We start from the raw sequence: 40,897 nt of genomic DNA, 5'->3' as shown, positions 1-40,897 counted from the left end.
TTGGTGGCGTCAGCCGCCTTGCGCTTGCGCACCAGCTCGATGACGCTCTCCAGGGTCTCCTTGTCGCCTTGCGACGTCGACGACGTCGCAGCGACTGCGGCCGGGACCACCGGCTTGCGCGGCGCGGCATGCTGGCGCGTCGCCGGCGCCAGCACAGGAGCCGCGACGGGCTTCGGAGCAGGAGCAGCGGGTCTGACGGTGGCCGTCGCCGCCGGCGCGGGCGCCGCTTTCGGTGGCGAAGCGCTGGCGGCCGGATGCGACTTCGGCGCAGGCGCCGCTGCCGCTGGCTTCGGCTTGTCCTTGGTGGCGGCGTTCTTGCCGGTCTCTTTGCCGGAATCCTTGCCGGTTTCCTTGCCTGCTCCCTTGGCCGGTTTCTTTGCGTCTTTGGCCGGAGCGGCCGCGGCGCCTTTGCTCGCGCCCTTCGCTGCGTCTTTGCCGGTTCCCTTGGACGAGCCCTTTGCCGCGTCCTTTGCAGCGTCTTTGGCGGCGGCTGGCTTTGCGGTGCCCTTGGCAGTCTCCGCCGGCGTCTCGTTGGACTTGGCGAGGGCGGCGCAGCCGACCGACAGCCCTGCCATCAGGCAAACGACCAGGCCGGTGGACCGCCAAGCGGCACGAGGGAATGAGGTCACGGGTTTCGTCGCCCCGAATCAGTCAAGTGGCTCAAGATCTAGCTGTATTTGATTGAATATGCGGACAAAATACCAACAGCCGCTTACCTGGGGCCGATTTGCACCACCACCGCGGCAAAATCGCGGCCTAAACGGTGCGTCACACGGAAGCGGGCCTTTTACCGGCGGGATAGACCCGATATGAATGGCGCTTGCTCGAGAGATAGCCGCGTACGGAGGAAGTCCATGGCAGCCAAGACGAAATTCCGGGGGTCGTTCACCGCCTTGGTCACGCCGTTCAAGAACGGCTCGCTGGACGAGGCGGCGTTCCGCTCGCTGGTCAACTGGCAGATTTCAGAGGGCACCAACGGCCTGGTCCCGGTCGGCACCACCGGCGAGAGCCCGACGCTCAGCCATGACGAGCACAAGAAGGTGGTCGAATGGTGCATCGCTGAAGCCAAGGGCCGTGTGCCTGTGATCGCCGGGGCGGGCTCCAACTCGACCAAGGAGGCGATCGAGCTTTCCCAGCACGCCGAGAAGGCGGGCGCGGACGCCGTGCTGGTGGTGACGCCCTACTACAACAAGCCGACCCAGGAAGGCATGTACCAGCACTTCAAGGCGATCAACGACGCGATCGGGATTCCCATCATCATCTACAACATCCCGCCGCGCTCGGTGATCGACATGTCGGTCGACACCATGAAGCGGTTGTGGGAGCTGAAGAACATCGCTGGCGTCAAGGACGCCACCGCCAGCATGGTGCGCGTGTCGCAGCAGCGCGCGGCGATGGGCGAGGAGTTCAACCAGCTCTCGGGCGAGGACGCCACCATCATCGGCTACATGGCCCATGGCGGCCATGGCTGCATCTCGGTGACCTCGAACGTCGCGCCGCGCCTGTGCTCGGAGTTCCACGTCGCCTGGGCGAAGGGCGACACCAAGGCGGCGCTCGCCATCCACGACAAGCTGATGCCGCTGCACAACAACCTCTTCATCGAGAGCAATCCGGCGCCGATCAAATATGCGATGTCGCTGCTCGGCAAGCTGGAAGAGACGCTGCGGCTGCCGATGGTGCCGGTTTCCGAGCCGACCCGCGTTGCGGTCCGCAGCGCCATGGTGCACGCTGGCCTGATCAACTGACGCGCCAGTTTTGCGGGGAGCCGTTCATGAGCGTCGACGAAAAGGGCACGCGCATGCTCAAGGAATTCCGCGAATTCGCCATGAAGGGCAACGTCGTCGATCTCGCGGTCGGCGTCATCATCGGCGCGGCCTTCGGCGCCATCGTCACGTCGCTGGTCGGTGACATCATCATGCCGATCATCGGCGCGGTCACCGGCGGCCTGGACTTCTCGAACTACTTCGTCCCCTTGTCGAAGGCGGTCACAGCCACCAACTTGGCTGATGCGAAAAAGCAAGGCGCCGTACTTGCTTACGGCAGCTTCCTGACGCTGACGATCAACTTCGTCATCATCGCCTTCGTGTTGTTCCTGGTGATCCGCGCCATGAACACCTTGAAGCGCAAGGAGGAGGCCGCGCCCGCCGCGCCGCCGAAGCCGTCGGCCGAGGTCGAGCTTCTCACCGAGATCCGCGATCTCCTCAAGAAGTGACGCGCGCGCTTCATCCGAACTGTTAGCTTACGTGCGCATCTCGATCAGGTTTGTCTGCCATGGCCGATAAAAACGAACGTCCAATCAAGGTCATGGCGGAAAATCGCAAGGCCCGCTTCAACTATGCGATCGAGGACACGATCGAGGCGGGCATTGCGCTGACCGGAACCGAGGTCAAGTCGATCCGCAACGGCAAGAGCACGATTGCGGAATCCTACGCCGATTCCAAGGATGGCGAGATCTGGCTGATCAACGCCACCATTCCCGAATATCTGCAAGGAAATCGCTTCAATCACGAGCCGAAGCGGCCGCGTAAACTGCTGCTGCACCGCCGGCAGATCAACAAGCTGATGGGCGCCGTCGATCGCGAGGGCATGACGCTGATCCCGCTCAAGCTCTATTTCAACGAGCGTGGGCGCGCCAAATTGCAGCTCGCGGTTGCAAAGGGCAAGAAGCTGCACGACAAGCGCGAGACCGAGAAGAAGCGCGATTGGAGCCGGGAGAAGGGCCGCTTGATGCGGGCGAGGGGCTGACGGGATGATCCAGCGAAACCTGCTCGAGGTCGATTGGACCCGGATTCCAGCGCCGGAAGATGACGGCGGCGCCGCTCATCTCAAGGGCATGTCGCTGCCGTCGATCGGCCTGCTCGCAACCAACGACACGTCAGTCACACTGTCGGCGCTGCGGGGCCGCACCGTGGTGTTCGCCTATCCGCGCACGGGCGAGCCCGGCAAGATCGCGCTGGTCGACGATTGGGACATGATTCCCGGTGCGCGCGGCTGCACGCCGCAGACCTGTGCGTTTCGCGATCTGTTCGCCGAGCTGAAGGCCGCCGGCGCCGCCCAGGTGTTCGGCCTCTCGACCCAGAGCAACGAATACCAGACCGAGATGGCCTCGCGGCTGCATCTGCCGTTCCCCGTGCTGTCAGACGAGAAGCTGGCGCTGACGCGCGCCCTGAACTTGCCGACGATGCAGGTCGCCGGCCTGACCCTGATCAAGCGCCTTGCGCTTGTTATCGACGACAGCAGGATCACGCACGTCTTCTATCCCGTGTTTCCGCCCGACCGGAACGCCGGCGACGTGCTGGACTGGCTGAAGGCCAATCCGGTCAAAGCCTGAACCGAGGCGCTAGTCGAGGTCCGCCTTCACCTTGGCGAACACCGAGCGGAACATGTCTGCCGTCAGCACGCCGGTGTTCGTGTTGTAGCGCGAGCAATGATAGCTGTCGTAAAGCTTGAACGCGCCGGCCTGATGCACGGCGCCGTGGCCGAAGGGGGCTTGAGAAGCCTTCAGCTTCAGCGGCTTGAGCACGCTGTCGTGCGCAATTCGCCCGAGCGCGAGGATCGCGCGCAGCTTCGGCATCGTCTCGAGATTCGCGACCAGAAACTGCCGGCAGGTGTTGATCTCGACCGGCAGCGGCTTGTTCTGCGGCGGCACGCAATGCACGGCATTGGCGATCCGGCAGTCGACCAGCTTCAGGCCGTCATCGGGCCGGGCCTGATAGGTGCCCTTGGCGAACCCGTATTCGAGCAGCGTGGCGTAGAGCAGGTCGCCGGCATAATCGCCGGTGAACGGCCGCCCCGTGCGGTTGGCGCCCTGCATCCCCGGCGCGAGGCCGACGATCAAGAGCCGCGCCTTGATGTCGCCGAAGGGCGCGACCGGCGCATTGTGCCACAACGGCTCACGCGCCCGGTTCGCCTCGCGAAAGGCGACCAGACGCGGACAGAGCGGACAATCGCGGTCGGGAACGACGGTGGAAGGCTGGCGGCTTGACCGGGCCGCCTCACTCCTCGAAGTCGTCATCGCCCCTCGGCGCCATCGTGGTTGCGCGCTGGAGGAATTGCGGGGCGTGGTGGCGTTCGCCACGCTCGCCGCGGTCACGCGGGGCGGGGCGTTCGGACGGATCGCGGCCGAGCTTGGATTGCAGCTCGACGAGGTCGGTGAAGACGTCGGCCTGGCGGCGCAGCTCGTCGGCGATCATCGGCGGCTGGCTGGCGATGGTGGAGATCACGGTGACCCGTACGCCGCGGCGCTGCACGGCCTCTACCAGGGAGCGGAAATCGCCGTCGCCCGAGAACAGCACCATCTGGTCGATGTGCTCGGCGAGCTCCATGGCATCCACGGCGAGCTCGATGTCCATGTTGCCCTTGACCTTGCGGCGGCCGGAGGCGTCGATGAATTCCTTGGTCGCCTTGGTGACGACAGTGTAGCCGTTGTAGTCGAGCCAGTCGATCAGCGGGCGGATCGAGGAGTATTCCTGATCCTCAATGATCGCGGTGTAGTAGAACGCCCGCAACAACGTCCCGCGGCTCTGAAATTCCTTCAGCAGGCGCTTGTAGTCGATGTCGAAGCCGAGAGTTTTCGCCGTCGCGTAGAGATTGGCTCCGTCGATGAAGAGCGCGATCTTGTCGGTAGAGGAAGGTGACATTCAGTTTGCTCGCGTAGTGTTCGTGATTGATCGTTTTATTGTTGGCGCGGCGACAGCAGGCCGCGCATTTCTACAGTGCCGCTAAGACCCGTCGAAACCGCAAATCCGGAGAAGTCGGGGCAATCAAGGTATAGTTATGGCGGACTTTCATAACCCCGGCGCTGCCCTCGATGACAGCCCGGGAAACCACCCATCCCAGCCCCAATGTGGGGGTAGCAGAGCCGTTTGGCGAGGCCAAATCACAAATTAGCCTTGCGAAACCGGCCCAGCCCCTATAACTAGCCCCAATCATCCACATATTTCGTCCCACCCACAACGGAGCGACAGTCCATGGCTCGCGTCACCGTAGAAGATTGTATCGACAAGGTCGACAACCGGTTTGACTTGGTCCTGCTGGCCGCCCACCGAGCCCGCATGATTTCGTCCGGTTCACAACTAACGGTTGACCGCGATAACGACAAGAACCCAGTTGTGTCTTTGCGCGAAATTGCCGAGACGACCATTTCGCCGGAGGATCTCCGCGAGGAGCTGGTGCACTCGCTCCAGAAGTTCGTCGAGGTCGACGAGCCCGAGCCGGATACGGTCCCGCTGATCGGTTCCGCGGGTGCGAGCGTCGATGCGGACGACACCGAAGTCGCCGTCGAGCGCATGACCGAAGAGGAGCTCCTGAAGGGTCTCGAAGGCCTCGCGCCGCCCGAGGAGCAGCCCGAGGAAGACGAGTAACTCGTCCGTCGCGATCCTCGACTTCTTGTGATCTTATCAAAGGCCCGAACCGTTGTTCGGGCCTTTGCTTTTGTTGACGTTTTCGTGGTTACCATAGCGTTGTCGATCGGCTGCGTCCTGTCACCGAATTGATCGGACACACGCGCGATCGGAGCTAAGATGTATACAGCGGGCTAGCCCAGGCTCGTTTGAAGGCAGGACGGCATGGTATATCAGCGCCGCAGATCCACGCAGATGCAGGCCGCAACCGAATCGGTTGCCGTGGCCCCGACTGCGCCGGTCGCGCGCCCGGCCAAGCCCCGCGCGCGCATGATGCGTCAATATGACCTCGTCGAGCGCGTCAGGTCCTACAATCCCAACACCAACGAAGACCTGCTGAACCGCGCCTATGTCTATGCCATGAAGGCGCACGGCTCGCAGACCCGCGCCTCGGGCGATCCGTATTTCTCGCATCCGCTCGAAGTGGCGGCGATTCTCACCGACCTGAAGCTCGACGACGCCACCATCGTGGCCGCGCTGCTGCACGACACGATCGAGGATACCGAGGCGACGCGGGCCGAGATCGACCAGATTTTCGGACCCGAGATCGGCGCGCTGGTCGAGGGCCTGACCAAGCTGAAGCGGCTCGAGCTGGTGTCGCGGGAGGCCAAGCAGGCCGAGAATCTGCGCAAATTGTTGCTGGCCATTGCCGATGATGTCCGCGTGCTCCTGGTCAAGCTCGCCGACCGTCTGCACAACATGCGCACGCTCGACTTCGTGCCGACGGAATCGCGCCGGCGCATCGCCGAGGAGACGCTCGATATCTATGCGCCGCTGGCGGGGCGCATGGGCATGCAGGAAATGCGCGAGGAGTTGGAGGATCTGTCCTTCCGCACCCTCGATCCCGAAGCCTATTCGGTCGTGATGCAGCGCCTCGACGCGCTCGCCGAGCGCAACCGTAATCTGATCGGCGAGATCGAGGACCAGTTGTCCAATAATTTGCGCCACCGGGGCCTCGGCGCGCGGGTCTATGGCCGTCGCAAGAAGCCGTTCTCGATCTGGACCAAGATGGAGCGCAAGTCGGTCGGCTTCGAGCAATTGTCCGACATCTTCGGCTTCCGGCTCGTCGTCAACGACATCGAGGCCTGCTACCGCGCGCTCGGTATCGTCCACACCACCTGGCCGGTCGTGCCGGGGCGCTTCAAGGACTACATCTCGACACCGAAGCAGAACGACTACCGCTCGATCCACACCACGGTGATCGGCCCCGGCAACCAGCGCGTCGAGCTGCAGATCCGCACCGAGGCGATGGACCAGATCGCCGAGCGTGGCATCGCCGCGCACGTCTTCTACAAGGAGGGCGTGGGGTCGCCGACCGAATTCCTCAAGCGCGAGTCCAACGCGTTCGCCTGGCTGCGCCACACCATCGGCATCCTCTCGGAGAGCGCCAATCCGGAGGAATTCCTCGAGCACACCAAGCTCGAGCTGTTCCACGACCAGGTGTTCTGCTTCACCCCGAAGGGCAAGCTGATCGCGCTGCCGCGCCATGCCAATGTGATCGACTTCGCCTATGCCGTGCATACCGATGTCGGCAACAGCGCGGTCGGCTGCAAGATCAACGGCCAGTTCGCGCCGCTGTCCTCGGAGCTGCAGAACGGCGACGAAGTCGAGGTGCTGACCTCGGAAGCGCAATCGGCGCCGCCTTCGGCCTGGGAGACGCTTGCGGTTACCGGCAAGGCGCGCGCCGCGATCCGCCGTGCCACGCGCACCGCGGTGCGCGATCAATATGCCGGTCTCGGCCGGCGCATCGTGGAGCGCCTGTTCGAGCGCGCCAAGATCGAATATGCCGACGACAAGCTCAAGGGTGCGCTGCCGCGGCTCGCGCGCACCTCGATCGAGGACGTGATGGCGGCCGTGGGGCGCGGCGAGATCAAGGCCTCCCACGTCGCGCGTGCGATGTATCCCGATTACAAGGAGGAGCGCATCGCGCGCTACGGCGTCAAGAAGGGTCTCGCCGCCAAGCTCAAGGAGAAGTCGTCGGAGCCGCCGCGCAGCCCGGTCGCGATTCCGATCCGCGGCATCAATTCCGACCTGCCGATCAAGTTCGCGCCGAACGGCGGCGCGGTGCCGGGGGACCGCATCGTCGGCATCGTCACGCCGGGCGAGGGCATCACGATCTACCCGATCCAGGCGCCGGCCCTGAAGGATTTCGAGGAGGAGCCGGAGCGCTGGCTCGACGTCCGCTGGGACATCGAGGACTCCGCGCCGCAGCGCTTCCCGGCCCGCATCAGGGTCGAGAACGTCAACGAGCCGGGCGCGCTCGCGCAGATCGCGACCGTGATCGCCGAGCACGACGGCAACATCGACAACATCAGCATGCAGCGCCGTTCGCCGGACTTCACGGAGACGACGATCGATCTGGAAGTCTACGATCTGAAGCACCTCAGCGCGATCCTGGCACAGCTGCGCGCCAAGGCGGTCGTCGCCAAAGTCGAACGTGTTAACGGATGATGCTCGTCGTTGCCGGGCTTGACCCGGCAACCCATCTCTTCAAAGAAGATGGATGCGCGGGTCGAGCCCGCGCATGACAGGTGAAATCTCATTTCGTGAGTCCTGAAATGCCCGCTTCGAAGCTCCGCCTCGGCGTCAATATCGATCACGTCGCAACCGTGCGTAACGCGCGCGGTGGTCGCCATCCCGATCCGGTGCGCGCCGCCCTGCTGGCGATCGAGTCGGGCGCCGACGGCATCACCGCCCATTTGCGCGAGGATCGCCGCCACATCCGCGACGAGGACATGGCGCGGCTGAAGGCCGAGATCTCCAAGCCGCTCAATTTCGAGATGGCGGCGACCGACGACATGATGCGCATCTCGCTCGCCACCAAACCGCACGCGGTATGCCTGGTGCCGGAGCGGCGCCAGGAGGTGACCACCGAAGGCGGGCTGGACGTGGTCGGCCAGCACAACGCGCTGGCGCCCTATATCGCGCGGCTGAACGATGCCGGTATCCGCGTCTCCCTGTTCATCGCCGCCGATCCCGCCCAGATCGAGATGGCGGCGCGGCTGCGCGCACCGGTGATCGAGATCCATACCGGCGCCTGGTGCGACGCCGTCACGGACGGCCACACCGACAAGGCCGAGGCTGAGTGGAAGCGGATCGTGACGGGCGTGAAGCTCGCCAAGGCGGCCGGGCTGGAGGTTCATGCCGGCCACGGGCTCGATTATGCGACCGCGGAGACGATCGCGGCCCTGCCTGAGATCATGGAGCTGAACATCGGCTATTACATGATCGGCGAAGCGCTGTTCGTCGGTCTCGCCGAGACAGTGCGCAGCATGCGCGCGGCGATGGACCGCGGACGGAGCCGGGCATGATCATCGGCATCGGCTCCGACCTGATCGACATCACCCGGGTCGCCAAGGTGATCGAACGCCACGGCGAGCGCTTCCTCGACCGTATCTTCACTGCGGCGGAGCGGGCCAAGGCGGAGCGTCGCGCCAAGAACGAGAAGATGGTGGTGGCGACCTACGCCAAACGCTTCGCCGCGAAGGAAGCCTGCTCCAAGGCGCTCGGCACCGGCATCCGGCGCGGGGTGTGGTGGCGCGACATGGGGGTGGTCAACCTGCCGGGTGGGCGGCCGACCATGCAACTGACCGGCGGCGCCCTGGCCCGGCTTCAGGCCCTGACACCCGAGGGGTTCGAGACCCGGATCGACCTGTCGATTACCGACGACTGGCCGCTGGCGCAGGCTTTCGTCATCATTTCGGCCGTGCCGCTGCCGAGACCCTGACCGGCCGGCGGGAATTTTATGATTTGTGTTATAAATCAATATCTTATGAAGTTTTCATGCGATCCTTGATTGCGTGGCCTCCGACAACCGTCTAAAAGTCCGCGGACGCAAATCAGCTTGGGTAAGTTCGGCTTTACGCCGGAATTGGCCCTCACTATCAGAATCAGGACAATCTCCTTGCGCCGCGAACCGGTGGGCCGTTCGCGGGAGGAGGGCGCTCTGTGATCGCCGGCCGGAATTGAGAGAGCAATGAGCGTGACTTCAGGAACGAAAACTGAGAGCGGCGTCGGCGAAACGATCCGGGTCGTGATCCACGCTCTCCTGATCGCGCTGGTGATCCGCACCTTCCTGTTCCAGCCTTTCAACATCCCGTCGGGGTCGATGAAGGCGACGCTGCTGGTCGGCGACTATCTGTTCGTCTCGAAATATTCCTACGGCTATAGCCATTATTCGATTCCGTTGTCGCCGCCACTGTTCTCCGGGCGGATCTGGGGCTCGGATCCGCAACGCGGCGACATCGTCGTGTTCCGCCTGCCGAAGGACGATTCCACCGATTACATCAAGCGCGTGATCGGCCTTCCCGGCGACCGCATCCAGATGCGGGACGGGCTGCTCTACATCAACGACACGCCGGTCGAGCGTCAGCGGATGAGCGAGTACGTCGGTGAGGAGCCTTGCGGCTCGGAAGGCGGCGGCATCTCCCGGGTGAAGCGCTGGAAGGAAACGCTGCCGAACGGCGTGTCCTACGAGACGCTGGACTGCGCCGACAACGGCTATGTCGACAATACCAACGTCTACACCGTGCCATCAGGCCATTTCTTCATGATGGGCGACAACCGCGACAATTCCACCGATAGCCGCTTTCTCGGCCAGGTCGGCTATGTGCCGCAGGAGAATCTGATCGGCCGCGCCCAGATGATCTTCTTCTCCATCGCCGAAGGCGAGCATGCCTGGATGTTCTGGCGCTGGCCGTGGTCGGTGCGCTGGAATCGCTTCTTCAAAATCGTCCGATGAAAGACGAAGCCAAGGACATCGCGATCGAACCGACCGAGGCCCAGGCGGGCCCCGACGGCGAAGCTGCGACCAAGAGCCTTGCGACCAAGTCTCCTGAAACCAAGACTCCTGACGTCAAGACTTCCGAGACCAAGGCGCCCGCGAAGAAGAAGCGGACGCGGAGCAAGGCCAAGGCCACCGATGCCAACGCGGCGCTCGAGGCGCGCATCGGCTACAGCTTCACTGACCCGAACATGCTGATGCAGGCGATCACGCACGTCTCGGCGCTGAAGTCCGGGCGCAAGCGCGGCGACAGCTATCAGCGGTTGGAATTCCTCGGCGACCACGTGCTCGGGCTCGTCGTCTCCGACATGCTCTATCACGCCTTCCCGAACGCTGATGAGGGCGAGCTGTCCAAGCGTCTTGCCGAGCTCGTGCGCAAGGAAAGCTGCGCCGACGTCGCCAAGTCGCTCGGACTGCTCGACGACATCAAGCTCGGCTCGGTCGGCTCCAGCGCCGACGCTCGCCTGCGCAAATCCATCCTCGGCGACATCTGCGAGGCCGTGATCGGGGCCGTCTTCCTCGACGGCGGCTACGCGGCGGCGTCCGAGTTCGTCAAACGTAACTGGACCGAGCGCATGCACAAGCCGCGCCGTCCCTTGCGCGATCCCAAGACTGTGCTGCAGGAATGGGCGCAAGGAAAGGGGCTGCCGACGCCGGTTTACCGCGAGGTCGAGCGCACCGGTCCGCACCACGATCCGCAATTCCGCGTCGCCGTCGATCTGCCGGGGCTCGCGCCGGCGGAAGGCATCGGCGGCAGCAAGCGCGCAGCGGAGAAGGTGGCAGCTTCAGTGATGATCGCGCGTGAAGGTGTTGGCGGCGGCAATGACGGTTGAAGCAAGCGGCGAGACGCCGACGGCAACGCGCTGCGGCTTCGTTGCGCTGATCGGTGCGCCGAATGTCGGCAAGTCCACGCTGGTCAATGCGCTGGTCGGGGCCAAGGTCACGATCGTCTCGCGCAAGGTGCAGACCACGCGCGCGCTGATCCGCGGCATCGTGATCGAGAACAACGCGCAGATCATCCTGGTCGACACGCCCGGCATCTTCCTGCCGAAGCGGAGGCTCGACCGCGCCATGGTTTCGACCGCCTGGAGCGGAGCGCATGATGCCGATCTCGTCTGCGTGCTGCTCGATGCCAAAACAGGCATCGACGAGGAGGCCGAGGCGATCCTCACCAAGGCTGCCAGCGTCAATCACGAGAAGATCCTCGTCATCAACAAGGTCGATCTGGTCCAGCGTGAGAAGCTCTTGGCGCTGGCGCAGGCCGCCAACGAGCGCATGAAGTTCGCGCGGACCTTCATGATCGCGGCGATTTCCGGTGACGGCGTCGACGACCTCCGCAAGACGCTTGCGGAAATGGTGCCGCCGGGTCCGTACCTCTACCCCGAGGACCAGATGTCCGACGCGCCGATGCGGCAGCTGGCGGCGGAGATCACGCGCGAGAAAATCTATCAGAAGCTGCACCAGGAATTGCCCTATCAGTCCACGGTCGAGACCGAGAAGTGGGAGGAGCGCAAGGACAAGTCGGTGCGGATCGAGCAGACGATCTTCGTGGAGCGCGAAAGCCAGCGCAAGATCGTGCTCGGCAAGGGCGGCGCCACCATCAAGTCGATCGGCGCGGACTCGCGCAAGGAGCTGATGCAGATCCTGGACGTGCCGGTGCATCTGTTCCTGTTCGTCAAGGTGCGCGAGAACTGGGGCGACGATCCCGATCGCTATCGCGAGATGGGTCTGGACTTCCCCAAGGAATAATCGAGAACAGATCGGTATCCGATGAGCGTGCCCAGCAACGTCCGGCGCTTCGAAGCGCTGCTCTATGCATCGTTGATGCTGGACGCCTTGTCCGTTGCGGTGCAGGACCGCACGCCCAATGCCGAGATGACCGAGCAGATGATCATGACGGCGACCTTGCTCGCCGGCGGCATGATCCTGCTCCTGGTCTATTTCGTCAGGCTGGCCGCGCATCATCGCAAGAACTGGCCGCGCTGGGTGCTGGCGGCAGCCCTCGTCCTGACGGTGATCTCGCTCGGCCAGATCATCGGCGAGAGGGGCATGGAGCTCGACAGCGCCATCGAGATCGTGTCGTGCGCGCTGACGACGATGGGCCTGTATTTCTCCTTCACCGGCGACGCGCAGGGCTGGTTCAACGCGTGAAGGCGTGCTGCTAGGATCGGTAGGAGTAGGCGATGATCGCCGCGCTCACGACGATGGCCCAGATAACGAATCCGGTGACGACGCCGAGCGCCGGAGACAGGATCACTCGGCCTTCTGCAGATCGCGTGATCTGAAGGAAGCCGGTCCAGCTTATACTGGTCATGACTTTCGGGAATTCGACGGTGACCTTGCCGAGGGTGACGGCGAACAGCAACGCGAGTGCTGTGAAATAGAAAATGGCCGGCAATGCGTCGAAGATTGCCCACCACAGCAGCCAGACGACCAACTCGAGGATTGAGAGAAACAGAAGGGCAATAATGTCCATTGTGATCCAGGTGGTGTCTGATCTTCTGCATCAAAGCATATGGCGCTATAATTAACACATGGAATGGACCGACGAAGGCATCGTGCTGGGTGTGCGGCGGCATGGCGAATCCAGCGCCATCGTGGAGCTCTTGACGCGCGCGCATGGCCGGCATCTCGGCCTTGTCCGCGGCGGTGCCAGCTCGCGGCTGCGGCCGCTTTTGCAGCCGGGCAACAGTGTCAGCGCGGTGTGGCGGGCGCGGCTCGACGAGCATCTCGGCACCTATGCGATCGAGGGATTGAAGCTGCGAGCGGCGACGCTGCTGGGATCCTCTCATGGGGTCTACGGCGTCACCCATCTGGCTTCGATCGCGCGGCTCTTGCCCGAGCGCGATCCGCACGAGGACATATTTGCGCTGCTCGAGCATTCGCTCGACGATTTCGACGATATCGGCGGCGCGGCCGTGCACGTCATCCATTTCGAGCTGGCGATGCTGGCCGAGCTCGGCTTCGGGCTGGCGCTGGAAAATTGTGCGGTGACTGGCGAGACCACCGACTTGATCTACGTCTCGCCGAAATCCGGCGGCGCGGTGTCGCGCGGCGCCGGCGAGCCGTGGCGTGACCGCCTGTTGCGACTGCCGCCGTTCCTGCGTCATGGCGAAGTCGCCCGCGATCTCACCGAGCAGGATCTGCAGGACGGCTTTCGGCTCACAGGCCTGTTCCTCTTGCGCCATGTGCTGGAGCCGCGCGGGCAGGGCCATTCCGACGCGCGTGCCGGCTTTATCAACGCTCTGATCCGGCAGCAGGCGAGGGCGGCGATCCCGGCGCCATGAGCCGAGCGGGACTCAGCCTTGTCCCGCAGCATGGCGTTCCCCCGGAACGAATTCGGCTCGGTCGAGTTCGCCCTGAGGTTCCACAACGGGGACAGCCTAAATGTTGATCAGGGGATTCGCCTTGTCCGCGGCGCTGCTCACGTTTGCGCCTGATGCCATGGCCGGCGAGCCGCAGCCGGGCGCGTTTCGACGCGCCTCCTGCACCGTGGTGCGGTACTATGTGGCCAGATATTCCGCTGCGGCCGCAGAGACATGGGCCCGATCGAAGGGCGCGACGGATGCCGAGATCGAGGCCGCCCGGCGTTGCCTGACCAATGCGCCGGCACCCGCCCAGGCCCAGACCCCGACCGTGACGGCCGGCTGGGCCGGCCACTAGCGGCCCGCAGGGAACCAATCCATCCTTGCCCGATTCGCTTCCACGGTTTAACCGGGCGGCATGGGAAAACGATTGATTCCGCCGCAAGAGCCGGCCGAAATCCACGAAGTGCCGCTGCGAGAAGCGCTGGAAGAGCGTTATCTCGCCTATGCGCTCTCCACCATCATGCACCGCGCGCTGCCCGATGCGCGCGACGGCTTGAAGCCGGTTCATCGCCGCATCCTCTACGGCATGCGCCTGCTGAGGCTCGACCCCGGCACGGCCTTCAAGAAATCCGCCAAGATCGTCGGCGACGTGATGGGCTCGTTCCATCCGCATGGCGACCAGGCGATCTACGATGCCATGGTCCGCCTCGCGCAGGATTTCTCCTCGCGCTACCCGCTGGTCGACGGCCAGGGCAATTTCGGCAATATCGACGGCGATAACCCGGCCGCCTACCGCTACACCGAAGCGCGCATGACCGACGTCGCGCGGCTTCTGCTCGAAGGCATCGACGAGGACGGCGTCGAGTTCCGCCCCAATTACGACGGACAGTCGAAGGAGCCGGTCGTGCTGCCCGGCGGCTTCCCGAACCTGCTCGCCAACGGCGCGCAGGGCATCGCCGTTGGCATGGCGACCTCTATCCCGCCGCACAACGCGGCCGAGCTGTGCGACGCCGCGCTGCATCTGATCGAGAAGCCGGACGCCAAATCCAGGGCGCTGATGAAGTGGGTGAAGGGCCCGGACTTCCCGACCGGCGGCATCTGCGTCGATTCCAAGCAGGCCATTGCCGAAGCCTACACCACCGGCCGCGGCTCGTTCCGCGTTCGCGCGCGCTGGTCGCAGGAGGAGGGCGCGCGCGGCACCTGGGTCGTCGTCGTCACCGAGATTCCCTTCCTGGTGCAGAAGTCGCGGCTGATCGAGAAGGTCGCCGAACTGCTCGACCAGAAGAAGCTGCCGCTGGTCGGCGACATCAGGGACGAGTCGGCCGAAGACGTCCGCATCGTGATCGAGCCGAAGTCGAAGAACGTCGATCCCGCCTTGATGATGGAATCGCTGTTCCGGCTGACCGAGCTCGAAAACAAGATTCCGCTGAACCTGAACGTTCTGATCAAGGGCAAGGTGCCCAAGGTGGTGGGGCTCGCGGAGTGCCTGCGCGAATGGCTCGACCATCTGCGCGACGTCCTGATCCGCCGCAGCAACTACCGCAAGGCCGAGATCGAGCGCCGGCTCGAAATCCTCGGCGGCTTGCTGATCGCCTATCTGAATATCGACGAGGTGATCCGGATCATCCGCACCGAGGACGAGCCCAAGCCGGCGCTGATCAAGGCGTTCAAGCTCACCGAGGTGCAGGCCGAAGCCATCCTCAACATGCGCCTGCGTTCCTTGCGCAAGCTCGAGGAAATGGAGATCCGCACCGAGGACAAGGATCTGCGCAAGGAGCTGAAGGGCCTCCAGGGGCTGCTCGCCTCCGAGCCCGAACAATGGAAGAAGGTCGGCGAGCAGGTCGCCAAGGTCCGCGACATGTTCGGGCCGAAGACGCCGCTCGGCAAGCGCCGCACCACCTTTGCGGATGCGCCCGAGCATGATCTCGCCGCGATGGAGGAAGCCCTGGTCGAGCGCGAGCCGGTGACGGTCGTCGTCTCCGACAAGGGCTGGATCCGCACCATGAAGGGCCATGTCGAGGATCTCTCGGGGCTCGCCTTCAAGCAGGACGACAAGCTCGGCTTTGCGTTCTTCGCCGAGACCACCTCGAAGCTGCTGCTGTTCGCCACCAACGGCAAGTTCTACACGCTCGACGTCGCCAAGCTCCCGGGCGGCCGCGGCCACGGCGAGCCGATCCGCCTGTTCATCGACCTCGAACAGGAGGCGGCGCCCGTCGCGTTGTTCGTCAACAAGGGCGGGCGCAAATTCCTGGTTGCGAGCACCGAGGGCCAGGGCTTTGTCGTGAGCGAGGACGATTGCGTCGGCACCACCAAGAAGGGCAAGCAGGTCCTCAACGTCGACATGCCGAACGAGGCGCGCGCGATCACTGAAGTGCTCGGCGATACCGTCGCCGTCATCGGCGAGAACCGCAAGATGCTGGTCTTCCCGCTCGACCAGGTGCCGGAGATGGCGCGCGGGCGCGGCGTGCGCCTGCAGAAGTACAAGGATGGCGGCCTCTCGGATATCGCCGTGTTCGAGGCCAAGGCCGGCCTGACCTGGAAGGACTCCGCAGGCCGCGAATTCTCCGCGACCATGAAGGAGCTCAGCGAGTGGCAAGGGACTCGCGCCGATGCCGGCCGCCTGCCGCCGAAGGGTTTCCCGAAGTCGAACAAGTTCGGGCGGGTGATCGGGTAGGGGCCTGTGTCCCGGACGCGCTGCAGCGTGCAACGCTGCTGCGCAGAGCCGGGACCCACGCGGCACCGCTTGCTCGGAGACATGACCCCCGGCTCTGCAGCGCACCGCTGACCGGACGATGCTTCGCATCGCCGGGAGAGCGTTGCGCTGCGTCCGGGGCACGAGAGTACGTGTCGTGCACATCTTCCTCGACCGAATGCGACAGCATCACCTTCCAATTCGCATTCCACCGCGCAGTACGCTCTGATACCGTTCGCGACGCCGGTGGTCTGGAATGTCGAGAATAAACCCGATGTACGATGTCATTGTTGTCGGCGGCGGCTCCGCCGGCGCTGCTGTTGCGGCACGGCTGTCCGAGGATCCCGCGCGCCGCGTGCTGCTGCTGGAAGCCGGGCTCGACTGGCGCGCCGATGAGGCGCCGTGGGAGGTGCGGACGCCGAACCCGATCCCGATCATCCACAAGCGCGAGTACCAGGAGAAATGGCAGTGGCCCGACCTTCTGTCGCGCCGGGTGGCGGGGCAGGAGCCGCGCTTCTACTGGCGCGGCAAGGGGCTTGGCGGCTCGTCGATGATGAACGGCCAGATCGCGATCCGCGGCGTTGCCGATGCCTTCGACGAATGGGCCGCCAATGGCTGCACCGGCTGGTCGGCGAAGGATGTGATGCCCCTGTTCTCCGTGATCGAGGATGATTTTGAGTTCGGCGACGCCGCAGGTCACGGCCGCGGCGGACCGCTGCCGGTCTATCGCGCAGCTCCGGACAAATGGGGTCCTATCGATCGCGGCTTGCGCGATGCGGCGCTGGCGAGCGGCTATCCCTGGTGCGTCGATCTCAATGGCCCCGACGGCGAGGGCGTTGCCTGCTATCCCATCAACAGCCGCGACTTGCGCCGCATCAGCACCAACGAGGCCTATCTCGAGCCGGCGCGCGGCCGTGCCAATTTGGAGATCCGGGGCTGTGCGCTGGTCGATCGAGTCCTGGTCAGCGACGGCAGGGCGACTGGCGTCCGTGTCCATATCGAGGGGCAGGGCACCCAGGAGATCAGCGCGCGCCAGATCGTGCTGTGCGCCGGCGCGATCCACAGTCCGGCGATTCTGCTGCGCTCGGGCATTGGCCCTGCCGAGGAGTTGAAGGCAATGGGGATCGCGGTCGCGCGCGATCTGCCGGTCGGCAGGCATTACTTCGACCACCCATTGTTTCGCGCCACCATCCAGCTCCACGAAAATTTGCGGCCGACCGATCCGGACACGCGCCATACCAATTGCTGCGTGACCTATTCCTCGGGCCTCGCCGATGGCGGCAAGCGCGACATGATCCTGATCGCGTTCAATCATCGCGGCATCGGTAACTCCGGGGCGATCGGCGCCGGGCTGTTCAATGCCTATTCGCGCGGCACGCTCAAACTCGCCTCGACCGATCCCACGATCGATCCCATCGTCGAGGAGAACATGCTGGCCGATCCCCGCGACATGCTGCGCATGATGGATGCGGTGAGGCGGCTCGCCGTGATCACCTCGCAGCCGGCGCTGTCCGGCATCGCCGACTGGATCCGGCTCGCCGACACCGATCTGACGCTGCCGCAGGCGGCCAAGCTGCCGGATCACGAGCTCGACGCCGTGCTGCGCCGTGAGACCGGCGACATCCAGCACGCCGCCGGCAGCTGCCGCATGAGCGGCGTCGATGATGCCAATGGCGTGGTCAACCCTGACGGCACCGTGAAGGGCATCGCCGCCTTGCGCGTCGCCGACGCCTCGATCATGCCGTCGGACTGTCGCGCCAACACGCATTTCACCACGGTGGTGATCGGGGAAGCGATCGCGCGGATGATGATGCGGTAGTGCGACAACGACGGTGGTCGTGGCCCGCGGCTCTCGCAATGACGGAGCAAAGGGCGAGGGCGTCGTTCTCCAATTCACATCAAGCCAGCAGACGCACGTTGACCTTCCCGCGGCGCGTCTCGCCCGAGTTTTGCGTCATGTGCCGCGCCCGAATGACAAGGGCGCAGGGAAGGCCGGGCGCCGGCGGCACCCGCAGGTCCGTGGGCGTAAAGAACGCACACGGGGTGGACCACAGGTGTGCCGGTCGCCCGGCCTTCCCTGCGCGATGGTTTTAACGGTGTCCTTCGTGCTCTCCTTGGGGAGCGTTGCACTATTGCCCCCATCGCCTTGCGGCTGATCGATGCGCGTGCCGGTCGGCCGCCGCATCACCGCGAGGCTTGACGCCAGAACCGCGGGCGTCGGGACCACACGACTTCTCCGTCCGCGCACGTCCTCGCATGTCGCTCCGAGGGGTGGCGTGTGCTCGCCCCCGAAGCCATGCGAAGACGCTGTCGGCACCGTGTCGTGTGCGCGGCAAGCCATTGCTCACGGTGTCCCGCCCTGCAATGTCGCTCGCGCCGACGCCGTCGCGTCCATCGCTGCCCAGCCCGCGGTTCGTGACGATCGCGATCCGCCCCTTGTCTCGGGCCAGGGTGTTTTGCTTGTACGACAAATCCGAATTTCGGTAAAGTGGAATATTTTACGAGGCTGGGCTTGACAGGCGGCGTCGTCGCAATGACCGGGTTGTTTTGCCCGACGGCACAGGGGTCGCGTTTCGGCAGCCGGGCAGCAAATTGCTCAAAATGGCTCGACGAGGTTTCCTTTTTGCCCGCTTTCGTCCATAGTTCGGCATGGCAAAAATAAGAGTGAGCTTCAAACCACTTCGCAAGTCCGAGGGCGACTGGGTCATCATCGCCGAGTATCCAGGCTCAGAACCCCGAGAAATAACCGGCTTCGCGAGCAAAGCCGAAATCGACGATTGGATGAACGGAGAGCGTCGGATTTCTTGGCTCCGATCGCAGGGCTACGCCAAGTGAGATGAGACCCGTCCGGCCATCGCGTCCGTCTGGACTTATGGCTCGGGTGAACGTCTGTTTGTCCTTTTGCGATCCGAGTTCCCTCGCCCGAAGCCGCGACTCTCGCTGCCGGCCGAAGCTCTCACGGCAAACGGGGTGATCAACACTTGGGGGCCATTCCCTAACTCTCGCCGCGTCAATCTACGGGTGCAAGGACCCAGTCATGACCAAAAAACGCTCAGCCGAGCAGCAGATCGCCGATGAGGCCGACCGCAAGGCGCAAAACCCGAACGCAGCGCGGCAGACCATCGCGGATAGCCAAGCCGATCCGCAGTTTCATGAAAACCACAAGCGTCTTAGAGCGGAGCGGCTGGCGCGAGACGAGGCGCGCAAGACGTCCAAATGAGCACTTAATCGTACACGTGAGGATAGATCCTAGATCACCTCCGCCAACCTTTAGCGCCACGCCCGCCGCGCGGCTGCCCGCCAGCGCGGTCAGCATCCCCAGCTTGAAGCGGAAGATCGCCTTCGCCGCCGCGATCGACAGCACCAGCGCTACGCTCGTCAGCCCGTGGGGAGCGGCCTGCAGAGAGTATTCGAACGCGACAACAATGTTGCCGCGCTCGTCGTCGATTCCAGGCATTCGCGGATTATTGGGTCGGCGGTAGTACGGCCTGCGAGGTCTGCTGCGGCAGGTTTGTGTAGGTTGCGCTCTCCTTGGTGCAGATATCCCGAAACACCACGACGCCGGCTTGCGGATATTCCTTCACAAGGCAGTTGCAATTGTTGTTGACGACCGGAGCAGGGGCTGCCGCTACGGCGGGCGCTGGCGTGCTTGCAACCACGGTAGCGGGTCGCTGAACGACGACTGTCTCCTTTACCACCGGCGCGGTCGGGATATACACGGGCCTGTTCACAACGACCGGCACCGGTCGGACGACGACCGGCGACGGCACATAGACCGGAGGAGGCGCCGGGCGCGGATAGACGACGACCTGGGGCTGCACCGGCCGAGGGCCGGGCACGACGACGACGGGGCGCTGGCCGCCGTTTCCGCCATATCCACCGAAGTGCGGACCGATTTGAGGGCGGGTCTGGGACGCATTGCCGTACTGTCCGTTCGGACCCCAGCCGGCCTGTGCTGCGTTGCTAGTGACACCAGCCGCTACACTCATCAAAACCATCGCCGCCGCCGTCTTCGTGATCATCGCCGTCTTCGTCATGGTCCACCTGTTTGTTTGCACCAGATTGTCGCCGTAGGATGAGTGATAGCCGGACCTGACGCGCCTATCCGTGACGCCGCGCACACAAGTGGCAACAGCGTCCTCCGATGGAATGAGGAAATGACGCGAGGGAGGCTTTCCGCAGCTCCCATCTTGAAGCCGCGTCACGTTTGCTGCGTGAAGCTTAATCCGGGCTCACCCGTTCGGGCTGATGCCGATTGACATGACGCACTGCCGGTCCTCGCAGCCGAGCTCTTCGCCGACCAGGCCCGTGTCGCGCGATCTCTTGTGGCCCAAGGCCGCCATGAGGTGCTGTCGCTGCAACGTCTCGATGGCAATCCGGACGCGGCGCGTCACGGTGTGCTAGATGACCCCCGCCAACCTGAGCGCCACGCCTGCCGCGCAGCTGCCCGCCAGCACGGTCAGCATCCCCAGCTTGAACCGGAAGATCGCCGTCGCCGCCGCGATCGACAGCACCAGCGCCGGCACGTCGACGCTGGTCAGCACCGGCCTGTCGAAGTTCAGCGGGAACGCGTGCACCGGCACGGTTTCGCGAAACAGGGTGTGCAGGGCGAACCAGATCGAGAGGTTGAGGATCACACCGACCACCGCGGCGGTGATCGCGCTGAGCGCGCCGGCAAGGCCGGTGTTGCCGCGCAGGCGCTCGATATAGGGCGCGCCGACGAATATCCAGAGGAAGCAGGGCGTGAAGGTGACCCAGGTCGCGAGCAGGCCGCCAAGGGTCGCCGCGAGCATCGGAGACAGCCCGCTCGGATCGCGATAGGCCGCCATGAAGCCCACGAACTGCAGCACCATGATGAGGGGGCCCGGCGTGGTCTCGGCCATGCCGAGGCCGTCGAGCATCTCGTGCGGCTTCAGCCAGTGATAATGCTCGACCGCCTGCTGGGCGACATAGGCCAGCACCGCATAGGCGCCGCCGAAGGTGACCAGCGCCATCTTCGAGAAGAACAGTGCGATCTGGCTGAACACGTTAGCCTGACCCAAGGCGGCGAGCAGCGCGATGACAGGCACCAGCCAGAGCGCCAGCCACAGCGCACCGACGCGGATCCCGCGCGCGGTGTCGGGCTTGACGTGGTCGGGCACGGCCTCACCAAGCATGCTGTCGATCGCAGCGCCGCTGCCGCCATGGCCGTGACCGGCCGGGGCAAATTCGGGGCGGCCGCTGCGCGCGCCGACATATCCGATCAGGCCGGCGGCGATGATGATGATCGGGAAGGGCACCGCGAAGAAGAAGATCGCGACGAAGGCGATGGCTGCGAGCGCAATCATGATGCGGCTCTTCAACGCGCGCTTGCCGACGCGCACCACGGCCTCGACAACGATGGCGAGCACGGCAGCCTTCAGGCCGAAGAACAGCGCCTCGACGAAGCTGACATTGCCGAAAGCCGCGTAGATGTAGCTGAGGCCCATGATGGCGATGATGCCGGGCAGGATGAACAGCCCGCCCGCCATCAGCCCGCCGGCGGTGCGATGCATCAGCCAGCCGACATAGGTCGCGAGCTGCTGCGCCTCCGGGCCCGGCAGCAGCATGCAATAGTTCAGCGCATGCAGGAAGCGGCCTTCGGAGATCCACTTCTTCTCCTCGACCAGGATGCGATGCATCACCGCGATCTGGCCCGCGGGGCCGCCGAAACTGAGACAGGCGACGCGAAGCCAGACGCGAAAGGCTTCGTTGAAGCTGATGCCGTGACCGGCATCAGCTCCTGCTCGAACGTTACGAATGTCCATTACGCCTTCACCTTGTTGGTCGGCCAGTTGTGGGTCTCGGCCGTCGCATCGCGGCACCAGCGGTAGAAGGCATCGTAGAGCGTCATGCCGGCCTCGAGCTGTTCGAGGTCGGTGTCATACATCCGCGACAGCCCGAGCGAGGCTGCGAGCAGGCCCGGTGCCTCGGGCGCGAGGTCCGGCCGCGCGGTGTCGGCGCCGCGCACCAGCGTCGCGAGCCGGAGCAGGGCCGGGGTGGCGATGCCGAACTCCTCGATCATCACGTCGAAGGTGCAGAGCTCGCCGCGGTGACTCCAGAACACGTTCTCGATGTCGAAGGGCGCTGCATTGAAGCGCTCGCCGACGGCGATCACCTCGGACGGCGCCACGAACAGGAACACCGCGCCCGGGTCGACGAAGCGGCGGATCAGCCAGGGGCAGGCGATGCGGTCGACCTTGGGCCGCGCCCGCGTCACCCAGACAGTGCGTCCCTTGGCATCGCGCGGCGGCAGCTTGCGGGCGTCGACCAGCGGCAGCTTGGCCGCTTTCCAGCCCTCGAAGCCATCTTCCAGGGTTTCGGCTTCGGCGCCGAGCTGCCTCAGCCAGGCGGCCGTGCCCTGCGCCAGCTTGGCGCCGCGCAGGCAAGAGACGACCGCGCGGCGACCGGCAAGGGCGCCGCCCCATTCCGCGACGGTCTCGTGGCTGAGCTTGATCGAGCCGGGAATCAACCGCCGGTCGGCGGCGAAATCCTCCTCGGTACGGACGTCGATCAGGACAGGAGTATTGGCCGTGCCGATCAGGCGCGCCAATTTATCGGATGATATGGTCGTGAACGTAGGCATGATGCGTCCTCGCATGAATCAGACGGGACGCGATACTTAGGCATGTCGCCTCGTGGGGAGATCGCTCAAATCCCCATGGGCCAATTACAGCGAAACTAAGAAGCACTGTCAATCCGCCGGACGATTGCGCCTTCGAAAATTGCGGTCCGCCGGGCTATACTGAACCCCGACAGACCTGAATCTCCTGGAGAATTCGATGCATTCCCATTCCATCGAACAATGGACCCACGATCATGCCTTCCTGGGCGAGAAGCATGACGAGAACGAGCGGCGCACCTGGTTTGTGGTGGTGCTGACGCTGGTCATGATGGTCGGCGAGATCGTGGCCGGCTCGCTGTTCGGCTCGATGGCGCTGCTCGCCGACGGCTGGCACATGGGCACGCATGCGGCCGCGTTGGGCATCGCCGCCTTTGCCTACCGCTTCGCGCGGCGGCATCTGGGAAATGCGCATTTCACCTTCGGCACCGGCAAGTTCGGCGATCTCGCGGCCTTCGCCAGCGCGATCATCCTGGGCCTGATCGCGATCGAGATCGCCTATGAAAGCGTGCTGCGGCTGATCAATCCGGTGCCGATCGTCTATGGCGAGGCGATGTTGGTGGCCGCGCTCGGATTGTGCGTCAATCTCGCCAGCGCGTGGCTGCTGCGCGACAGCCATGATCATCACCATCACGGTCATGAGCACGGCCATGCACATGACGACCACGATCACCATGGCCATCACCACCATCGTCACGACAACAATCTTCGCGCGGCCTATGTCCATGTCATGACCGATGCCGCGACTTCGGTGCTGGCGATCGCCGCGCTCGCGGTCGCCATGGTTTCGGGCTGGGTGTGGGCCGATCCCGCCGTCGGCCTGATCGGCAGCGCGGTGATCGCCAGCTGGGCGTTCGGCCTCGTCAAGTCGTCCGGCGCGGTGCTGCTCGACGTGCGCGCCGACGAGAAGCTGGAGCGGGTGATCCGCGCGCGCATGGAGGTTGGCGAGGACCGCGTCACCGATCTGCATCTGTGGCAGGTCGGCCCCGGCCATTGTGCCGTGCTGCTCTCGGTGGTGTCGGACAAGCCGAAGCAGCCGGCCGTCTACAAGCGGCGGCTCGCCGGGCTGAAGGGCCTCAGCCACGTCACGGTGGAGGTCGAGACCTGCCCGCATTGACAGGGCGGAATTTGGCCGCGCGGCCGGGGTTGATCCTCGTTCGCAGCGGCATGGCTGCAAGGGAGAAACGATCAAGGGAGGAACAATGATGTCCAGGACCACGTTCGCGCTCGCCATCGCTGCATTCGCTCTGTCCGGCCCCATGGCGCTCGCGCAATCGACCGGCGTCGAAAGGCTCTATGTCCTCAATTGCGGCGAAGGCACCGCGGGCGATATCTCGCGTTGGACCCCCGGCTTGAACGAAGGCAAGACCATGGACTTCGTCGACAGCTGCTATTTGATCAAGCACGCCAAGGGCTGGTTCCTGTGGGACACCGGCATCGCCGATGCCGTCGCCGCGATGCCGAATGGTCTGGTGCCCGCCGATCCCAAGGCCGTGACCTGGCGGCGGCCGAAGACGTTGCAGGCGCAGCTCGAGCAGCTCGGCCTTAAGCCTGATGACGTCAAGGCGATGGCCGTCTCGCACACGCATCCGGACCACACCGGCAATGTCGAGCTGTTCCCGCAGTCGATGCTCTACGTGCAGAAGGCCGAATATGACTGGCCCGGTGCCAACAACACGCCGCGGTTCAAGCCATCGCATCCGGTCGAGCAGCTCGCCGGGGACAAGGACGTGTTCGGCGACGGCAGCGTCACGATCCTGTCGACGCCCGGCCACACGCCGGGACACCAGTCGCTGCTGGTGAAATTGCCCAAGACCGGCGCGGTGGTGCTGTCAGGCGATGCCGTGCACTTCAAGGACAACTGGGACAATCGCCGGGTGCCCGGCATGAACGTCGACAAGGACCAGACCACGGCCTCGATGCAGAAGATCGCCGACACGCTCGCCAGGGAGAAGGCGCAGCTCTGGATCAACCACGACAAGGCCCAGCGCGACAGCCAGAAGCTGGCGCCGGAGTTTTACGACTGAAGATCGGATCAGCCTTTCGGCGCGCTCGCCGCCGGCGGGCTCGCCTCCGGCGTCTTCTTCGGCTTCAGCGTGCCGGCGTAGAACGAGACCAGCCACACCAGGATGATGGCGAGGAGATAGACGCCCCAGGCCTGCGGCGGCGTGGTCGCCCAGCGCAGGAGTCCCTTGAATGTGCGGGGCGGGCTGTTGTCTTGGCTCATGGCCCGCTTGTGCGCGAAAGCTGTTGCGCGGTCAATCGGGCCGGACGCTCGTGCGGACCAGGAACAGCGCGGCCAGCGCCGACAGGCTGAGCGCGGAGGAGACGATCAGCACTTTGGCGCCCATCACGTCGATGAGCAAGCCGAAGGCCAGCGGCGCCACCGCCTGCGCCATCCGCGCGGGGGCGCCGATGATGCCGAGACGGTAGCCGAAATCCTTCGGGCCGAAGATCGACAGCGGCAGCGTGCCGCGCGCGATCGTCAAAATGCCGTTGCCCGAGCCGTGGAACAGCGCGAACGCGCTCGCCGCGGCGCCGCCGAAGATCGCCACGATCACCGCGCCGATCGGGTGGGTGAGGCAGGCAAGCCGGGTCGACCACAAGGGATGGAAGCGGCTGAGGAAGCCGGCCTCCAACATGCGCGCACCGACTTGCGCCGGGCCGATCAAGGCGCCGGCCGCGATGGCTTCGGCCGGCGTTGCGCCTGTCGTCTCCAGGATCCGGGGGAAATGCGCGGCCATGGCGCCGGTGACGGTCCAGACCGCCGCGAAGATGAAGGCGAGCAGGACCATGGTGCGGTCGAGCGGCAGATGCGGCTTCTCGGCCGTCGCCGCCGCCTGCCTCGCGCCCTTGATCGCCGGCAGCATGAAGAAGTTGAGCGGCAGGCCGATCAGGATGTTGGCGGCTGCCCAGGCAAAGCAGGTCTCGCGCCAGCCGATATGGGCAAGGCCCCAGGCGGTGAGCGGCCAGCCGACGGTGGAGGCAAACCCCGCCATCAGCGTGATGCCGGTGATGGGCCGGCGCGCCTCGGTGCCGTAGATGCGCCCCAGCGCGGCGAAGGCGGCGTCATAGAGACCCAGCGCCATGCCGATGCCGAGCACGAGCCAGGCGAACACCATCACCGGGACGGAATGCGCGAAGCCAAGCAGCGCGAGGCCGGCGGCGATGGTCAGATTGGAGGCTGACAGCACCTGCCGGCCGCCGACGAGATCGATCTGCCGCCCGATGCGGGGCCCAAGCATTGCCGAGATCACCAGCGAAGCCGAGAACGCGCCAAAGATCCAGTTGGAGGAGACGCCGAGGTCGCGCGCCATGGGATCGGCGATCAGCGCGGGCAGATAATAGCTCGAAGCCCAGGCCAGCGTCTGCGTGGTGCCGAGCGCCAGGATGATCGGAAGCTGGCGCTGGCTCATAGTCCTGAATATCGGGTCGGCGGTGTCATCGGTTCCATTTGCAGCCGGCATGACAGCGCGTCAACAGCGGCTGCGGCATATTCGACCTGCTGCGGGCGGGAGCCTCGTTTGCATGACGCGCGCGTGGCCTTCCGCTCGTCACGAATGCACGCCATAATGGCGCATGCAATTGACCTCGCGCCTTGCGCTGATGAACTGGCTCACCGGCCAGGGGCTCACGGGCCTCCCCGAAAACGAACTGCTCCGTGGCTTCTGCGAGCGCTGCTGCGCCGAAGGGCTGGAGCTGTCGCGCGGGCTCGTCGTGATCGACACGCTGCATCCGATCTACGAGGGCCGCGGCTTCCGCTGGAGCGACCGGGCCAGCAACGAGAGCGACGCGTTCGAATACGGCTCGACCGCCGACGGCGATGCCGCCAAGAGCTGGCGCCGCTCGGTGTTCTTCCACATGCTCGAGAATGGCGACGACGAGATGGTGATCGATCTCGCCGACGCGCCGTCGATGGATTTCTCGCAGATCGGCGAGCTCGCCGAGAAGGGCCACAAGCATTACCTCGCCTTCGTGCATCGCTTCGGCGAGAACGGCGCGCTCGGCCTGATGGACTGCCTGTATTCCTGCTGGACCACGCGGCGCGACAGCGGCTTCAGCGAAGCCGAGCTGGAAGCGCTGCGCGATCTCGTGCCGGTGCTGGGGCTCGCGATCAAATCGGCGCAGCAGGTCGACATCGTGCGCACGCTCGGCCGGGTCTATCTCGGCCGCGACGCCTCCGAGCAGGTGCTGCGCGGGCGCATCTCGCGCGGCGTCACCGAACGCATCAATGCCGTGCTGTGGTATTCGGATTTGCGCGGCTCGACCGGGATCAGCGAGAGCATCGGCCCCGACGAGATCATCCCGTTCCTCAACGATTACGCGCAGGCCGTGATCGACGCCATCCACGATGCCGGCGGCGACGTGCTCAAGCTGATCGGCGACGGCGTGCTGGCGATGTTCTGGGGCGAGGACATGGCGGACGCGCGCCGCGCCGCGCTGCGGGCCGAGCACCTGTTCCGCAAGAACGTCGCGGCGCTGAACAAGCGGCGCGAGGCCGACGGCCGTCCCACCACCTCGGCCTATATCGGCCTGCATGTCGGTCAGGTCTTTTACGGCAATATCGGCAGCGAGGACCGGCTCGACTTCACCGTGGTCGGCCCGACCGTCAACGAGGTCAGCCGCATCGCCTCGATGAGCCGCTCGGTCGACCGCGAGCTGCTGGCATCGGCGGAGTTCTACAAGGGCCTCGATGCTGCCGGGCGCCGCTATCTCGTCTCCACCGGCCGCTATGCGCTACGCGGCATCGGCCGCGCGCAGGATCTCTACACGCTCGACCCCGATGTCGACGCCAGCGAGCCGGTGACGGGCAGCTACGAGCGATATCTGGCGGGGTAGGCTCTGCTGCTTAACCGTGTGGGGGTCGCGCTGCTTTTCGTGCCCCGGACCCAGTGCAGCGTCCTTCAGCGCTGCGCTGCAGCTGCGCTTGCAATGACGGTGCGTCTAGCACCGCGCAGCCGCGACGTCTTCCCCCACCATCTCCGGCTGCCGGTCCAGCGCCACCGCCGGTGACAGCCAGATCACCAGCGCCTGCACGCCAAACACGGCGGCCGCCAGATAGAGGCACGCTTCCGCGCTCCAGAGCCCGCCGACGATCGCGCCCAGCGCAGAGCCGAGCGGGCGGGCGCCGTAGCTCATGATGTTGATGGCGGAGACGCGGCCGAGCAGGCGGGGCGGCGTCACCGACTGGCGCAGCGTCGTCGTCGAGATCACCCACAGGATCGGCCCGACGCCGAGCAGGAAGAAACTCAGGGCCGCTAGCCAGGGCGAGGGGACCAGCACCGTCAGCGCCATCACCACAGCAGCAACGAAACCTGTGACCGGGCCGAGACCGACCACCGTGCCGAAGGCGATGCGCTGCATCACGCGGGTGGCGAACAGCGCGCCGATCACCATGCCGACGCCGTACATCGTGAGCACGGTGCCGACGCCAGCGGCGGTGAGGCCGAGATGGCGCACCGCGTAGGGCACGAACACGGCGATCTGCAGGAACCAGCCGGTGTTGAAGATGAACTGGGTGATGAACACCGGCCGCAGCAGCGGATGATGGAATACGAACGCCGCGCCCTCGCGGATGTCCTGGAACGGATGACGGCGCGGCGAGGGCGCGCGGGCGGGCTCGTAGATGCCTGATAGCAGCACCACCGCAATCGCCGAGAGCGCCGCGGCGAAGCCGAAGGCCGGGCTCGCGCCCCACCAGCCCACCAGCGCGCCGCCGAGCGCAGGCCCGCTGGCAAAGGCGATGGTGCGGGCAAGCTCGATCCGGGCATTCGCCGCCGGCAGGAGCTCCGAGCTCACCAGCGAGGGCACCAGCGCCGGCGCGGCCACGCTGTAGACCACGGTGCCGCACACGGCCGCGAAGCCGAGCAGCGCCAGCAGCGGCAGATTGAGCGCGCCGAGCGCGAGCAGCAGCACGATTGTCGCGAGCGCCACCGCCCGCAGCGCCTCGGCTCCCGCCATCAGCGAGCGGCGCGAGATGCGGTCGGCGAGCAGGCCGGCCGGAATTGCGAACAGCACGAAGGGCAGGGTCAGCGCGGTCTGCAACAGGCCGGTCTGGCCTTCCGCGACCCCGAGCGTCAGCACGGCGACGATGGGGGCCGCGGCCAATGCGATCTGTTCGGCCGACTGCGCTGCAAGGTTGGACCAGGCGAGGCGGCTAAAGGTGTCGGGGAGGCGGGGCGGGTTTGACATGGCTCATTTCCTGCAAAGTCGGGTTGGCGCCAGTATCCGGCTCCAAGGCCCGCCAAACCCACCCGCTTTCCGACAGGGCGGCGAATAACGGCCGGTGCGGGAACCCGTGCCGCTAGATGCAGTTGCAAATGAGTTGCAATAAGAACGAAGTTGGGTATTGTCGCTCCATGGATGCCCGATCACCCCACCTAGCTCCCGACACCTCTGGCTGGCGCGCGGATGCGCCCACCACCAAGAGCCTCGCCGAGGTCAATGCCACCGTCGCGATCCCGATCGCGGGCCACTGGTCGCGGCGGCTGCTCGCCTTTGTCGGCCCGGGCTATCTCGTCTCCGTCGGGTACATGGACCCCGGCAATTGGGCGACCGACCTCGCGGGCGGATCGAAGTTCGGCTACACGCTGCTGTCCGTTATCCTGCTTTCGAACCTGATGGCGATCCTGCTGCAGTCGCTGGCGGCACGGCTCGGCATCGTCACCGACCGCGATCTCGCGCAGGCCTGCCGCGCCACTTATTCGCCGGCGGTGAACTTCCTGCTGTGGCTGGCCTGCGAGGCCGCGATCATTGCCTGCGATCTCGCCGAGGTCATCGGCACCGCGATCGCGCTCAAGCTCCTGTTCGGCATTCCCCTGATCGGCGGCGCGCTGCTCGCGGCGCTCGACGCCTTTCTGCTTCTGATCCTGATGAACCGCGGTTTTCGTTTCCTCGAAGCCTTCGTCATGGCGCTGCTCGCCGTGATCGCGGTGTGCTTCGCGGTCCAGATCGTGGCCGCGGCGCCGCCGGTCGCGGACGTCCTGCGCGGCTTCATGCCGAAGAGCGAGATCTTCACCAACCCCGAAATGCTCTACATCGCCATCGGCATCATCGGCGCGACCGTGATGCCGCATAATCTCTATCTGCACTCCTCGATCGTGCAGACGCGTGCCTATGAGCGCAACGACACCGGCCGCCGCGAGGCGATCAAATGGGCGACGACGGACTCGACCATCGCCCTGATGCTGGCGCTGTTCATCAATGCCGCGATCCTCGTGGTTGCCGCCGCGACGTTCCACAAGAGCGGGCACTCTGACGTCGCCGAGATCGGGCAGGCGTTCGAGCTGTTGTCGCCGCTGCTGGGTCTCGGCATCGCCTCGACGCTGTTCGCGGTGGCGCTGCTCGCCTCGGGCCTCAACTCGACGGTGACGGCGACGCTCGCCGGCCAGATCGTCATGGAGGGCTTTCTCGACCTGCGCCTGCCGAGCTGGGCGCGCCGCCTGCTCACGCGCGGCATCGCCATCATTCCCGTGATCGTCGTCACCGCGATCTATGGCGAGCGCGGCACGGCAGATCTGCTGGTGTTCAGCCAGGTCGTGCTGTCGATGCAACTGCCCTTCGCGGTCATTCCGCTGGTCCGCTTCGTCTCCGACCGCCGCAAGATGGGTCAGTTCGCGATTCCCGCCTACGTCGCCGCCATCGCCTGGATCGTGGCGGGCGTGATCGTGGTTTTGAACGTGAAGCTGCTGGCGGACACCCTGTTCGGGTGAGCGGCGAATAGAGGTTGCCCTATTCGCTACTCGCCATTCACATCCTAATCCTGCGGCTCGGACGCCGCATCGCCCTGCGCGTCAATGCGCAGCCAGCCTGAGGGGGCGAGGCGCTGCTGCGGCAGGAAGCGCGCCTTGTAGTCCATCTTCTTCGAGCCTTCGATCCAGTAGCCGAGATAGACGTAAGGCAGTCCTTGCCGGCGGGCGCGGGCGATGTGGTCGAGGATCATGAAGGTGCCCATCGAGCGGCTGACCTGACCCGGCTCGAAGAACGAATAGACCATCGACAGGCCGTCGCTGAGCACGTCGGTCAGCGCCACCGCGATGAGCTCCTCGCCGCGGCCGGTGATGCCGCTGTCGGGACCGCGCTTACGGTACTCGATGATGCGGGTCTCAACGTGGCTGTCCTCGACCATCATGGCGTAGTCGAGCACGGTCATGTCGGCCATGCCGCCGTGGCGGTGGCGGGCGTCGAGATAGGCGCGGAACACCGAATATTGCTCGGAGGTGGGGACCGCGCTGCGCTGCTCGCCGATGATGTCGGCGTTGCGTGCCATCACCTTGCGGAAGTTGCGGGAGGGGCGGAACTCGTTGGCTACGACCCGGACCGAGACGCAGGCGCGACACTGGTCGCAGGCCGGCCGGTAGGCGATCGACTGGCTGCGGCGGAAGCCGCCATGGGTCAGGAGGTCGTTGAGGTCGCCGGCACGCTCACCCACGAGGTGCGTGAACACTTTGCGCTCATGCCGGCCCGGCAGATACGGGCAGGGCGAGGGCGCCGTGAGGTAAAATTGGGGGGTGTCGCGCGAGTGTTGGGTCAAGGGACGTCGTGGGCCTCCGAAGTGAGTATCAGCATCGCGCTACGGAAGCCCCCGGTCAATTGGTCAGCTCGGCAGGTCAGGTCAGCCAGCTTAGACGGTCGTGGTTGATAGGTCCTTGCTCAATAGGTCCTTGCGGCCTGCGGCACCGGGGCGCGGACGGAATTGTTGATCACGACCGTTCCCAGCACGAAGTCGTGCAGCAGGCGCCGGCGGCCATTGAACAATCCGACCAGCACCACGAAGGGCGTCAGGAACGACACCGTCACCCAGAACAGCACGGCATGGGTGGCGCCGAGCACGAAATAGCCTGATGCCCCGTACCAGGTGCGCAGCTCCAGATCCATCAGACGCATGCCGACCGTCGCAGACGAGGGGCCGCCGATGCAGGCGCCATAATAGACGATCGCCCAGACGACGGAGGCCGGCCAGGCCAGCCAGAACAGCGCCCAGCCGATGCCGAGCGTGACGACGCCGAACAAGGCGATGAAGATGTAGCCGAGGATCACCGGCACCGAGATCACGACCATGTCGATCATGAAGGCGAACGCCCGCCGCGTCGCAACGCCCCGGAACAGTTCCGGATGCAGATACGGGTCGTAGGCGTGCGGCTGCACGCCGCCATCATTGCGCCAGGCGCCGGAATTGCCCGTCTCGTACGACATGATCCGTCCTCCCAAGGGGAAACAGAGGGAAAACCCTCGAGCCAGGACATGGGAACAGGCTCTTCCCGTGCCAAGGGTGCAACGGGATTAACAAGCCGAAATAATCCGGCGATTCGGGGGCGGGGACGGCTGAGGGGGTGAGTGCCGATAACGTCGCCACATCCCCGGTGTCGTCCCCGCGAACGCGGGGATCCATAACCACAGGGAGGAGTTTGGCGAAGACTCGCAGTTTATTTTTCATCGGGACCAACACCGCGCACCATCGATAGATCACGCGGTATGGGTCCCGGCGTTCGCCGGGACGACGGCGGAGCTAGACTTGGCTGCGCAGCTTCTCCGCCGCCTTCGGCGCAAAGTAGCTCAGCACGCCGTCCGCGCCGGCGCGCTTGAAGGCCAGCAGGCTCTCCATCATCGCGCGCTCGCCGTCGAGCCAGCCGTTGTTCGCGGCGGCGGCGATCATCGCGTATTCGCCGGACACCTGGTAGGCGAAGGTCGGCATCGCGAAGGTGTCCTTCACGCGGCGGACCACGTCGAGATAGGGCATGCCGGGCTTCACCATCACCATGTCGGCGCCCTCGGCGATGTCGAGCTCGACCTCGCGCAGCGCTTCGTCGGTGTTGGCGCTGTCCATCTGGTAGGTGCGCTTGTCGCCGGTCAGCGTCTTGGCCGAGCCGATGGCGTCGCGGAACGGGCCGTAGAAGGCCGAGGCGTATTTGGCCGCATAGGCCATGATCTGCACGTCGGACAGGCCGGTGCGGTCGAGGCCTTCGCGGATCGCGGCGACGCGGCCGTCCATCATGTCCGAGGGCGCGATGATGTCGCAGCCGGCTTCGGCCTGCACCAGGGCCTGGCGCACCAGCACCGCGACCGTCTCGTCGTTCAGGATCCTGCCGTCCGAGATCAGGCCGTCATGGCCGTGACTGGTGAAGGGATCGAGCGCGACGTCGCAGAGAACGCCGATCTCCGGAAATTCCTTCTTGATCGCGCGCACCGCCTGGCAGACCAGATTGTTCGGATTGGTCGCCTCCGAGCCTTCCTCGTCGCGCAGGGACGGCTCGGTGTAGGGAAACAGCGCGATGCAGGGGATGGTGAGCTTCATGGCGCGCTCGGCCTCACGCACCGCCTGGTCGACGCTGAGGCGCTCGACGCCGGGCATCGAGGCGACCTGCTCGCGCTTGTTGGTGCCGTCGATCAGGAACAGCGGCCAGATCAGATCGTCGGTGGTGAGCACGTTCTCCCGCACCATGCGCCGGGACCATTCGGCCTTGCGGTTGCGGCGCGGACGGACGGTCAGATCGAGGGCATGGGGCACCGCTGTGCCCTCGCTGCGCGAGACCTCGCGCAATTCGATCGGACGTCCGTATTTGATCGCCATCACTCTTCCTCCGGCTGGAATTATTCTTATACCAGCTCGCACAGTTCCCGTCACCGCGGCTTGACCTGCCGCAAGCGATGGGCGGCCGATTGATTTTGCAGGGCGAAGCAGCCACAAGGGGCCCATGTCCGAGATCTCCACCCGCGATGCGGCCCGCGACGGCGCCAGGGATACTGCCCGCGACAGCGCCAGGGACAGCGCGATGTCGGTTGCGGCGATCTCGTCGGAGCGCTCCGAGTCCGACGACAATGTCTGGACGCGCCGCCTGGTACTGTTCCTGCGGGTGATGGCGCTGCTCTCGATCCTGAAAGGCCTCTATCACTGGGCGCAGGTGACCGGCTTCGTCGGCGGTGAGGACGAGGCGTTTGAGAACCAGTCGATGGCCTGGCAGGCCGCGACCGTCTACTTCGCCGTGATCGAGCTCGTCGCGGCGGTCGGCCTGTGGCTGGCAACGCCGTGGGGCGCAGTGGTGTGGCTCACGACTGTGGTGTCGATGGCGGTGATCGAGCTGATGTTCCCGGGTATCTACGGTGGCAGCCTGATCGTCGTCGGCGTCGAAGCCTTCATGCTCGCCGCCTATCTCGCGCTCGCCTGGATGGCCGCGCGCGAACGGCCGCCATAGGGCGATCTCTTGTAGGATGGGTAGAGCGAAGCGAAACCCATCGATGCGTCCGCGTGTGGATGATGGGTTTCGCTTCGCTCTACCCATCCTACGAAATGGGTCCCGGCTCTGCGCGCCGCTTCGGGGCGCTCGTCCGGGACACGAGAGTGTTGTGTTTGGTTGACCGTTGGTTGCCTAAAATTTGCGGTAAGTTTTCGTTGACCAGCCGTGTTCCGCCACAGCTCTTACGCGCGCGTTTCGAAACGGGGCGGCGCTGTTCTGGAATGCGACACCAGGGGCGGACGGAGGGTGAACAGGACCTTGCGAAGGTCAACAGAGGCTTTCAAAAAGTGCTTGTGGCACAGGCTTAATCCGCAATTCACTGTCTTAAATTCATGATCTCTTTATTCTCTTATTTAAGCCGATCTTCAAACGAGCCCCTTAAGTTGCACCTATCAGACGGGACACAAGTTTCGTCGAATAAGTGTCGATAAAAACGACAACAGGGGAAGTGTCATGATGAAAGCCGTCGCAACTGCGGCAGATACCGCAGAGCGCGTCTCCGGCCAGCAGGGTTCGGTGCAGTCGCTCTATCTGGAAGCTTTGACTCTGGTGGAGCGGCTGCATCGCCGGCTGCTCGACGTGATCAAGGACGAATTCGATCGCCGCGGCCGCGCGGACATCAACTCGGTGCAGGCGCTTCTGCTCTACAACATCGGCGACAAGGAGCTGACCGCGGGCGAGCTGCGCACGCGCGGCTACTATCTCGGCTCCAACGTCTCCTACAATCTGAAGAAGCTCGTCGAGCTCGGCTTCCTCGATCATCAGCGTTCGCGCGTTGATCGCCGCTCGGTGCGCATCCGCCTGACCCCGCAGGGCCAGGAAGTCCGCCGCATCGTCGATGCGCTCTACCAGAAGCACGTCAAGACGGTGGAGCAGGTCGGCGGCATCTCGGGTGAGGAGTTCTCGACCCTCAACAAGTCGCTGCATCGCCTCGAGCGGTTCTGGACCGACCAGATCCTGTATCGTCTCTGAGTTTTCCAAGGGATTTGGCCAAGCCGGCCCCAAACAAGACCGGCAGGCCTCCCCCTAGACGTGCCTGACTTCCCCAAGCGCACTGGTCCGGAGTTGCCCCGGACCGGTGCGTTTACATTTTTGCGCTGCGAAAAAATTCGCGGATGCGAGGAACCAGTTCCGGGCTTGGCGCTTATCTCCTTCGGATCGGAGACATGACGATGCTGGTCGAGCGCGGGATTCAGGCGATGAACGTGGAACTCGTGAGCGAGGCCTACGCGATCGCCGCGAACTACCTGCGCCGCTCCGGCGCGATCCCCGATACGCTCGTCACCAACGAACGCCTGCTCGAGGCCATCATCAAGCTTATCCAGCGCGGCGAATTCAACAAGATCAGGCTCGCCAACAAGGCGATCTCATGGTTCGAGACGCAGCCCGAGGCCCGCGCGGTTGCCTGATCAAAACTCCCCAATCTTTTGAACCAGAGGATGCCATGGAAGCCGCCATCGACCGCATCATGCAGACCTATGACCTGCTCGCCAACCGCACCGCGGCAGCCAGCGAGGAGGCACGGGCCAAGGTCACGAACTACCTCAATACGCTGATGGAGGCGGGCGAGAAGGACCCGCACAGGTTGACGGTGTGCGGCCTGACTTATCTGCGCCAGCTCGACGGCAGCGTGGACCCGGTGAAGGCGGGGTATACGGGGCTGTGACGCTACGTCTGCCGCAGCCTCGGCTTGGGGCATGAGGAGTTAAAGGACCGAATCGGCCCCATTTCGCCTGTGACGCCCGGGGGCCCTCAAGCCGGCCCGCTTACTGAAAATCTCTACCCCCACCATATCTTGCACAAATCTCACACCCGACCCGCAAATGCTTGGCCGGGGGCGGGCGATGTGGTAGATCGCGCTCGCCGCTTCCGATCGCCACACCAGACCCGCCCGTAGCCCGCCAAAAGGCTGCGGCGGTGGAGATATTCGCAAGATGACCGCACCCAAAACCGCCTCCGCGCCCGATTCGTTTTTCTCTGCCTCGCTCGATCAGGCCGACCCGGAAATCGCCGCCGCCATCAAGGGCGAGCTCGGCCGTCAGCGCCACGAGGTCGAGCTGATCGCCTCCGAAAACATCGTCAGCCGGGCCGTGCTGGAAGCGCAGGGTTCGGTGATGACCAACAAATACGCGGAAGGCTATCCGGGCGCGCGCTACTACGGCGGTTGTGAGTGGGTCGACGTCGCCGAGAATCTCGCGATCGATCGTGCCAAGAAGCTGTTCGGCGCCAAATTCGCCAACGTGCAGCCGAACTCCGGCAGCCAGATGAACCAGGCCGTGTTTCTGGCACTGCTGCAGCCCGGCGACACCTTCATGGGTCTCGATCTCGCGGCAGGCGGCCATCTCACCCACGGCTCGCCCGTCAACATGAGCGGCAAATGGTTCAAGGCCGCGCACTACACCGTGCGCCGCGAGGACCAGATCATCGACATGGACGCGGTCGCCAAGCAGGCCGAAGAGATCAAGCCGAAACTGATCGTGGCCGGCGGCTCGGCCTATTCGCGCGCCTGGGATTTCAAGCGTTTCCGCGAGATCGCCGACAGCGTCGGCGCTTATCTGCTCGTCGACATGGCGCATTTCGCCGGCCTCGTTGCCGGTGGCGTGCATGCCTCGCCCGTGCCTTACGCGCACGTCACCACCACTACGACGCACAAATCGCTGCGCGGCCCGCGCGGCGGCCTGATGCTGTGGAATGACGAGGCGCTGACCAAGAAGTTCAACTCGGCGATCTTCCCGGGCCTGCAGGGCGGCCCGCTGATGCATGTGATCGCGGCGAAGGCGGTCGCCTTCGGCGAGGCGCTGCGTCCGGACTTCAAGGTCTATGCGAAGAACGTCGTCGAGAACGCCAAGGCGCTGGCTGAGGCGATGAAGAGCCACGGCTTCGACATCGTCTCCGGCGGCACCGACAACCATCTGATGCTGGTCGACCTCAGGCCGAAGGGCCTGAAGGGCAACGCCTCGGAGAAGGCGCTGGTTCGCGCCGCGATCACCTGCAACAAGAACGGCATTCCCTTCGACCCGGAATCGCCGTTCGTCACCTCCGGCATTCGTCTGGGCACGCCGGCTGCGACCACGCGCGGCTTCGGCGTCGCCGAATTCCAGCAGGTTGGCGGCATGATCGCCGAGGTCCTGAACGCGATCGCGCAGTCCTCCGACGGCAAGGCGCCGCTGGTGGAAGCCGCGATCAAGGAACGGGTCAAGGCGCTCACCGACCGGTTCCCGATCTATCAGTAAAGCTGGGTCAAACGGATGCGTTGCCCGAACTGCAACAGTCTCGATACGCAGGTAAAGGACTCGCGTCCGACCGAGGACTCGTCCGTGATCCGCAGGCGGCGCGTGTGCGTCGCCTGCAACTTCCGCTTCACCACCTTCGAGCGCGTGCAGTTGCGTGAGCTTACGGTGATCAAGCGCAACGGCCGCCGCGTGCCGTTCGACCGCGACAAGTTGATGCGCTCGGTTTCGATCTCCTTGCGCAAGCGGCAGGTCGAGCCGGAGCGTGTGGAGAAAATGGTTTCCACCATCGTGCGCGAGCTCGAGACGGGCGGCGAGGCCGAGATCTCCTCCGAGGTGATCGGCGAGACCGTGATGGAGCATCTGCGCACGCTCGACGACGTCGCCTATGTGCGCTTCGCCTCGGTCTATCGCAATTTCCGCGAGGCCAAGGATTTCGCCGACGTGCTCGGCGAGCTCTCCGGCGAGGAGGAAGCGCGGCTCGCCGCGATCCGCAAATGATCTTCCGTATCCTGGAGGATCAGTTCGCGCAGAAGGCCCGCGAGGCCAAGGACGCCGATCTTCGTTTCATGCAGCTGGCGCTGGCGCTCGGACGCCGCGGGCAGGGGCGGACCTGGCCCAATCCGGCCGTCGGTGCGGTGATCGTCAAGGATGGCGTGGTCGTCGGACGCGGTTGGACGCAACCCGGCGGGCGGCCGCATGGCGAGCCCGAGGCTTTGCGGCGGGCGGGCGAAGCGGCGCGCGGCGCCACGCTTTACGTCACGCTGGAGCCATGCTCGCATTTCGGCAAGTCGCCGCCTTGCGCCGATGCGATCATTGCAGCCGGCATCAAGCGGGTGGTGGCGGCGATCGAGGATCCCAATCCGGAGGTCGCAGGGCAGGGCCATGCGCGCCTGCGCGCCGCGGGCATTGCGGTGGATGTGGGCCTGTGTGCGGCAGAGGCTGCGTTCGACCATGCCGGGCATTTCCGCCGGATCCGGGACAATCGTCCGCATGTGATTTTGAAGCTCGCGGTCTCGCCCGACGGCAAGATCGGCGCCGCCGGTGGTAAGCCGGTCGCGATCACCGGGGAGGCGGCGCGCAATCGTGTGCATCTGCTGCGTGCGCAGAGCGATGCCATCCTGGTCGGCATCGGCACCGTGCTGGCGGACAATCCGCTGCTCACCTGCCGCCTGCCGGGCATGGCGGCGCACTCGCCGGTGCGCGTGGTGCTCGATCAGAGCCTGCGGATTTCCGCATCGAGCCAACTGGCGCGGACCGCGCGCGAGACGCCGCTCTGGGTAATCGCTTCCGAGCTGGCGGAAGCGGCGGCCGCGACCCGCCTCGGTGCCGTCGGTGCACAAATCCTGCGCGTGCCTCCCAGTGGTGCATCCGGGCTCGATCTTCCGGCGGTGCTGCGTGCACTGGCTGGGAAGGGCATCACGCGCCTGATGGTCGAGGGCGGCAGCCGCGTTGCGGCTTCGTTCGTCGCGGCCGATCTGGTCGACGAGATCTGGCTGTTCCGCGGAGCGGAAGCGGTGGGCGCGGCCGGCGTCGATGCGCTCGATGCATTGCCCCTGTCGAAAATCACGCAGTCGCAGGCCTACAAGGTTCATGCTAGCGAGACATTCGACAAGGATACTCTCACCGTCTACGAGCGCGCGTAATGTTCACCGGCATTGTCACCGATATCGGCGAGATCGTCAGCTTCACGCCCGTGGCGCAGGGCCAGCTGCACCGGCTGCGCATCGCCTGCAGCTACGATCAGACCACCATCGCCGACGGCGCTTCGATCGCCAGCAACGGCGTCTGCCTGACGGTAGTTGCGTCCGGCGTCGCAGATGGCAAGACCTGGTATGAGGTCGATACAGGGGCCGAGACGCTGGCGCTGACGACGGCGAAGCATTGGAAGCTGGGCACCAGGCTCAACCTCGAGCGTGCGCTGAAGATCGGCGACGAGCTCGGCGGCCACATCGTCGCCGGCCATGCCGATGGCATCGCGACCATCGTCAGCCGCGAGGACCTGCCCGACATGGCGCGGTTCGAGCTCTCGACCACGCGGGAGCTGGCGCGGTTCATCGCCACCAAGGGCTCGATCACGCTCGACGGCGTGTCGCTGACGGTCAATACCGTCAAGGACACGACCTTTTCGGTGCTGATCATCCCACACACGCTGACGGTGACGACGATCGGCGGCTGGAAGGCGGGCGCCGAGGTCAATATCGAGGTCGATCTGATGGCCCGCTATGCGGCGCGGCTGACGGAAATGAAGTGACGGCGCATAAAGTTCGTCATGCGCGGGCTTGACCCGCGCATCCATCCTCTTATGAGGGGCTTGCCCGATGGATTGCCGGGTCAAGCCCGGCAATGACAGAATAGGTAGACCATGGCAGACGCGCGGCGCGCACCCCTGAAGGACCAGACCGACATTTCCGGCGCGCGCGCGCTGATTGTCGAGGCGCGGTTCTATGACGATCTCCAGGACGCGCTTCTGGACGGCGCGGTGACTGAATTGAAGGCGGCGGGCCTCACCCACGACGTCATCACGGTTCCCGGCGCGCTGGAAATTCCGGCGGCGGTGGCCATCGCGGTGGATGCCGCGGCGGCGAACGGCAAGCCCTATGACGCCGTGATCGCGCTCGGCTGCGTGATCCGCGGCGACACCATCCATTTCGAGATCGTCTCGCAGGAATCCTCGCGCGCGCTGATGGACCTTTCGGTTGCGCGAAAGCTGCCGCTCGGCAATGGCATCCTCACCGTCAACAACGAGGACCAGGCCTGGGCGCGGGCGCGCGCCAGCGAGCTCAACAAGGGCGGCGATGCCGCGCGCGCGGCGCTCGCGATGCTGCGCATCAAGCGCCGTCTGGCTCGGGCCTAGAGCCATGGCCGACAACACCAAAAAGCCGGCGGGGCCTCACGAGAAGAAAGCGAACCGGCGCGGTGCCGCGCGGCTCGCGGCCGTGCAGGCGCTGTATCAGATGGACATCGCCGGCGCCGGCATCAACGACATCTTCGCCGAGTTCGAAAGCCATTGGCTCGGCAACGAGGTCGAGGGTGACACGTACCTGCCGGCCGAAGCTGCCTTCTTCCGCGACGTCGTCTCGGGCGTCGTGCGCGACCAGAAGAAGCTCGATCCCCTGATCGACGAGGCGCTGTCGAAGGGCTGGCCCTTGAAGCGGATCGAGGCGATCCTGCGCGCGGTGCTGCGGGCAGGGGCCTATGAATTGGAGCATCGCAAGGACGTGCCGGGCCGTGTCGTCGTCTCCGAATATGTCGACGTCGCCAATGCCTTCGTCGACCGCGAGGAGACCGGAATGGTGAACGCCGTGCTGGATCAGATCGGCCGCCAGTTCCGCGGTGACGAGTTCGGGCGGGGTTAGATATTCGCGAGGGCGGTGAACTGATGCGAGACGGCTGCCCCATACTCCGCTGTCATCACCCGCGAAGGCGGGTGATCCAGTACGCCGCGGCCTATCGATTTCACACCAAAGTCTCTGGATTGCTGGATCGCCCGGTCAAGCCGGGCGATGACACCTATTTGTGGCGCTAGGCCAGTGGCAAACCCGCACAATCCCTCCGCCGAAGACTCCCTCATCGCGCGCTATTTCAAGCCGCTGGCGACCGACCCC

The 40,897-nt window shown here is 65.1% G+C and carries 43 protein-coding genes and 1 pseudogene; 30 read left to right on the top strand and 14 right to left on the bottom strand.

All coding sequences use genetic code 11. The features are described 5' to 3' along the window. Positions 1-575 (bottom strand): annotated as a pseudogene (locus tag SE92_RS05895) (lytic transglycosylase domain-containing protein); the annotation flags it as partial. A 279-nt stretch (positions 576-854) separates the two neighbouring features. Between SE92_RS05895 and dapA the strand changes: the two are divergent. The 4 genes from dapA to SE92_RS05875 are packed head-to-tail and all read left to right on the top strand — an operon-like array spanning position 855 to position 3,331. After that, positions 855-1,745 (top strand): 4-hydroxy-tetrahydrodipicolinate synthase, encoded by an 891-nt coding sequence (dapA, locus tag SE92_RS05890; RefSeq protein ID WP_063194886.1) that lies wholly within the window; start codon positions 855-857, stop codon positions 1,743-1,745. A gap of 26 nt (positions 1,746-1,771) precedes the next feature. Beyond that, on the top strand, positions 1,772-2,212 hold the full coding sequence (gene mscL / locus SE92_RS05885) for a large conductance mechanosensitive channel protein MscL (RefSeq protein WP_283806756.1): 441 nt from the start codon (positions 1,772-1,774) through the stop codon (positions 2,210-2,212). 59 nt (positions 2,213-2,271) lie between these two features. Next, positions 2,272-2,745, top strand: coding sequence for an SsrA-binding protein SmpB (gene smpB, locus SE92_RS05880; protein WP_027530006.1), 474 nt, complete (start codon positions 2,272-2,274; stop codon positions 2,743-2,745). A gap of 4 nt (positions 2,746-2,749) precedes the next feature. Then, complete coding sequence (locus SE92_RS05875) at positions 2,750-3,331, top strand: peroxiredoxin (RefSeq protein WP_063194885.1); 582 nt, start codon at positions 2,750-2,752, stop codon at positions 3,329-3,331. A 9-nt stretch (positions 3,332-3,340) separates the two neighbouring features. Here SE92_RS05875 and SE92_RS05870 read toward each other — a convergent pair whose 3' ends face one another. Further along, positions 3,341-4,015, bottom strand: coding sequence for a uracil-DNA glycosylase (locus SE92_RS05870; RefSeq protein WP_063194884.1), 675 nt, complete (start codon positions 4,013-4,015; stop codon positions 3,341-3,343). Then, entirely contained in the window at positions 3,996-4,640 is a 645-nt protein-coding gene (locus SE92_RS05865; RefSeq protein WP_063194883.1) for a LabA-like NYN domain-containing protein, read from the bottom strand. Before SE92_RS05865 ends, SE92_RS05870 begins: the two co-directional genes overlap by 20 nt. 330 nt (positions 4,641-4,970) lie before the next feature. On the opposite strand from SE92_RS05865, the gene rpoZ reads away from it, so the two are divergent. The 8 genes from rpoZ to SE92_RS05825 all read left to right on the top strand — a co-directional run bounded on the left by rpoZ (position 4,971) and on the right by SE92_RS05825 (position 12,336). Then, positions 4,971-5,363, top strand: coding sequence for a DNA-directed RNA polymerase subunit omega (rpoZ, locus tag SE92_RS05860; protein WP_007603391.1), 393 nt, complete (start codon positions 4,971-4,973; stop codon positions 5,361-5,363). A 204-nt stretch (positions 5,364-5,567) separates the two neighbouring features. Further along, positions 5,568-7,853 (top strand): RelA/SpoT family protein, encoded by a 2,286-nt coding sequence (locus tag SE92_RS05855; RefSeq protein WP_063194882.1) that lies wholly within the window; start codon positions 5,568-5,570, stop codon positions 7,851-7,853. A gap of 107 nt (positions 7,854-7,960) precedes the next feature. Further along, positions 7,961-8,713: a pyridoxine 5'-phosphate synthase gene (locus SE92_RS05850; RefSeq protein WP_063194881.1), complete on the top strand. Its 753-nt coding sequence runs from the start codon at positions 7,961-7,963 to the stop codon at positions 8,711-8,713. After that, positions 8,710-9,129 (top strand): holo-ACP synthase, encoded by a 420-nt coding sequence (acpS, locus tag SE92_RS05845; RefSeq protein WP_063194880.1) that lies wholly within the window; start codon positions 8,710-8,712, stop codon positions 9,127-9,129. Before SE92_RS05850 ends, acpS begins: the two co-directional genes overlap by 4 nt. Positions 9,130-9,378: 249 nt before the next feature. Beyond that, positions 9,379-10,143 carry a signal peptidase I gene (lepB, locus tag SE92_RS05840; RefSeq protein ID WP_063194879.1) on the top strand — a complete coding sequence of 255 codons (765 nt, stop codon included), beginning with the start codon at positions 9,379-9,381 and terminating at the stop codon, positions 10,141-10,143. Continuing rightward, positions 10,140-11,018 (top strand): ribonuclease III, encoded by an 879-nt coding sequence (gene rnc / locus SE92_RS05835; RefSeq protein WP_063194878.1) that lies wholly within the window; start codon positions 10,140-10,142, stop codon positions 11,016-11,018. Before lepB ends, rnc begins: the two co-directional genes overlap by 4 nt. After that, positions 11,008-11,934 (top strand): GTPase Era, encoded by a 927-nt coding sequence (gene era / locus SE92_RS05830; RefSeq protein WP_063194877.1) that lies wholly within the window; start codon positions 11,008-11,010, stop codon positions 11,932-11,934. The genes rnc and era overlap by 11 nt, the downstream gene beginning before the upstream one ends. A 21-nt stretch (positions 11,935-11,955) precedes the next feature. Then, on the top strand, positions 11,956-12,336 hold the full coding sequence (locus SE92_RS05825) for a hypothetical protein (RefSeq protein WP_063194876.1): 381 nt from the start codon (positions 11,956-11,958) through the stop codon (positions 12,334-12,336). A 10-nt stretch (positions 12,337-12,346) separates the two neighbouring features. On the opposite strand, the gene SE92_RS05820 is transcribed toward SE92_RS05825, so the two are convergent. Further along, a complete protein-coding gene (locus tag SE92_RS05820; RefSeq protein WP_063194875.1) occupies positions 12,347-12,661 on the bottom strand; it encodes a hypothetical protein in 315 nt (104 codons plus the stop codon). Positions 12,662-12,719: 58 nt separating this feature from the next. Between SE92_RS05820 and recO the strand changes: the two genes are divergently transcribed. The 4 genes from recO (at position 12,720) to SE92_RS05800 (ending at position 18,004) form a co-directional block, all read left to right on the top strand. After that, positions 12,720-13,472 (top strand): DNA repair protein RecO, encoded by a 753-nt coding sequence (gene recO, locus SE92_RS05815; protein WP_063194874.1) that lies wholly within the window; start codon positions 12,720-12,722, stop codon positions 13,470-13,472. A 100-nt stretch (positions 13,473-13,572) separates the two neighbouring features. Beyond that, on the top strand, positions 13,573-13,848 hold the full coding sequence (locus SE92_RS05810) for a hypothetical protein (RefSeq protein WP_063194873.1): 276 nt from the start codon (positions 13,573-13,575) through the stop codon (positions 13,846-13,848). A 60-nt stretch (positions 13,849-13,908) separates the two neighbouring features. Next, a complete protein-coding gene (gene parC / locus SE92_RS05805) occupies positions 13,909-16,167 on the top strand; it encodes a DNA topoisomerase IV subunit A (RefSeq protein ID WP_063194872.1) in 2,259 nt (752 codons plus the stop codon). 292 nt (positions 16,168-16,459) lie between these two features. Further along, on the top strand, positions 16,460-18,004 hold the full coding sequence (locus SE92_RS05800) for a GMC family oxidoreductase (RefSeq protein ID WP_063194871.1): 1,545 nt from the start codon (positions 16,460-16,462) through the stop codon (positions 18,002-18,004). Positions 18,005-19,237: 1,233 nt separating this feature from the next. Here the strand turns inward: SE92_RS05800 and SE92_RS35640 are convergent. The 4 genes from SE92_RS35640 to SE92_RS05780 form a co-directional block, all read right to left on the bottom strand. Further along, entirely contained in the window at positions 19,238-19,642 is a 405-nt protein-coding gene (locus SE92_RS35640; protein ID WP_063194870.1) for a hypothetical protein, read from the bottom strand. A 7-nt stretch (positions 19,643-19,649) separates the two neighbouring features. Then, positions 19,650-20,207, bottom strand: coding sequence for a hypothetical protein (locus tag SE92_RS05790; protein WP_157095161.1), 558 nt, complete (start codon positions 20,205-20,207; stop codon positions 19,650-19,652). 378 nt (positions 20,208-20,585) lie between these two features. Beyond that, entirely contained in the window at positions 20,586-21,971 is a 1,386-nt protein-coding gene (gene chrA / locus SE92_RS05785) for a chromate efflux transporter (protein ID WP_063194868.1), read from the bottom strand. After that, positions 21,971-22,789, bottom strand: a complete 819-nt coding sequence (locus SE92_RS05780; protein ID WP_063203363.1) for a chromate resistance protein ChrB domain-containing protein — start codon at positions 22,787-22,789, stop codon at positions 21,971-21,973. Before SE92_RS05780 ends, chrA begins: the two co-directional genes overlap by 1 nt. Before the next feature lie 196 nt (positions 22,790-22,985). Between SE92_RS05780 and dmeF the strand changes: the two genes are divergently transcribed. Beyond that, a complete protein-coding gene (gene dmeF, locus SE92_RS05775) occupies positions 22,986-23,942 on the top strand; it encodes a CDF family Co(II)/Ni(II) efflux transporter DmeF (protein WP_063194867.1) in 957 nt (318 codons plus the stop codon). Between the two features lie 85 nt (positions 23,943-24,027). Further along, a complete protein-coding gene (locus SE92_RS05770; RefSeq protein WP_063194866.1) occupies positions 24,028-24,852 on the top strand; it encodes an N-acyl homoserine lactonase family protein in 825 nt (274 codons plus the stop codon). Between the two features lie 8 nt (positions 24,853-24,860). Here SE92_RS05770 and SE92_RS05765 read toward each other — a convergent pair whose 3' ends face one another. Together SE92_RS05765 and SE92_RS05760 are read right to left on the bottom strand one after the other, a co-directional pair. Then, a complete protein-coding gene (locus SE92_RS05765; protein WP_063194865.1) occupies positions 24,861-25,052 on the bottom strand; it encodes a hypothetical protein in 192 nt (63 codons plus the stop codon). A gap of 31 nt (positions 25,053-25,083) precedes the next feature. Next, on the bottom strand, positions 25,084-26,241 hold the full coding sequence (locus SE92_RS05760; RefSeq protein WP_063194864.1) for an MFS transporter: 1,158 nt from the start codon (positions 26,239-26,241) through the stop codon (positions 25,084-25,086). A gap of 163 nt (positions 26,242-26,404) precedes the next feature. On the opposite strand from SE92_RS05760, the gene SE92_RS05755 reads away from it, so the two are divergent. Beyond that, positions 26,405-27,664 (top strand): adenylate/guanylate cyclase domain-containing protein, encoded by a 1,260-nt coding sequence (locus SE92_RS05755; protein WP_063194863.1) that lies wholly within the window; start codon positions 26,405-26,407, stop codon positions 27,662-27,664. Between the two features lie 105 nt (positions 27,665-27,769). Here the strand turns inward: SE92_RS05755 and SE92_RS05750 are convergent, their stop codons facing one another. Beyond that, positions 27,770-29,017, bottom strand: coding sequence for an MFS transporter (locus SE92_RS05750; protein WP_063194862.1), 1,248 nt, complete (start codon positions 29,015-29,017; stop codon positions 27,770-27,772). Between the two features lie 167 nt (positions 29,018-29,184). Between SE92_RS05750 and SE92_RS05745 the strand changes: the two genes are divergently transcribed. Continuing rightward, positions 29,185-30,537, top strand: coding sequence for an Nramp family divalent metal transporter (locus SE92_RS05745; RefSeq protein ID WP_063194861.1), 1,353 nt, complete (start codon positions 29,185-29,187; stop codon positions 30,535-30,537). Between the two features lie 44 nt (positions 30,538-30,581). Here the strand turns inward: SE92_RS05745 and SE92_RS05740 are convergent, their stop codons facing one another. The 3 genes from SE92_RS05740 to hemB form a co-directional block, all read right to left on the bottom strand. Next, the gene (locus tag SE92_RS05740; RefSeq protein ID WP_063194860.1) at positions 30,582-31,358 is read right to left on the bottom strand and encodes an arginyltransferase; all 777 of its coding nucleotides are present in this window, start codon (positions 31,356-31,358) and stop codon (positions 30,582-30,584) included. A 119-nt stretch (positions 31,359-31,477) separates the two neighbouring features. Beyond that, entirely contained in the window at positions 31,478-32,020 is a 543-nt protein-coding gene (locus SE92_RS05735) for an RDD family protein (RefSeq protein ID WP_063194859.1), read from the bottom strand. A gap of 313 nt (positions 32,021-32,333) precedes the next feature. Next, positions 32,334-33,395: a porphobilinogen synthase gene (gene hemB / locus SE92_RS05730; RefSeq protein WP_063194858.1), complete on the bottom strand. Its 1,062-nt coding sequence runs from the start codon at positions 33,393-33,395 to the stop codon at positions 32,334-32,336. Positions 33,396-33,519: 124 nt separating this feature from the next. Here hemB and SE92_RS05725 point away from each other — a divergent pair, with 124 nt between their 5' ends. From SE92_RS05725 to nusB, 10 genes are all read left to right on the top strand, one after another. After that, the gene (locus SE92_RS05725) at positions 33,520-34,017 is read left to right on the top strand and encodes a DUF6163 family protein (protein ID WP_063194857.1); all 498 of its coding nucleotides are present in this window, start codon (positions 33,520-33,522) and stop codon (positions 34,015-34,017) included. A gap of 495 nt (positions 34,018-34,512) precedes the next feature. Continuing rightward, complete coding sequence (gene ldtR, locus SE92_RS05720; protein WP_018320040.1) at positions 34,513-35,031, top strand: transcriptional regulator LdtR; 519 nt, start codon at positions 34,513-34,515, stop codon at positions 35,029-35,031. A 200-nt stretch (positions 35,032-35,231) separates the two neighbouring features. Next, positions 35,232-35,468, top strand: coding sequence for a hypothetical protein (locus SE92_RS05715; protein ID WP_063203362.1), 237 nt, complete (start codon positions 35,232-35,234; stop codon positions 35,466-35,468). Between the two features lie 35 nt (positions 35,469-35,503). Next, positions 35,504-35,725 carry a hypothetical protein gene (locus SE92_RS05710; protein ID WP_014494771.1) on the top strand — a complete coding sequence of 74 codons (222 nt, stop codon included), beginning with the start codon at positions 35,504-35,506 and terminating at the stop codon, positions 35,723-35,725. 268 nt (positions 35,726-35,993) lie between these two features. Then, positions 35,994-37,292 (top strand): serine hydroxymethyltransferase, encoded by a 1,299-nt coding sequence (gene glyA / locus SE92_RS05705; RefSeq protein WP_063194856.1) that lies wholly within the window; start codon positions 35,994-35,996, stop codon positions 37,290-37,292. Positions 37,293-37,307: 15 nt separating this feature from the next. Further along, positions 37,308-37,790 (top strand): transcriptional regulator NrdR, encoded by a 483-nt coding sequence (gene nrdR, locus SE92_RS05700; protein ID WP_007603426.1) that lies wholly within the window; start codon positions 37,308-37,310, stop codon positions 37,788-37,790. Then, the gene (gene ribD / locus SE92_RS05695) at positions 37,787-38,935 is read left to right on the top strand and encodes a bifunctional diaminohydroxyphosphoribosylaminopyrimidine deaminase/5-amino-6-(5-phosphoribosylamino)uracil reductase RibD (protein ID WP_063194855.1); all 1,149 of its coding nucleotides are present in this window, start codon (positions 37,787-37,789) and stop codon (positions 38,933-38,935) included. The genes nrdR and ribD overlap by 4 nt, the downstream gene beginning before the upstream one ends. Continuing rightward, entirely contained in the window at positions 38,935-39,543 is a 609-nt protein-coding gene (locus SE92_RS05690; protein ID WP_063194854.1) for a riboflavin synthase, read from the top strand. The genes ribD and SE92_RS05690 overlap by 1 nt, the downstream gene beginning before the upstream one ends. A gap of 111 nt (positions 39,544-39,654) precedes the next feature. After that, complete coding sequence (gene ribH, locus SE92_RS05685) at positions 39,655-40,146, top strand: 6,7-dimethyl-8-ribityllumazine synthase (RefSeq protein ID WP_063194853.1); 492 nt, start codon at positions 39,655-39,657, stop codon at positions 40,144-40,146. 4 nt (positions 40,147-40,150) lie between these two features. Further along, positions 40,151-40,648: a transcription antitermination factor NusB gene (gene nusB / locus SE92_RS05680; protein ID WP_063194852.1), complete on the top strand. Its 498-nt coding sequence runs from the start codon at positions 40,151-40,153 to the stop codon at positions 40,646-40,648. Positions 40,649-40,897 lie beyond the last annotated feature (249 nt).

The organism is Bradyrhizobium sp. AT1 (assembly GCF_001590795.1).
In the GTDB taxonomy this organism is placed as follows: domain Bacteria; phylum Pseudomonadota; class Alphaproteobacteria; order Rhizobiales; family Xanthobacteraceae; genus Bradyrhizobium.
This window is presented reverse-complemented; position numbering and strand designations above follow the sequence as displayed.

Excerpts from the sequence above, each read along its gene's own strand:
- dapA (WP_063194886.1), top strand. The coding sequence starts at position 855 with ATGGCAGCCAAGACGAAATTCCGGGGGTCGTTCACCGCCTTGGTCACG.
- mscL (WP_283806756.1), top strand. The coding sequence starts at position 1,772 with ATGAGCGTCGACGAAAAGGGCACGCGCATGCTCAAGGAATTCCGCGAA.
- smpB (WP_027530006.1), top strand. The coding sequence starts at position 2,272 with ATGGCCGATAAAAACGAACGTCCAATCAAGGTCATGGCGGAAAATCGC.
- SE92_RS05875 (WP_063194885.1), top strand. The coding sequence starts at position 2,750 with ATGATCCAGCGAAACCTGCTCGAGGTCGATTGGACCCGGATTCCAGCG.
- SE92_RS05870 (WP_063194884.1), bottom strand. The coding sequence starts at position 4,015 with ATGACGACTTCGAGGAGTGAGGCGGCCCGGTCAAGCCGCCAGCCTTCC.
- SE92_RS05865 (WP_063194883.1), bottom strand. The coding sequence starts at position 4,640 with ATGTCACCTTCCTCTACCGACAAGATCGCGCTCTTCATCGACGGAGCC.
- rpoZ (WP_007603391.1), top strand. The coding sequence starts at position 4,971 with ATGGCTCGCGTCACCGTAGAAGATTGTATCGACAAGGTCGACAACCGG.
- SE92_RS05855 (WP_063194882.1), top strand. The coding sequence starts at position 5,568 with ATGGTATATCAGCGCCGCAGATCCACGCAGATGCAGGCCGCAACCGAA.
- SE92_RS05850 (WP_063194881.1), top strand. The coding sequence starts at position 7,961 with ATGCCCGCTTCGAAGCTCCGCCTCGGCGTCAATATCGATCACGTCGCA.
- acpS (WP_063194880.1), top strand. The coding sequence starts at position 8,710 with ATGATCATCGGCATCGGCTCCGACCTGATCGACATCACCCGGGTCGCC.
- lepB (WP_063194879.1), top strand. The coding sequence starts at position 9,379 with ATGAGCGTGACTTCAGGAACGAAAACTGAGAGCGGCGTCGGCGAAACG.
- rnc (WP_063194878.1), top strand. The coding sequence starts at position 10,140 with ATGAAAGACGAAGCCAAGGACATCGCGATCGAACCGACCGAGGCCCAG.
- era (WP_063194877.1), top strand. The coding sequence starts at position 11,008 with ATGACGGTTGAAGCAAGCGGCGAGACGCCGACGGCAACGCGCTGCGGC.
- SE92_RS05825 (WP_063194876.1), top strand. The coding sequence starts at position 11,956 with ATGAGCGTGCCCAGCAACGTCCGGCGCTTCGAAGCGCTGCTCTATGCA.
- SE92_RS05820 (WP_063194875.1), bottom strand. The coding sequence starts at position 12,661 with ATGGACATTATTGCCCTTCTGTTTCTCTCAATCCTCGAGTTGGTCGTC.
- recO (WP_063194874.1), top strand. The coding sequence starts at position 12,720 with ATGGAATGGACCGACGAAGGCATCGTGCTGGGTGTGCGGCGGCATGGC.
- SE92_RS05810 (WP_063194873.1), top strand. The coding sequence starts at position 13,573 with ATGTTGATCAGGGGATTCGCCTTGTCCGCGGCGCTGCTCACGTTTGCG.
- parC (WP_063194872.1), top strand. The coding sequence starts at position 13,909 with ATGGGAAAACGATTGATTCCGCCGCAAGAGCCGGCCGAAATCCACGAA.
- SE92_RS05800 (WP_063194871.1), top strand. The coding sequence starts at position 16,460 with ATGTACGATGTCATTGTTGTCGGCGGCGGCTCCGCCGGCGCTGCTGTT.
- SE92_RS35640 (WP_063194870.1), bottom strand. The coding sequence starts at position 19,642 with ATGCCTGGAATCGACGACGAGCGCGGCAACATTGTTGTCGCGTTCGAA.
- SE92_RS05790 (WP_157095161.1), bottom strand. The coding sequence starts at position 20,207 with ATGATCACGAAGACGGCGGCGGCGATGGTTTTGATGAGTGTAGCGGCT.
- chrA (WP_063194868.1), bottom strand. The coding sequence starts at position 21,971 with ATGGACATTCGTAACGTTCGAGCAGGAGCTGATGCCGGTCACGGCATC.
- SE92_RS05780 (WP_063203363.1), bottom strand. The coding sequence starts at position 22,789 with ATGCCTACGTTCACGACCATATCATCCGATAAATTGGCGCGCCTGATC.
- dmeF (WP_063194867.1), top strand. The coding sequence starts at position 22,986 with ATGCATTCCCATTCCATCGAACAATGGACCCACGATCATGCCTTCCTG.
- SE92_RS05770 (WP_063194866.1), top strand. The coding sequence starts at position 24,028 with ATGATGTCCAGGACCACGTTCGCGCTCGCCATCGCTGCATTCGCTCTG.
- SE92_RS05765 (WP_063194865.1), bottom strand. The coding sequence starts at position 25,052 with ATGAGCCAAGACAACAGCCCGCCCCGCACATTCAAGGGACTCCTGCGC.
- SE92_RS05760 (WP_063194864.1), bottom strand. The coding sequence starts at position 26,241 with ATGAGCCAGCGCCAGCTTCCGATCATCCTGGCGCTCGGCACCACGCAG.
- SE92_RS05755 (WP_063194863.1), top strand. The coding sequence starts at position 26,405 with ATGCAATTGACCTCGCGCCTTGCGCTGATGAACTGGCTCACCGGCCAG.
- SE92_RS05750 (WP_063194862.1), bottom strand. The coding sequence starts at position 29,017 with ATGTCAAACCCGCCCCGCCTCCCCGACACCTTTAGCCGCCTCGCCTGG.
- SE92_RS05745 (WP_063194861.1), top strand. The coding sequence starts at position 29,185 with ATGGATGCCCGATCACCCCACCTAGCTCCCGACACCTCTGGCTGGCGC.
- SE92_RS05735 (WP_063194859.1), bottom strand. The coding sequence starts at position 32,020 with ATGTCGTACGAGACGGGCAATTCCGGCGCCTGGCGCAATGATGGCGGC.
- hemB (WP_063194858.1), bottom strand. The coding sequence starts at position 33,395 with ATGGCGATCAAATACGGACGTCCGATCGAATTGCGCGAGGTCTCGCGC.
- SE92_RS05725 (WP_063194857.1), top strand. The coding sequence starts at position 33,520 with ATGTCCGAGATCTCCACCCGCGATGCGGCCCGCGACGGCGCCAGGGAT.
- ldtR (WP_018320040.1), top strand. The coding sequence starts at position 34,513 with ATGATGAAAGCCGTCGCAACTGCGGCAGATACCGCAGAGCGCGTCTCC.
- SE92_RS05715 (WP_063203362.1), top strand. The coding sequence starts at position 35,232 with ATGCTGGTCGAGCGCGGGATTCAGGCGATGAACGTGGAACTCGTGAGC.
- SE92_RS05710 (WP_014494771.1), top strand. The coding sequence starts at position 35,504 with ATGGAAGCCGCCATCGACCGCATCATGCAGACCTATGACCTGCTCGCC.
- glyA (WP_063194856.1), top strand. The coding sequence starts at position 35,994 with ATGACCGCACCCAAAACCGCCTCCGCGCCCGATTCGTTTTTCTCTGCC.
- nrdR (WP_007603426.1), top strand. The coding sequence starts at position 37,308 with ATGCGTTGCCCGAACTGCAACAGTCTCGATACGCAGGTAAAGGACTCG.
- ribD (WP_063194855.1), top strand. The coding sequence starts at position 37,787 with ATGATCTTCCGTATCCTGGAGGATCAGTTCGCGCAGAAGGCCCGCGAG.
- SE92_RS05690 (WP_063194854.1), top strand. The coding sequence starts at position 38,935 with ATGTTCACCGGCATTGTCACCGATATCGGCGAGATCGTCAGCTTCACG.
- ribH (WP_063194853.1), top strand. The coding sequence starts at position 39,655 with ATGGCAGACGCGCGGCGCGCACCCCTGAAGGACCAGACCGACATTTCC.
- nusB (WP_063194852.1), top strand. The coding sequence starts at position 40,151 with ATGGCCGACAACACCAAAAAGCCGGCGGGGCCTCACGAGAAGAAAGCG.